Origin of the sequence: Agrobacterium burrii (assembly GCF_017313405.1) — a bacterium.
GTDB lineage: Bacteria > Pseudomonadota > Alphaproteobacteria > Rhizobiales > Rhizobiaceae > Agrobacterium > Agrobacterium burrii.
In genome coordinates this window covers 57,672-115,032 of record NZ_JAFLNA010000014.1, presented here as the reverse complement: position 1 = coordinate 115,032, position 57,361 = coordinate 57,672, and the positions used below count along the sequence as shown (strand labels likewise).

Annotated in this window: 53 protein-coding genes (2 of these 53 only partly in view); 20 read left to right on the top strand and 33 right to left on the bottom strand. The window is 59.3% G+C overall.

The window, feature by feature from the left end; genetic code table 11:
* Nucleotides 1-106, bottom strand: the 5' portion of a protein-coding gene (locus tag JZX89_RS22730; protein WP_153516141.1) for a CsbD family protein. 98 nt of this gene lie to the left of the window's left edge; the window shows 106 of its 204 coding nt (coding positions 1-106); its start codon is at nt 104-106; its stop codon lies beyond the left edge, outside the window.
* Between the two features lie 270 nt (nt 107-376).
* Between JZX89_RS22730 and JZX89_RS22725 the strand changes: the two genes are divergently transcribed.
* Nucleotides 377-628 carry a hypothetical protein gene (locus JZX89_RS22725; RefSeq protein ID WP_153516140.1) on the top strand — a complete coding sequence of 84 codons (252 nt, stop codon included), beginning with the start codon at nt 377-379 and terminating at the stop codon, nt 626-628.
* Between the two features lie 90 nt (nt 629-718).
* Here the strand turns inward: JZX89_RS22725 and JZX89_RS22720 are convergent, their stop codons facing one another.
* The 7 genes from JZX89_RS22720 to JZX89_RS22690 form a co-directional block, all read right to left on the bottom strand.
* Nucleotides 719-1,498: an SDR family oxidoreductase gene (locus JZX89_RS22720; protein WP_153516139.1), complete on the bottom strand. Its 780-nt coding sequence runs from the start codon at nt 1,496-1,498 to the stop codon at nt 719-721.
* 14 nt (nt 1,499-1,512) lie between these two features.
* Nucleotides 1,513-2,661 (bottom strand): galactonate dehydratase, encoded by a 1,149-nt coding sequence (dgoD, locus tag JZX89_RS22715; RefSeq protein ID WP_153516138.1) that lies wholly within the window; start codon nt 2,659-2,661, stop codon nt 1,513-1,515.
* 13 nt (nt 2,662-2,674) lie between these two features.
* On the bottom strand, nt 2,675-4,297 hold the full coding sequence (locus JZX89_RS22710; protein ID WP_153516137.1) for a GMC family oxidoreductase: 1,623 nt from the start codon (nt 4,295-4,297) through the stop codon (nt 2,675-2,677).
* Between the two features lie 27 nt (nt 4,298-4,324).
* Nucleotides 4,325-5,215: an aldose 1-epimerase gene (locus JZX89_RS22705; RefSeq protein ID WP_153516136.1), complete on the bottom strand. Its 891-nt coding sequence runs from the start codon at nt 5,213-5,215 to the stop codon at nt 4,325-4,327.
* A 6-nt stretch (nt 5,216-5,221) separates the two neighbouring features.
* Entirely contained in the window at nt 5,222-6,229 is a 1,008-nt protein-coding gene (locus JZX89_RS22700; RefSeq protein WP_153516135.1) for an ABC transporter permease, read from the bottom strand.
* A 12-nt stretch (nt 6,230-6,241) separates the two neighbouring features.
* Nucleotides 6,242-7,768, bottom strand: a complete 1,527-nt coding sequence (locus JZX89_RS22695; RefSeq protein WP_153516134.1) for a sugar ABC transporter ATP-binding protein — start codon at nt 7,766-7,768, stop codon at nt 6,242-6,244.
* A gap of 87 nt (nt 7,769-7,855) precedes the next feature.
* Nucleotides 7,856-8,827, bottom strand: coding sequence for a substrate-binding domain-containing protein (locus JZX89_RS22690; RefSeq protein WP_153516133.1), 972 nt, complete (start codon nt 8,825-8,827; stop codon nt 7,856-7,858).
* 251 nt (nt 8,828-9,078) lie between these two features.
* On the opposite strand from JZX89_RS22690, the gene JZX89_RS22685 reads away from it, so the two are divergent.
* Entirely contained in the window at nt 9,079-9,849 is a 771-nt protein-coding gene (locus JZX89_RS22685) for a FadR/GntR family transcriptional regulator (RefSeq protein WP_207135417.1), read from the top strand.
* Nucleotides 9,850-9,908: 59 nt separating this feature from the next.
* On the opposite strand, the gene JZX89_RS22680 is transcribed toward JZX89_RS22685, so the two are convergent.
* The 6 genes from JZX89_RS22680 to JZX89_RS22655 form a co-directional block, all read right to left on the bottom strand.
* The gene (locus JZX89_RS22680) at nt 9,909-11,063 is read right to left on the bottom strand and encodes a mandelate racemase/muconate lactonizing enzyme family protein (protein WP_207135371.1); all 1,155 of its coding nucleotides are present in this window, start codon (nt 11,061-11,063) and stop codon (nt 9,909-9,911) included.
* 13 nt (nt 11,064-11,076) lie between these two features.
* Complete coding sequence (gene manD / locus JZX89_RS22675; RefSeq protein ID WP_207135370.1) at nt 11,077-12,285, bottom strand: D-mannonate dehydratase ManD; 1,209 nt, start codon at nt 12,283-12,285, stop codon at nt 11,077-11,079.
* A gap of 3 nt (nt 12,286-12,288) precedes the next feature.
* Entirely contained in the window at nt 12,289-13,989 is a 1,701-nt protein-coding gene (locus tag JZX89_RS22670) for an ABC transporter ATP-binding protein (RefSeq protein ID WP_207135369.1), read from the bottom strand.
* The gene (locus JZX89_RS22665) at nt 13,986-15,140 is read right to left on the bottom strand and encodes an ABC transporter permease (RefSeq protein WP_207135368.1); all 1,155 of its coding nucleotides are present in this window, start codon (nt 15,138-15,140) and stop codon (nt 13,986-13,988) included. Before JZX89_RS22665 ends, JZX89_RS22670 begins: the two co-directional genes overlap by 4 nt.
* Nucleotides 15,137-16,123 (bottom strand): ABC transporter permease, encoded by a 987-nt coding sequence (locus JZX89_RS22660; protein ID WP_153516128.1) that lies wholly within the window; start codon nt 16,121-16,123, stop codon nt 15,137-15,139. Before JZX89_RS22660 ends, JZX89_RS22665 begins: the two co-directional genes overlap by 4 nt.
* A gap of 75 nt (nt 16,124-16,198) precedes the next feature.
* Complete coding sequence (locus tag JZX89_RS22655) at nt 16,199-18,139, bottom strand: ABC transporter substrate-binding protein (RefSeq protein WP_207135367.1); 1,941 nt, start codon at nt 18,137-18,139, stop codon at nt 16,199-16,201.
* A 167-nt stretch (nt 18,140-18,306) separates the two neighbouring features.
* Here JZX89_RS22655 and JZX89_RS22650 point away from each other — a divergent pair, with 167 nt between their 5' ends.
* On the top strand, nt 18,307-19,017 hold the full coding sequence (locus JZX89_RS22650) for a GntR family transcriptional regulator (protein WP_207135366.1): 711 nt from the start codon (nt 18,307-18,309) through the stop codon (nt 19,015-19,017).
* A 245-nt stretch (nt 19,018-19,262) separates the two neighbouring features.
* On the top strand, nt 19,263-20,471 hold the full coding sequence (locus JZX89_RS22645; protein ID WP_207135365.1) for an MFS transporter: 1,209 nt from the start codon (nt 19,263-19,265) through the stop codon (nt 20,469-20,471).
* A 141-nt stretch (nt 20,472-20,612) separates the two neighbouring features.
* On the opposite strand, the gene catB is transcribed toward JZX89_RS22645, so the two are convergent.
* A complete protein-coding gene (gene catB, locus JZX89_RS22640; RefSeq protein ID WP_207135364.1) occupies nt 20,613-21,242 on the bottom strand; it encodes a type B chloramphenicol O-acetyltransferase in 630 nt (209 codons plus the stop codon).
* 338 nt (nt 21,243-21,580) lie between these two features.
* Nucleotides 21,581-22,048: an Lrp/AsnC family transcriptional regulator gene (locus tag JZX89_RS22635; protein ID WP_142842036.1), complete on the bottom strand. Its 468-nt coding sequence runs from the start codon at nt 22,046-22,048 to the stop codon at nt 21,581-21,583.
* A gap of 121 nt (nt 22,049-22,169) precedes the next feature.
* Between JZX89_RS22635 and JZX89_RS22630 the strand changes: the two genes are divergently transcribed.
* From JZX89_RS22630 to ehuA, 11 genes are all read left to right on the top strand, one after another.
* The gene (locus JZX89_RS22630) at nt 22,170-23,648 is read left to right on the top strand and encodes an NAD-dependent succinate-semialdehyde dehydrogenase (protein ID WP_207135363.1); all 1,479 of its coding nucleotides are present in this window, start codon (nt 22,170-22,172) and stop codon (nt 23,646-23,648) included.
* Between the two features lie 14 nt (nt 23,649-23,662).
* Nucleotides 23,663-25,066: an aspartate aminotransferase family protein gene (locus JZX89_RS22625; protein ID WP_207135362.1), complete on the top strand. Its 1,404-nt coding sequence runs from the start codon at nt 23,663-23,665 to the stop codon at nt 25,064-25,066.
* A gap of 169 nt (nt 25,067-25,235) precedes the next feature.
* A complete protein-coding gene (ehuR, locus tag JZX89_RS22620) occupies nt 25,236-26,684 on the top strand; it encodes a MocR-like ectoine utilization transcription factor EhuR (RefSeq protein WP_207135361.1) in 1,449 nt (482 codons plus the stop codon).
* 70 nt (nt 26,685-26,754) lie between these two features.
* A complete protein-coding gene (gene eutB / locus JZX89_RS22615; protein ID WP_207135360.1) occupies nt 26,755-27,774 on the top strand; it encodes a hydroxyectoine utilization dehydratase EutB in 1,020 nt (339 codons plus the stop codon).
* Nucleotides 27,771-28,784, top strand: a complete 1,014-nt coding sequence (eutC, locus tag JZX89_RS22610; protein WP_207135359.1) for an ectoine utilization protein EutC — start codon at nt 27,771-27,773, stop codon at nt 28,782-28,784. Before eutB ends, eutC begins: the two co-directional genes overlap by 4 nt.
* Nucleotides 28,781-29,959 (top strand): ectoine hydrolase DoeA, encoded by a 1,179-nt coding sequence (doeA, locus tag JZX89_RS22605; protein WP_207135358.1) that lies wholly within the window; start codon nt 28,781-28,783, stop codon nt 29,957-29,959. Before eutC ends, doeA begins: the two co-directional genes overlap by 4 nt.
* 4 nt (nt 29,960-29,963) lie before the next feature.
* Nucleotides 29,964-30,977, top strand: a complete 1,014-nt coding sequence (doeB, locus tag JZX89_RS22600) for a N(2)-acetyl-L-2,4-diaminobutanoate deacetylase DoeB (protein WP_207135416.1) — start codon at nt 29,964-29,966, stop codon at nt 30,975-30,977.
* 61 nt (nt 30,978-31,038) lie between these two features.
* A complete protein-coding gene (ehuB, locus tag JZX89_RS22595; RefSeq protein ID WP_149901071.1) occupies nt 31,039-31,890 on the top strand; it encodes an ectoine/hydroxyectoine ABC transporter substrate-binding protein EhuB in 852 nt (283 codons plus the stop codon).
* Nucleotides 31,891-31,950: 60 nt separating this feature from the next.
* Complete coding sequence (ehuC, locus tag JZX89_RS22590) at nt 31,951-32,616, top strand: ectoine/hydroxyectoine ABC transporter permease subunit EhuC (protein ID WP_207135357.1); 666 nt, start codon at nt 31,951-31,953, stop codon at nt 32,614-32,616.
* A 12-nt stretch (nt 32,617-32,628) separates the two neighbouring features.
* Nucleotides 32,629-33,321 carry an ectoine/hydroxyectoine ABC transporter permease subunit EhuD gene (gene ehuD, locus JZX89_RS22585; protein WP_207135356.1) on the top strand — a complete coding sequence of 231 codons (693 nt, stop codon included), beginning with the start codon at nt 32,629-32,631 and terminating at the stop codon, nt 33,319-33,321.
* Nucleotides 33,318-34,097: an ectoine/hydroxyectoine ABC transporter ATP-binding protein EhuA gene (gene ehuA / locus JZX89_RS22580; RefSeq protein WP_207135355.1), complete on the top strand. Its 780-nt coding sequence runs from the start codon at nt 33,318-33,320 to the stop codon at nt 34,095-34,097. Before ehuD ends, ehuA begins: the two co-directional genes overlap by 4 nt.
* A gap of 33 nt (nt 34,098-34,130) precedes the next feature.
* Here the strand turns inward: ehuA and JZX89_RS22575 are convergent, their stop codons facing one another.
* Nucleotides 34,131-35,039, bottom strand: a complete 909-nt coding sequence (locus tag JZX89_RS22575) for a LysR family transcriptional regulator (RefSeq protein WP_207135354.1) — start codon at nt 35,037-35,039, stop codon at nt 34,131-34,133.
* Between the two features lie 118 nt (nt 35,040-35,157).
* On the opposite strand from JZX89_RS22575, the gene JZX89_RS22570 reads away from it, so the two are divergent.
* A complete protein-coding gene (locus JZX89_RS22570) occupies nt 35,158-35,880 on the top strand; it encodes an SDR family oxidoreductase (protein WP_207135353.1) in 723 nt (240 codons plus the stop codon).
* Between the two features lie 50 nt (nt 35,881-35,930).
* Nucleotides 35,931-36,209 (top strand): Atu4866 domain-containing protein, encoded by a 279-nt coding sequence (locus JZX89_RS22565; RefSeq protein ID WP_246746783.1) that lies wholly within the window; start codon nt 35,931-35,933, stop codon nt 36,207-36,209.
* Nucleotides 36,210-36,359: 150 nt separating this feature from the next.
* Here JZX89_RS22565 and JZX89_RS22560 read toward each other — a convergent pair whose 3' ends face one another.
* The 8 genes from JZX89_RS22560 to JZX89_RS22525 all read right to left on the bottom strand — a co-directional run bounded on the left by JZX89_RS22560 (nt 36,360) and on the right by JZX89_RS22525 (nt 44,564).
* Nucleotides 36,360-37,355, bottom strand: coding sequence for a hypothetical protein (locus JZX89_RS22560; RefSeq protein WP_207135351.1), 996 nt, complete (start codon nt 37,353-37,355; stop codon nt 36,360-36,362).
* 178 nt (nt 37,356-37,533) lie between these two features.
* Nucleotides 37,534-38,403 (bottom strand): D-psicose 3-epimerase, encoded by an 870-nt coding sequence (locus JZX89_RS22555; RefSeq protein ID WP_065116791.1) that lies wholly within the window; start codon nt 38,401-38,403, stop codon nt 37,534-37,536.
* Between the two features lie 22 nt (nt 38,404-38,425).
* Nucleotides 38,426-39,097, bottom strand: coding sequence for a nucleoside triphosphate hydrolase (locus tag JZX89_RS22550; protein ID WP_207135350.1), 672 nt, complete (start codon nt 39,095-39,097; stop codon nt 38,426-38,428).
* 29 nt (nt 39,098-39,126) lie between these two features.
* Complete coding sequence (locus tag JZX89_RS22545; RefSeq protein WP_207135349.1) at nt 39,127-39,975, bottom strand: sugar phosphate isomerase/epimerase family protein; 849 nt, start codon at nt 39,973-39,975, stop codon at nt 39,127-39,129.
* Nucleotide 39,976: 1 nt separating this feature from the next.
* Nucleotides 39,977-40,972, bottom strand: coding sequence for an ABC transporter permease (locus JZX89_RS22540; RefSeq protein WP_207135348.1), 996 nt, complete (start codon nt 40,970-40,972; stop codon nt 39,977-39,979).
* Nucleotides 40,969-41,985, bottom strand: a complete 1,017-nt coding sequence (locus tag JZX89_RS22535; RefSeq protein WP_207135347.1) for an ABC transporter permease — start codon at nt 41,983-41,985, stop codon at nt 40,969-40,971. The genes JZX89_RS22540 and JZX89_RS22535 overlap by 4 nt, the downstream gene beginning before the upstream one ends.
* Nucleotides 41,978-43,468: a sugar ABC transporter ATP-binding protein gene (locus JZX89_RS22530; protein ID WP_149901058.1), complete on the bottom strand. Its 1,491-nt coding sequence runs from the start codon at nt 43,466-43,468 to the stop codon at nt 41,978-41,980. The genes JZX89_RS22535 and JZX89_RS22530 overlap by 8 nt, the downstream gene beginning before the upstream one ends.
* 118 nt (nt 43,469-43,586) lie before the next feature.
* Nucleotides 43,587-44,564, bottom strand: coding sequence for a substrate-binding domain-containing protein (locus JZX89_RS22525; RefSeq protein ID WP_207135346.1), 978 nt, complete (start codon nt 44,562-44,564; stop codon nt 43,587-43,589).
* A 237-nt stretch (nt 44,565-44,801) separates the two neighbouring features.
* Between JZX89_RS22525 and JZX89_RS22520 the strand changes: the two genes are divergently transcribed.
* Nucleotides 44,802-45,881, top strand: a complete 1,080-nt coding sequence (locus JZX89_RS22520) for a LacI family DNA-binding transcriptional regulator (RefSeq protein ID WP_207135345.1) — start codon at nt 44,802-44,804, stop codon at nt 45,879-45,881.
* 116 nt (nt 45,882-45,997) lie between these two features.
* Nucleotides 45,998-46,327: a tetratricopeptide repeat protein gene (locus JZX89_RS22515; RefSeq protein WP_207135344.1), complete on the top strand. Its 330-nt coding sequence runs from the start codon at nt 45,998-46,000 to the stop codon at nt 46,325-46,327.
* Here JZX89_RS22515 and JZX89_RS22510 read toward each other — a convergent pair.
* The 4 genes from JZX89_RS22510 to JZX89_RS22495 all read right to left on the bottom strand — a co-directional run bounded on the left by JZX89_RS22510 (nt 46,308) and on the right by JZX89_RS22495 (nt 51,834).
* Nucleotides 46,308-47,894 (bottom strand): ABC-F family ATP-binding cassette domain-containing protein, encoded by a 1,587-nt coding sequence (locus tag JZX89_RS22510; RefSeq protein WP_207135343.1) that lies wholly within the window; start codon nt 47,892-47,894, stop codon nt 46,308-46,310. The two genes, JZX89_RS22515 and JZX89_RS22510, sit on opposite strands and share 20 nt — an antisense overlap.
* A gap of 180 nt (nt 47,895-48,074) precedes the next feature.
* Nucleotides 48,075-49,865 carry an ABC transporter ATP-binding protein gene (locus JZX89_RS22505; RefSeq protein ID WP_174375091.1) on the bottom strand — a complete coding sequence of 597 codons (1,791 nt, stop codon included), beginning with the start codon at nt 49,863-49,865 and terminating at the stop codon, nt 48,075-48,077.
* 465 nt (nt 49,866-50,330) lie between these two features.
* Nucleotides 50,331-51,320: a Bug family tripartite tricarboxylate transporter substrate binding protein gene (locus tag JZX89_RS22500; protein ID WP_153516104.1), complete on the bottom strand. Its 990-nt coding sequence runs from the start codon at nt 51,318-51,320 to the stop codon at nt 50,331-50,333.
* Between the two features lie 175 nt (nt 51,321-51,495).
* Entirely contained in the window at nt 51,496-51,834 is a 339-nt protein-coding gene (locus JZX89_RS22495) for a GCG_CRPN prefix-to-repeats domain-containing protein (RefSeq protein WP_149901052.1), read from the bottom strand.
* A 187-nt stretch (nt 51,835-52,021) separates the two neighbouring features.
* Between JZX89_RS22495 and JZX89_RS22490 the strand changes: the two genes are divergently transcribed.
* Nucleotides 52,022-52,222 carry a hypothetical protein gene (locus tag JZX89_RS22490; protein WP_207135342.1) on the top strand — a complete coding sequence of 67 codons (201 nt, stop codon included), beginning with the start codon at nt 52,022-52,024 and terminating at the stop codon, nt 52,220-52,222.
* Nucleotides 52,223-52,228: 6 nt separating this feature from the next.
* On the opposite strand, the gene JZX89_RS22485 is transcribed toward JZX89_RS22490, so the two are convergent.
* The 4 genes from JZX89_RS22485 to JZX89_RS22470 all read right to left on the bottom strand — a co-directional run.
* Nucleotides 52,229-53,290 (bottom strand): ABC transporter ATP-binding protein, encoded by a 1,062-nt coding sequence (locus JZX89_RS22485; protein ID WP_207135341.1) that lies wholly within the window; start codon nt 53,288-53,290, stop codon nt 52,229-52,231.
* The gene (locus tag JZX89_RS22480) at nt 53,287-55,518 is read right to left on the bottom strand and encodes an ABC transporter permease (RefSeq protein ID WP_207135340.1); all 2,232 of its coding nucleotides are present in this window, start codon (nt 55,516-55,518) and stop codon (nt 53,287-53,289) included. The genes JZX89_RS22485 and JZX89_RS22480 overlap by 4 nt, the downstream gene beginning before the upstream one ends.
* Before the next feature lie 85 nt (nt 55,519-55,603).
* Nucleotides 55,604-56,629 (bottom strand): ABC transporter substrate-binding protein, encoded by a 1,026-nt coding sequence (locus tag JZX89_RS22475; protein WP_207135339.1) that lies wholly within the window; start codon nt 56,627-56,629, stop codon nt 55,604-55,606.
* 115 nt (nt 56,630-56,744) lie between these two features.
* Nucleotides 56,745-57,361, bottom strand: the 3' portion of a protein-coding gene (locus tag JZX89_RS22470; protein ID WP_501985970.1) for an ABC transporter substrate-binding protein. 406 nt of this gene lie beyond the right edge of the window; 617 of the gene's 1,023 nt are visible here — the last part of the coding sequence; its start codon lies beyond the right edge, outside the window; the stop codon is at nt 56,745-56,747.

Genomic DNA, 57,361 nt, shown 5'->3' with positions numbered 1-57,361 from the left:
GCTTGCCGTTGATGACGTCAAGATCGTCGTCGGTGAGTTTGCCCCACTGCTCCTTGACCTTGCCCTTCATCTGCTTCCAGTTGCCTTCGACACGATTCCAATCCATTTGGGCCTCCCTTTGCTTTGTGTTTGCCTCGTGTAAATGCCCGCACATCGCTGAGGTTCCGAAATGGATCGCCGGCGGGACGTTTCAATCGTGGATACGTGAACAGGTATTTGGTTTGGGTGCGAAGGCCGGAGCTCACCTGGGGCGAGCAGCATTGGAAACAGCTTGGGTCCCCGTTCAGCCCGGGTTAATGACACACGCGTCAACATCTCCGGAATGGAACTGCAAGCGTGATTTCACGTTAACGCTAGCTTTTTGGGAGATAAAACAATGAAGCTTTTGAGCGCCGCAATCTGCCTGGTCTCTGTGGGCATTCTGAGTGGATGCGTGGATGACGGTGGATACCGGACGGGCGGATATTACTCGAGCGGCGTCTATTACCGATCTTATGACCGCGATCGCCAATACCGTGACTATGACCGCCGTCAATGGCGTCAGCACAGGGAGTGGCGTGACCGCGGCGACGGGCGCGGCGATTACCGTTACCGGCCCCGTCCCGCCTATGGTGTAGAGGTGCGATGAACGGGCTGCCGCAGAGGAGTGGCGCTTGTGCGTCGTTGCCTTATGCGGCAACCCGTCGTCTTAACCGCTCTTCGGCGACCCCGGCAGCATTCAAACAGGATGTTGCTGGACGCTGAGGCCGCCGTCGATAGTCAGGCATGTCGCGTTCATGAAAGGGCATTCATCGGAGATCATGAAGACGGCTGCCATTGCGATTTCGTCCGGAGTGGCAATACGACCTCCAGGATGGAGCTTCATGGTTTCCGCCTCCGCCGCCACGGGATCGGGGAAGCTGTTCCAATAATCGATGACCTTCCGGGTCGCGACATATCCGGGCGCCAGCGCATTCACCCGTATATTTCTGGACGCATATTCGATGCCAAGCGACTTGGTCATGCCCATAAGCGCATGCTTTGCCAGCGGATAGGGAAACGTATGCGGGATAATCGTGAACGCATGCGTCGAGGCGATGTTCAGCACCACGCCACCGCCCGCTTTTATCATGCCCGGAAGCGTCGCCCTGCAACAATACCACGCCCCCTTGAGATTGATATCGAAGCAGCGCTGCCATTCCTCGTCGCTGGTTTCCAGCGGCTCGGCAAACACGTTGACCCCGGCATTGTTGACGAGTGCGTTGATCCGACCGATCTCGCCTGCCGCTTTTTCTACAGCCGCTTCAATCGCGTTCGCATCCGTAATGTCCGCCGCCATCCAGCCGAGCTTGCCCCCGCCATCTTGAAGTGCGCGCGCCTCGCGTTCGAGCAGATCGGCGTCGCGATCAATCAGGAACAAGGCGGCGTTTTCACGAAGAAATGCCTTGGCAAGAGCAAGGCCGATACCCTGAGCCGCGCCTGTTATGAAGATGCGTTTGCCGGAAAGCCTTCCAACCATGCTGTTCACCCCACTCACCACTCGGCAAAGCTGCCATCGGCATGACGCCAGATCGGGTTGCGCCAGCGGTGACCCTGCCTGGCGCGCTCGATGACATAGGCCTCGTCTATTTCAATACCAAGGCCCGGCCCCTGCGGGATAGAGACGAAGCCATCCGCATACTGGAACACATCCTTGTTGGAGATGTAATCCAGAATATCGTTGCTCTTGTTGTAATGAATGCCGAGGCTCTGCTCCTGGATGAACGCGTTATAGGATACGGCGTCCACCTGCAGGCAGGCGGCGAGTGCAATCGGCCCCAGCGGGCAATGCGGCGCGAGCGCCACGTCATAGGCCTCCGCCATGGCCGCGATCTTGCGGCATTCGGTAATGCCGCCGGCATGCGACAGGTCCGGCTGGATGATATCGACGTAACCGCCTTCGAAGACGGATTTGAAGTCCCAGCGTGAATAAAGCCTCTCACCCAGCGCAATCGGCGTCGAGGTATGGTTGGCGATCTCTTTCAGCGCTTCCTTGTTTTCGGAAAGAACCGGCTCTTCGATGAACATCAGCTTGTAAGGCTCAAGTTCCTTGGCGAGCACCTTGGCCATCGGCTTGTGAACGCGACCGTGGAAATCGACGCCGATGCCAATATGCGGACCGACTGCTTCACGGATAATGGCAATGGTCTCGACAGCCTTCTCGACCTTTTCGTTGGTATCGACGATCTGCATCTCTTCGCAGCCGTTCAACTTGATGGCCTTGAAACCGCGCGCCACGACATCTCTGGCATTTTGCGCGACGTCCGAGGGCCGGTCGCCGCCGATCCAGGAATAGACCTTGATACGGTCGCGAAGCTGGCCTCCGAGAAGCGAGTGAACCGGCTGGCCGAGCGCTTTGCCCTTGATATCCCACAACGCCTGATCGATACCGGCGAGCGCGGACATGTGCACGGCGCCACCACGATAGAAGCCGCCACGATAAAGCACCGTCCAGTGATCCTCGATGAGGAACGGATCTTTGCCGATCAGATAATCCGCCATTTCCTGCACCGCCGCCTCGACCGTCAGCGCGCGGCCTTCGACGACGGGTTCGCCCCACCCCACGATACCTTCGTCCGTTTCGATCTTGAGGAAAAGCCAGCGTGGCGGGACGATGTAGGTGGTCAGCCTGGTAATTTTCATGAGATCAGTCCAATCAAGAAAGAATAAGATCAGCTGCCTTGCCAGCGGCAGCAAGAACGGCGGCATTGGTATTGCCGCTGACGATTGCCGGCATTAGCGAGGCGTCGACGACCCGAAGGCAGCGCGTGCCGCGCACCCTGAGCCTGGCGTCCAGAACCGCTTCCGGGTCGCCGTCATGGCCCATTTTGCACGTGCCGACAGGATGATAGCCCGTCTTTACTGTGCGCCTGCAATGGGCTGCGATTGCCTCATCACTCGTAACCTCGGCACCGGGGAAGATTTCCCTGTCGATCAGGTCGCGCATGGGTGAGGCCGCAAGCACCCGACGCGCAAAACGAAAGCCGGCCATGGTCAGCTTCAGGTCATCGGGATGAGCGAATATCTGCGTATCGACGATTGGATCTGCTGAGGGATCGCTGGAGGAAAGCGTCACCGAACCTCGGGCTTTCGGGCGAAGCAGCAACGAATTGATCGTCACGCCGTCACCTGGTTCCGTTCCCATGACATCGCGATCCAGATAGACGGTAGGCACACAGAACATCTGGATCGTAGGTCGGTCATTATTGCCGTTCGGATCGTAGAAAGCGCATGTCTCGACACCCGTGGTGGAAGCAGGGCCGGATTTGAACATCAGGTATTGCAAACCGGCCTTGATCATCGGCCAGCCACGATCCTGCCCGTAATAGCCGAACGCGCCTTTTGTCGTGGCGACGACCGGGCATTCATAATGATCCTGCAAGTTCTTGCCCACGCCGGGAAGCGCGATTTTCGTTGCGATGCCGTGTTGCTGGAGATGATCTTCCGGGCCGATACCGGACAGCATCAGGAGCTTTGGCGTCTGGTAGGCCCCCGCCGCGAGGATGACCTCGACGCCGGCATCGGCTGTTTTTCTTGCGCCGTTTTCGACATAGTCGACGCCAATGGCACGGTTCCCATCCATGCGGATCGACGTGACAGTGGCGCCGGTCTCGATGGTTAGCTTCGGATTGTTCATGACCGGCGCCAGAAACGCATCGACTGCGCTGGAACGCTTGCGCGTCATCCAGTCTATGGTGTGCTGCATGAAGCCGACACCGAACTGTTCGGCGCCGTTGAAGTCGGGATTATAGGGAATGCCCATGCCCTGAAGCGTTTTGACGTAGGTGCGCGTCATGGGACTTGTGTGACCAAGATGCGAAATCTTCAGCGGTCCGCCGACGCCGTGATATTCGCCTGCCAGATGGTCATTGTCTTCCTGCGCCTTGAAATAGGGCAAAAGGTCACTGTAGGACCATGCACCGTCATTGTCAGAACCGGGCGTCGTGACGAGTTCATTCCAGAGATCAAAATCCGCCGCCTGTCCGCGCATATAGACCATGGCGTTGACGGTGCTTCCGCCGCCCAGCACCTTGCCCTGCGGCACGATGGGTCCGCGACCATCGAGCTGCGGTTGCGGCTTCGTGCTGTGCATGGCGAGATAGGTATCCTTCGCCAGGAACTTCATGTAACCCGCCGGAAAGTGCATGATGGGGCTGGCTTTGGCCGGCCCGCGCTCCAGCAACAGCACCCGCGCCCCGGACAAGACAAGACGCGCGGCGACGACACATGCCGAGCTGCCACCGCCGACGATGATATAGTCGAACCGCTTATCGGCCATTTTTAATCTCCAGATGCATGTGCATATTCATAGATCCCGCGGCTCAAGCCTGAAGCTGCCCGCCAGTTTTTCGCCAGGCGCCAGCACTTTAAGGTCTCCCAGGCCAGGAAGATAATGCCCGTTCGCCAGATGCGACATCGGTTCGAAACAGAAATAATCGCGCTCAAAAGAAGGATCGAAGGTAGTGTCGGATACGAACACAAAGGCGTGCCTGAAAATCGGATCGGCAGTGAGCAGCAATTGCGTATGGCGCTCCGGCCAGACAATGGTCGCTTCGCCCGCCCATCCCTCATAACCATTATTGACCCAGCGTTCCGGCAGGGGAGCAGGCTTCTTGAAATCCAGATCGGCTGGTATGGCTGTTCTTTCGCCCGGCAACCAACCCTCGACTTCCGTCCAGAAGTGCGAGGCGGCAGCACGCAGCGTCGTCTTCGGCGTCAGGGGGAAATAGGGATGCCAGCCAAGCCCGAAGGGCATCGGGCGCTCCCCCATGTTTTCCACGGCAAGGGTCAGCACGAGGCAATCATCTTCAAGCGTGAACGTCTGCACCGCCCGATAGTGATAGGGCGTGGATGACCCATGGCAGGTAAAGCTCATTTCGACGGATGTCGGCGTTCTTTTACCCACGGACCACTCGGCCTGCCAGCCCTCGCCATGCAGGTAATGCGGATCCCATGCCGTGTTGGCAGCGAGCGTATAGGCCCTGCCATCGAACTCGAAGCTGTTGTCTTTTACACGGTTCCCGAAAGGCACCAGTGGATAGCAGGATGAACCAAGGGCATCCGCATCGTCCGACTTTGCCGGACGCAGCAACGGCACGCGGCCAACGTCGATATCCTTCCAGAAGCCGAGGATGATACCGCCCTGCGTCGAGATGCGCAGCGATAACGGTCCCGATTTCAGATCAATCATGGCCATGCCGCGTCATCCCCTGTTGCGCGACAGGCTGCGCTTGATCGCCTGAATATTGGCAAGCACGGCGATGACGATGATGAGACCGCGAACTACCTGCTGGAAGAACGGATTGATGCCGAGAAGAACAAGACCATTGCCGATAAGCGTGATGACCAGAACGCCAAGCAGCGTACCCAGCATCGAGCCGCGGCCGCCGGAAAGCGCGGTCCCACCCACAACCACTGCCGCGATCACGTCAAATTCAAGACCGTTCGCCGCCGTTGCATTGCCCGAACCAAGACGCGAAACAAGAAGAATGCCTGATATGGCCGCCATCGCTCCGCCGATGGCAAAGAGCGCCACACGAATGCGTGCGACGTTGATGCCGCTGAGGAAGGCTGCATGTGCATTTCCGCCAACAGCGAAAACCGACCGACCAAAGGCGGTTTTTCTGCTGACGAAAGCAAAAATCGCAAACAGCACCAGCATGATGATGGCGGCTGGTGGAATGCCGAATACCGAGCGGTCGAGCGCATCCAGCATGTCGTTGCGGCCGATGGAAACCGGCAGCGCATCAGTTACGAAAAGCGCGATGCCGCGCAACGCGCTCCACATGCCGAGCGTGGCGACGAAAGACGGCACATCGAAATAGGCTCGCAGAATGCCGGAAATGGCGCCGAGCAGCGCCCCGAACGCTATCGCCAGCACGAAGGCCGCAGGTGTGGGAACACCCCATTGCAGAAGAAATGCAAGCTCGACCGAGATGAAAGCCACCATCGGCCCGACACTGACATCGATTTCACCGGCAATAATGATGAGCGTCACCGCCCAGGCGGCAATGCCGATCGTCGCCGCATCACGCAGGATGTTGACCTGGTTATTGAACGACATGAAGCCGGGCGCAGTCGATGAAAAAACAACGTAAAGAACGGCAATGGCAAAGAACAGGCTAAGCTCGTTCATATGCTTCGAGAGGGCAAAGCCCCGGCTTGCAGTCTTCTGTGAAACAGCCTTTTTGGCAGTTTGATCGAGTGACATGGTCTGTCTCCCTCAATGTCCGGTAATGCAGGCAGCCATCAAGGTGTCCTGATCTATGTTGGGTGATTTGAACTCTTCGCGCAGCGCACCATCACGAAGAACGAGTGCGCGGTCGCAGACGAGCGGCAGTTCCTCGATTTCGCTGGAAACGAAAATGACGCTGCGACCTTCCGCGGCGAGCTGCCGGATAATGGCGTAGATCTGCGCTTTCGCCTCGATATCCACGCCGCGCGTTGGTTCGTCGAGAAGAAGAATGCGGCTTCCGGCATAGACCCAGCGGCCGATGACGACCTTTTGCTGATTTCCGCCCGAAAGTGTTCCAATTGGTGTGTCGGTGCTGGCCGTCTTGATGTGAAGACGCTCAATGATGTCGCGTGTCGCCTGCGCCATGCGGCTGGCCGAGAGGATACCGTTACGACTGACGCCCGAGAAGTTGGTGGAAAGCGTGTTTTCGTCAACGCCAAGCAGCGGCACGATCCCCTCTTCCTTGCGGCTCTCCGGCGTATAGCCGAAACCCATACCGACCATCTGCTTGTAACCGGCCGACTTGACCGAGCGTCCATCCACCAGGACATCGCCGCCGTCGAAATCACGCACGCCCATGATGGCTTGCAGCAGCTCCGTGCGGCCCGCGCCGAGCAGACCGGCAATACCGAGCACCTCTCCCCTGTGGAGGGCGAAGGAAATCGACGAAAGCTTCGGGGCCAGCGCCAGATCCCGCACCTCCAGAACCACATCGGAAGACGCATGGTTTTCAAGCGCCGCGGCCTGGGAGGCTTCGGAACCGAGCATCAGCCTGACGATCTCGCGCGTATCGGCTCCTTTTACGTCGACCGTATCGATAATCCGGCCATCACGCATGATCGTCGCGGAATGAGCGATCTGGCGAATTTCGTTCATGCGATGGCTGACATAGATGACCGCGATTCCTTTCGCAGCCACATTTTTGACGGCAGCCATGACCTTTTCAGCCTCCGCTGCGGCCAGGGAACTGGTTGGCTCGTCGAGAATAATAAGCCTGGGTTGGCCCACCATGGCGCGGGCGATTTCAAGCAATTGCCGCTCCGCAGGGCTCAAGCCCGCCACGATACGATCCGCCGGAAGATCAAGGCCAAGGCTTGCCATGGCTTCTGCGGCCTCGGCTTCCATGGCTGCATATTGAATGACACCGCCCTTACGCGGCCAGCGTCCGAGAAACAGGTTCTCGGCAAGCGTCATGCCGGGCACCAGGCTAAGTTCCTGATAAACGACGCGCACGCCTTTTTTGAAGGATTCCTGCGCCCGCGCAGAGCCGGACGAGGAAAGTTCGGAGCCGCCGATCGATACGCTTCCGGTATCCGGCGTCTCGGCACCGGTCAGCATGCGGATCAGGGTCGATTTACCGGCGCCGTTCTTGCCGAGCAAAGCTCTCACCTCCCCGGGCGCCACCTCGAATGTGGCATCGTCAAGAGCAAGTACACCGGGGTAACGCCGCGTACATCCCTTGATCGAGGCGACGGCCGAAATATCCGGCAGACTGTTCTGGAAAACAGATGTCATGGGTCTTTCCATTGCTGTTGAAGCCGCCGATTGCCCGGCGGCTCTATCTGGCGGACCGCTCACGGAGCCGCAGCGACGAAAGGTTGATCAGGGGATGCCGTCAGCATGCGCCTTCAGCCAGCCCTTGCCATCTTCGGACGACTTGTAGAGATCGATATCGTAAGCGACCTTGATGCCTTCTGGCGGCTGGCCGTCGATGGACTTGATCGCCTGAGCAAGCGCCAGCCTGCCGAGACCCTGGCCGGAAATATCGACAACAGCCTTGATGACCGAGAAGTCAGCCAGTTCCTGGGCAATTTCGGTGGTCATGTCGCCGCCAAAGACGACCACTTTGCCGGTCTTGCCCTGGCTTTTAACCGCACGGGCCGCGCCCAACGTTGCCCCACCCGCCTCGCCGAAGAAGGCGTCGATATCCGGGTTGGAGGAAAGCATCGTGCTGGCGACCGAAACTGCCTTGTCGAGGATAGCGCCTTCCTGGTTGGCAACGATCTTCGCACCCGGCACCTTGGCCTGTAACGCCTCTTCGAAGCCTTTTCTGCGTGTAACGCAGACTTCGACGAATTCGCAGTTCAGAACCGCGATCTTCGGTGCTTCATTCTTCTGGGCGATGAAATAGTCCGCAGCCGCATCACCGAGCTTGCGGCCGAAATCGAATGGATCGCCGACCGCATAGGCCGAGATATATTCCTTCATTTCGGCGTCGTTGAGGCATGTGTTGTAGCAGACCACCGGAATGCCCGCGTCATGCGCACGGCGGATTGCCCGGTAAGAGCCATCGGCGGAAACAGGCGATATGATGATAGCCTGAACGCCGGCGGAGATCAAGGAATCGATGAAGGAGGATTCCTTGCTGACATCTCCCTGTGCATTTGTCTCGACAACATCAAGCTTGCGGCCGGCTTCCGCCGCTCCGCTCTGGATGCCCTTGCGTACACCCGCATAAAAACCCTGCGCATCCATATAGATTGCGCCAACCTTCAGATCTTCCTGCGCGGCAACGGTCGTTGCGCCCGCACATGCTGCCGCAGCCAGAAGTGCCACGTGTCTAATGAGCTTCATCTGCTCTCTCCCTGATAAAAACCCGACTGCCGGTGTCTCTCTCCACCATTCGGCACAACGAAACCTTAATTTAAGTCGGACAAATATCAACTTAAATACGATTTATTTTTCGATTTGATCGTTTTGTCAGGATCATTCATATTATCGATTGAGTCCCTTCGTAATTTTCGGTTGCGGGTCGAGGCGAGCAGGCTTTTCACGCATGTCGGGAAAAGAAACAGAAGGATAGCAGCACCGTGAAAAGCGGCCGCATGACCCAAGTGCTGACGGAACACGGCACGCCGATTGCCCAGCACGGCAAACGCAGCGTGCGGGAAATGCTGCTCCACTGTCTTGTCGAGTTGATCGTCTCAGGCGCTTTTCCAGAGAACTCGACGCTTCCGAACGAAGCCGAACTGACAGAAAGGTTCAGCGTCAGCCGCACCAGCCTGCGGGAGGCAATGCAATATCTTTCAGCGCTCGGCATGGTGCGGTCGCGAACGCGGGCAGGCACAACCGTTTTGCCGCGTGAGAACTGGAACTATCTCGATCCGATCGTGCTGGATGTCATGCTGTCGGTGGGCGCTGACGACGCCTTTTATGCCTCACTCATCGATGCCCGCCAGCTACTCGAACCGGCGGCGGCAGCGCAGGCGGCGGCAAATGCCAATGCCCGGCAATTGTACCATATTTCCAGAGCGTTCGAGAACATGGTGGAGGCCAATGCCCGCGACACCGAAGACTGGAGCCGGGCCGATCTGGATTTCCATACAGCGATCATCAATGCCAGCGGCAACTGGGTCTACCGGCAGTTCGCCACCGCCATTCGCGCCGCCCTGCTTGCAAGCTTCCGCCTGACCAATCGTGCCAGCCAGTCCCATGAACAGGCCATTTCGACGCATCAGGACGTGCTTGAAGCGATACGGATGCGGCGTCCGGATGCGGCTCGCCAGGCGATGGAGCGGCTTATTGGTGTTGCACGAAGCGAGATGACGGATGCCTTGTCACGTGCCCGCAAGGCATCCGACACCGTTGAAAAGTAATCTGACGGGCAAAAACTGCGTATCGCCGAGTGTTATCCAAGCGATACGCATCTGCGACATCACCAGTTGGTCACGGACCCGTCGCGACGTTTGAGGTGGGGCGCTTCCCAGAACTCGAAGCTTTGCCGTGCGATCAGCTGCTCATTCACCTCGATGCCAAGACCGGGTGCATCAGAAACCGGGTAATAAGGCCCCTCAAGTTTTGGCTGAACCGGGAAGAACTCCGAATTGTCGAAACCGAGATGGGTTTCAGCCGGGCTGGCACGGGTTTCAAGCCATGAGAAATTGGCAACCGCTGCGGAAAAATGGATCGTCGCCGCGGTGCAGATCGGCCCGAGCGGATTGTGCGGCATCATGTCCACATAATGCGTTTCGCTCCATGCGGCGACCTTCATGCTTTCGGTCAAGCCGCCAACATTGCAGACATCGAGACGATTGAACTGGTGGATGTCCCGCTCGATGTAAGGCTGGAACTGCCACTTGGATGAGAACTCCTCACCGATGGCGAACGGTACGTCGGTCAGACGACGCAGAGCTTCGTAAGCGCCGGGAGATTCGTCGCGGATCGGCTCTTCCAGAAAATCGAGCGTGCCCTTCGGCATTTTCTGGCAGAAACTAGCCGCTTCCGCCACCGTCAGGCGGTGGTGATAATCGATGCCGAGCACCACATCGTCGCCCAGCACTTCGCGCGCCTTGACGCACCATTTCGCTGTTGTCGCGATATGCTCACGCGGCTCGTAAATCTCCTTGTTCTCGTGACCGTCGGGAGACAGGCGCATGGCGGTCCAGCCATGTTCGACAAGCATCTGCGCCTGTTCGATCATCGCTTCACCGGGGGCTGCGAACGTCGTGGCGAATGTCGGAATACGGTCGCGCTGCTTGCCGCCGAGCAGATCGTAGACCGGGACGCCAAGAGCTTTTCCCTTGATATCGAACAGAGCGATATCGATTGCGGAGATTGCCGCCTGCAGCACACGCCCACCCTCGAAATACTGGCTACGATACATTTCCTGCCAGAGCGCGCCGATCTTGAAGGGATCGCGACCGCGCAGGAACTCGGCATAGTGCTCGAGCACGCCGACAACCGCCTTTTCTCGCCCCGAAAGACCGCTTTCGCCCCAGCCGAAAATGCCTTCATCGGTCTCGATCTTCACCAGAAGCTGGTTGCGAATGCCGACCTTGACCGCGTAGCTCTTGATTGCTGTAATCTTCATATCGTCTCTCCCCTTACCAATGCCAGAGCGTGCCGTCTTCCAGACGGTTCACGGGCAGATAGGCGCGCTGATACGGATATTTCTCTGCGAGTTTCTCATCGATATCGACGCCATGGCCGATGGCGTCACCGGGATGCAGATAGCCGTCCTTCAGGCTCCATGCGCTCGGAAACACCTCGAGGATTTCCGGCAGATAACCGGAATATTCCTGGATACCGAAATTCGGCACCCACAGGTCGAGATGGAGATTGGCGCCAAGGCAGATGGGCGACATGTCCATTGCGCCATGGCAGGCGGTGCGGACATTATAGATACCGGCAAAATCCATCACACGGCGAAGTGCCGTCACACCGCCCGCATGGACCGAGGTCATGCGGATATAATCGATCAACTGCTCTTCGATCAGCAGGCGGGCATCCCAGATCGTGTTGAACACTTCGCCAACCGCAAGCGGCGTCGTCGTATGCTTGCGGATCAGGCGAAAGCCTTCCTGATGCTCAGCGGCAACCGTATCCTCGAGCCAGAACAGCCGCGCAAATTCCAGATCCTTGCCCAGCCGCGCCGCCTCGATGGGCGTCAGGCGGTGATGCGTGTCGTGCAGCAGTTCGATGTCATCGCCATAGGCGTCACGAACCGCTTCAAAAAGCTTCGGAATATGCCGCATATATTTCGATGTGGACCACACTTCCTCATGCGGAACGGCATCATCGACAGCATTGTTGGTGACGGATTTTGCCCCGGTTCCGTAAACGCCGGGCAGACCGGGAATGCCGACCTGCACCCGAACGGCCTTGTAGCCCTGATCGATCCGTTTGCCGACGGCTTCTACCGCTTCATTGATATCCGTGCCCTGCGCATGGGTGTAGCAAAGCACCTTTTCACGGCTCGCACCGCCGAAGAGCTGATAAAGCGGCATATTTGCGGCTTTGGCCTTGATATCCCAAAGCGCGGTATCGATGCCGGCAATGGCGGCCATCGTCACCGGACCGCGACGCCAATAGGCGCCCTTGTAGAAATATTGCCAGATATCTTCGATCCGCGAGGGATCACGACCGATCAGCAGAGGTGCCAGATGATCCTGAAGATATGCGACAACCGCCTTTTCACGGCCGTTGAGCGTCGCGTCACCCACACCGGTCAGCCCTTCGTCGGTGAATATCTTCACCGTCACGAAATTGCGGCCGGGTGAGCAAACGATGATTTTAACGTCGGTAATTTTCATGACTTATCCAATGGTGGAAACGGTGCGGGTGGGATCGTAGCGGAAGCGCTGGGAGAGGCGTCTCTCACGCGGATCGGGATGGGGAATGGCCGACAGCAGCGAGCGCGTGTAGTCATGCTGCGGATCGTTGACGACCTGATCGGTGTCGCCCATCTCCACGACCTTGCCGCGATACATGACCGCAACGCGGTCGCACATGTAGCGAATGACGGACATGTCGTGAGAGATGAAGACGTAGGACAGGCCGAGCTGGTCCTGAAGGCTCATCATCAGGTCAAGCATCTGCGAGCGAAGCGAAACGTCGAGCGCGGACGTCGCCTCATCCGCGACGATGAGGCGAGGCTTGACCGCGATTGCCCTTGCAATGCCGATGCGCTGGCGCTGGCCACCGGAAAAGGCATGCGGATAGCGCTCGCGCCATGCGGGTTCCAACCCCACCTGCTGCATCAGCTCGGCAACGCGATCCTCGACCTCGGCGCCTTTCATGCCGGCAAGTTTCAAAGGCTCTGCAATGATCTGGCCGACGGTTTTGCGCGGGCTGAGCGAACCGACAGGATCCTGAAAGATCATCCGAACCTCACGGCGAACGTCCTTCAACGTCGTTTTGCCGGCGGTGCGAAGATCGACGGTGCTGCCATCCGGGCGGCGATAGCCGATCGTCCCGGCCTGCGGATCGTAAATGCGCAGGAGGCAACGGCCCATCGTCGTTTTGCCGGACCCGGATTCGCCGACGATGCCAAGGGTTTCTCCCGGACGAACCGACAGGGACACGTCGTCGACAGCCTTCAGACCCGAAGCAAAGGTCAGCGACAGGTTTTTGACATCGAGAAGAAGCGGCGTTTCAGCCGGTATCGCGGGACGGCTCAGCCGCACCTCCGCCTTTTTCTCCAGCTTGACGACGGAGCCGATCAGTCCACGCGTATAGTCATCCTGCGGCGCGTGGAAAATCTGCTCGACCGAGCCTTTCTCCATCACCTTGCCGCGATACATGACGAGGACTTCGTCGGCAATTTCCGCCACCACGCCCATATCGTGGGTGATGAACAGAACTGCCATGCCATGGCTTTTCTGGAGTTTCTTGATGAGATCGAGAATTTCCGCCTGCGTCGTCACATCGAGCGCCGTCGTCGGTTCGTCGGCGATCAGAACGGATGGATTGCAGGCAAGCGCCATGGCGATCATCACGCGCTGGCGCATTCCGCCCGAGAATTCGAACGTGTAGCGATCGATCGCCGTTTCGGGCCTTGGTATTTCCACCTGTCTGAGCAACTCGATGACGCGGGCGCGTTGCTCCTTCTTTGACGTTCCGAAATGGATGCGAAGCGCCTCTCCGATCTGTGTGCCGATGCGGTGGACCGGAGACAGCGAACTCATCGGCTCCTGAAAGATCATGGCGATCTCTTTGCCACGCACCGAGCGGATTTCCTTGCCGCGCGGATCGAGCGCTGCAAGATCGGTCACGCTGCCATCCGTCCGTTTCAGCAGGATGTGGCCGTCTTCGATGCGACCGGGTCTGTCGACGATCTGAAGGATCGAGCGCGCCGTCACCGATTTTCCCGAGCCGGACTCACCGACGACGCAGAGCGTCTGGCCGCGTTTCAGCTCGAAGGAGACGCCATCCACCGCCTTGAAGATGCCGGTGCGGGTTGGAAAATAGGTCTTGAGATTATCGACCTTGAGGATCGTGTCGTCACTGCTAGTCATGATACGGACTCGTATGGGTCTGCGGCATCGCGAAGGCCATCGCCGAGGAAGTTGAGGGAAAGCACCGAGATCACGATCGCGGCGGCGGGCGTGAACAGCAGCCAGGGCGCCTGCGCCACCGCGCGGATGTTCTGCGCTTCCTGAAGGAGAACACCCCAGGAGATGATCGGCGGCTGAAGGCCGATACCGAGGAAGGACAGCGCGGTTTCAGCCAGGATCATCGAGGGAATGGCAAGCGTCAGCGTCGCGATGATATGGCTCATGAAGGACGGCACGAGATGGCTGAAGATGATGCGGAATTCGCTCATCCCGTCCAGCCGTGCGGCGATGACGAAGTCCTCGTTCCTCAATGACAGGAACTTGCCGCGCACCTCGCGTGCCAGACTGGTCCAGCCGATCAGTGAGACGATCAGGGTAATGATGAAATAGGTGCGAAGCGGCGGCCACCCGATCGGGATTGCGGCTGCAAGCCCCATCCATAGCGGGATCGTCGGAATGGATCGCAGCAACTCTATGGCACGCTGGATGACGAGATCGAGCCATCCGCCGAAGAATCCGGATATACCGCCGATGGTAACGCCCAGAATGAGGCTCATGAACACGCCGACGAGGCCGATGGACAGCGATATCTGGGCGCCGTGCACGACGCGGCTGAAGATATCGCGCCCGAGACGGTCTGCACCGAAAATATAGAGACTGTCGCCGGGCTGGGGGTCGGTCAGACCGAACAGCTTGGTTTCCATCGGAATGAAGCCGAGCAGATGATAGGGTTGCTGCGCCTTGACGAAGAAGCCGACAGTGAGCGGCTTGGCCGGATCGGGCGTGAATTCCCGACGCATGGACTCCGTGTTCAGCGTCATCTTCAACTGGCTGACATGCGGCTTGAATGAGCCGTCATGCAGCAACGATATCCATTGCGGCGGCGCATAGGTGAAGCGGGCATTGGTGGCGTTGGGATCAACCGGGGCGATAAAATTCGCAAAAGCCGCCACGAGATACATGACGATGATCACCACCAGGCTCACAAGGGCGATTTTATGCTTCTTGAACTTGAGCCAGAAGAGACGCCATTGTCCGGCAACGGCAATATCCTTGTTGTGAAGGTCGAGCGATGGGCCGGTATCCGGCGGGAGGTGAGTGATGTCTGTCATTGCAGCCGAATCCGCGGGTCAGTGATGGCAAGCAGGATGTCCGAAATCAAAGTGCCGATGATCGTCAGCACCGAGATCAGCAGGATGAGCGAGCCAGCGAGATACATGTCCTGGGCAAGCAGCGCGCGCAGCAGCAGTGGCCCGGTGGTGGGCAGGCTCATGACGACGGAGACGATGATTTCGCCTGAAATTACCGCCGGCAAAATCCAGCCCAGCGTGGAAATCAGCGGGTTGAGCGCCAGTCGCACCGGATAACGCATCAACAATTCGAATTCCGACATGCCTTTGGCGCGAGCCGTCGTGACATAGGGTTTCGAAAGCTCATCCAGCAGATTGGCGCGCATGATGCGCACGAGGGCGGCAAGCGAACCGAGCCCGATGACGATGACCGGCAGCCAGACATGCTGGGAAAAATCGATCAGTCTTGCGAAGCTCCAGGGAGCATCGACAAATGCCGGTGAAAACAGCCCACCGACGCTTTGCCCGAACCACGCGGACATGACGTACATGGCGGACAGCGCCATCAGGAAATCCGGCACGGCCAGAAAGAAGAAGGCGAGAAAAGTCGCGGAATAATCGGAAATCGAATATTGCCGGACAGCCGACAGAATGCCGATGGGAATGGCGATTGCCCACACGAAGCACAGCGTCAGAAACGAGAGCAGAAGCGAGAAGCCGAGACGGCTCCAGATGAGTTCCGTCACCGGACGTCCCAGCTCGAAGGAAATGCCGAAATCGCCTTGCGTGAGGATACCCCAGATCCACTTGTAATATTGGAAATACATGGGCTGATCGAGACCATAACGCTCGCGCATGGCCTCTACCGTTCCCGCTTCCACGGCACCACCCTGGCTGGCCCAGTCCGCCATCAGCGTCGTGAGATAGTCACCGGGCGGCAGCTGGATGATGATGAAGGCGATGATGGATACGGCAAACAGTGTCGGTATCGCAAACACCAGCCGCTTGAGAATAAAACGAAACATGGATCTCGCCGTTCGATGTGACATAGATCGAAGGGACCGGCAGCGGCATTTACGCCACTGCCGGCGGGAGGAGCCTTATTGAGCAGGCTTGTCGAAATACCACTGCGTCAGCGTCGGCGCAGGGTGCCAGAGATTGCCGGTGATCGGGATGCCGTTCACCACATTCTTCAGGTTCTTCGATGTCATCATGTATTTCGGCTTGGGCCGGGAAATACCGATATTGAGGAAGTTATCGGCTGAAAGCTCAAGGAACGCCTTCATCTTGTCGCGACGATCATCGTCCGTCACGGCCGCGTTGACCTTGTCGTAAGAAGCCATCAACGCCTTGATCTCGGCCGGAGGCTCCTCGCCGGTGGCGTGATTGGCGTACCATTCGCTCCACTTCATGGCGAAGAAGATATCCGCCTTCTGGAACGGCATGTAGCAGCGCGGGTCGGTATAGACCTCGGAAAGGCCGCCGACGCAGTTCCAGATATAGGCATCCTGCTCGTTTGCCGACCACATGGTGTTCAATCGCGCCCGGTCCGTGGTCCTGAGCTGGATATCGATGCCGACATCCCTGGCGTATTGCTGAACCATCTGCATGACATCGGGGTAGGACAGACCGAAGACATCCGCCACCATGAAGTTGATCGTCAGCCGCTTGCCGGTTTCATCCAGCCGGAAACCTTCCGCATCCTTCTTCGGCAATATCTTGTCGAGCATTTCAGCCGAGAGCTTTGGATCGAACTGCGTGTACTGCGTCGCCTCGCGTTCGTTGTAGAGTTCGTGTTCGGGCTGCACCGCCACCTGCGCGGGCGTACCCTGCCCCACATAGACAAGATCAATGATTTCCTGCCGGTTGATGGCCTGGCTCAGCGCAATACGGAAATCCTTGTTCTGGAAAATCTTGCGTTTGACCGGATCGGTGGAATTCAGGTTCAGCAGAATGGTGGCGTCGTTTGCCGGAAGATCCTTCACATCCACGAACTTGTAATTGCCGGTTTCCTGACCATCAAACAGAACCGACTTGAATGTGGCGTTGTTGATGTGGCGGAACGCGAAATCGAACTCGCCGGACGTCATCTTCAGCGCCATCAACTGCGGATCGTCGAGCTTGGCCCAGGTTATCGTGTCGATATAGGGAAGCTGATTGCCGGCCGTATCGACCTTCCAGTAATATGGGTTGCGTGTGGCAACCACGCGGTCCTGATCCGCATAAGGCACCGTCAGCACCCAAGGGTTCATCGTCGGCAGCTCGAGGTTCTGCCAATATGCGGGCTGGAAGGTCAGAGAAACCTTGGAGTTGAACAGCGCCACCCAGTCGCCCGCAGCCGGGTTGGATTTCAGAATGGCTGGAATGCCATCCTTGTTGTACTTCTCATGAAACTGGCTGAGGTAGTGCTTGGGGTAAATGACCGGCAGATGCCCCTGGCCATAGGCAAGCTGTTGCAGAAACAGGCCGTAGGGCGACTCGAACTTGAACTCGACGGTGAGGTCATCGATCTTCGTGACCTTCACCGGCTTACCACCCACCGTGAAGGTCGGGTTCTTTGCCGGAGACAGCGCCGGGTTCATGAAGACGTCTTCATACCAGAACATGATGTCATCGGCCGTGAAGGGCTGGCCGTCGCTCCACTTCAGGCCCTTGCGTAGCTTGAACGTGTAGGTCGTCGCATCGTCCGATGCTTTGAACTCTTCCGCAAGGGAAGGCATGATCTTCTTCCACTGCGGATCCCAGCGAACCAGCAACTCGTTGGCAATGGTGCGCGTCAGATTGTACTGGTCGCCGTTGGCGAGAATGGTCGTGCGCAGCGTGCCGCCATATTTGCCGACACCATCCACCATGGTTTCGACGAACGGCGTCTCTGGCAGACGATCAGTGACGGCTGGCAGTTTGCCGCCTTTCACCTGCTCATCGAGCACAGGCGCCTGCCTGTAATCGGCAGCCCATAAAGGAGCCGTTCCGCAAAGAAGGGCAGTAGCAAGCAGCGTGCCGGACAGGCCAAAGCGACGCGGTGTGAACCGGTAATTCATTTCTTCTCCTCCGATTACCGGCTCCACCACCGGCATTCTCCCTCAGACGGCGCCTCCTCCGTCTTGTGCACAAAAACTTTCAGATCGTACATTATTTGTCAATATGAATGTATGAAAATACGTTTTCCTATTGGCAATCGCGGGGAAAATGCTTTAAAAGCAACCTCATGAACACGATCACCACCCTTTCTGCACCAACGCCGGAGTTGGACTCCATGACGGACGAGGCCGAAGTTTCGGTCTATGAGCGCCTGCGCGACGACATCATTCACGGCCGCCTGAAGGCAAATGAGCGGTTGAAGGTCACGGACCTCGCAAACCGGATGGGCACTTCGACCAATCCGGTCCGCGAAGCCCTCCAGCAATTGCGCGGCGAAGGTTTCGTCGTCATGGCGCCCAATCGCGGCGCGCGCGTGCGCCCGATAGACGAGGACTTCGTGCGCGACATCTGTGAGATCGAGGTTTTGATCGAGCCCGCTTTGACACGCTGGTTTGTGGACATTGCCACCAAAGCAGACATTGAAGCGCTTGAAGCCCTGCAACAACAGATCGAGGACCTGAATTTCGCGGACGAGGCAAAGCATTCCGACCTCGATCTGCAATTTCATCAACTCATGTACGACCGACACTACAACCGGCATGCCGTCGACCTTTGGGTGCGTCACCGACAGATTCTGGGCGCGATCAGCCGGCGGTTTTCCACCTCGGTAAAACGTCAGCGTGATGTGGTCAAAGAGCATCAGGAACTGTTGCGCTGCCTGAAGATGCATGATTCCGACGCCGCCTCGGCTGCCATAGCCACCCACGTCTCAGGCTCGGGCGCGCACATCATCGAGCATATGCGCGTTTCGCGCCATGCCAGATCCGACACGCGGTGAACACGAAACGGCCGGTCCGGGGTGACGCGAGAGAGATGGCCCACAGCCAGACAGGGAACAGACCTCCCTCCCTCGGCAGACGCCAGGCATCCAGCCTTCATATCTCAGATAGCGGCCACGCATATGCGCATCCGAACGTTGTGCGACGCACAAATTTCGGAGGAATAGGCATGAAATTCGGATTTTTAGATACATATCATCCGAAAAAATTCGTCTAAAACTCTCTCAACTCAAGGAGAGACACCATGACGGACACGACATCAGAATTTGATGGGGCAACAATTGGCCTGGAGACCGCCGAGCAACCCGCATGGACCGCAGCCACCTGGTTTGCGGTTCTTTCGATGGCGGCCACCAGCTTTGCGCTGGTATCGGCCGAGTTCCTGCCAGCGGGATTGTTGACGCCCATGGCGCGCGATCTCGGCATCACCGAGGGTACCGCCGGGCAGGTCGTCACGGCGACAGCTTCCGTAGGCGCCGTGACGGCTTTGCTGAGCAATGTTCTCATTGGCAAACTGAACCGCAAGACCGTGCTTGTCGGTCTCAGCGCGCTGGCGATCGGTTCCAACATTCTCGCATCAGTTGCTGCGGATTTCTGGCTATTGCTGGTGGGCCGGGCCGGACTGGGTATCGCGCTCAGCGGCTTCTGGGCTCTTTCGGTTGCCGTTGTCGCGCGGCTCGTTGGCGCAAATTCGACCGGGCGCGGCATGGCCATCGTCACCCTCGGCGTTTCGCTCGCCACCATCGCTGCCCCTTCAATGGGCGCCTTGATCAGCGACTGGGTTGGATGGCGCATCGCCATGTCGATGACGGCGGGGCTCGCCATAATTGCCATGCTGCTGCAGATACTCAGCCTGCCCTCGCTGCCGGCAAGCACGAGCAACAGTCTTTCCGATGTTCTGCGGCTGACGCGGCGGCGCAGCATTCAACTGGGGATGCTTGCAATCCTGTTGCTGATGACGGGGCATTTTGCCGGTTCGGTCTATGTGCGTCCCTTCCTCGAACAGGTGACGCTGCTTGAGACCACGCCGATTGCCCTCGCCCTGCTCGGCTTTGGTGTCGCTTCCGTGATCGGCAATGTGCTGGGGGGCCGGATGGCTGACACCAGTATCCGCCTCGCACTCATCGTCACTGCCGCCCTGATGGCGTTTGCGACGATCGCCCTTGTTGTCTGGGGTGCTCATACCGGTGCCGCATTTGCTCTCGTCGCTCTTTGGGGTCTTGCCTTCGGCATGGCGCCTGTGGTGCTGCCGACCAACCTTTCCCGCGGCGCACCCGATGCCCTGGAGGCAGCAGGCAGCCTGATGGTCGTTTCCTTTCAGGTGGCCATCAGTATCGGTGCGGTTTTTGGCGGCTACATCGTTGATTCCTATGGCGCTACCGCTCCGTTGACCCTGACTGCGATTTTGGCCGGTTTCACGGTTGCTCTCGCTTTGCTGCAGCGTCCGGATTGATCTCTGCCTTTCTACGTCACGCCACTGGCAAGGCGTCTGATCATCCACAATTCTGCTGGCGTTGTTACGACGCCAGTACGCATGTTTCTCGCGCTTCCGGTAACCGACCTGCCTCAATGAGGCAGGTCGGCAACATCGCCTTTACAGAAGGTGGGCCTGCCAGAACCGATGCAGCTTTGCGACGTTGCCGCTCGTCATAAGCGGCATTGCGGTTTTGAGCTTTTCTGCCGGCCACTCCCACCATTTCATCTCAAGCAGCAGGGCGATGTCATCGTCGTCAAACCGCTTGCGAATGGTTTTAGCAGGGTTGCCGCCGACGATGGCGTAAGGTTCGACATCCTTCGTCACCAGCGCCCGCGTTCCGATGACGGCGCCATCCCCGATCTTGATGCCGGGCATGATGATCGCTTCCGAGCCTATCCAGACATCGTTGCCGATGAGGGTGTCGCCCGCCGGCAAATAACCATTCTCCGCGTTTTCGAATTCCGGCACTTCCGGCATGAAGAAAAACGGGAAGGTGCTTATCCACTTGTTCCGATGGCCCTGATTGCCCGCCATGATGAAGGCGGCGCCCGAACCAATGGAGCAGAAGCTTCCGATAACCAGCTTGTCCGCGCCTTCATCCGCCAGCAGATAACGGGCACAATCTTCAAAACTGTGGCCGTGATAATAACCGGAATAATAGCTGTATTTACCGACGATGAGGTTGGGGTTCTTTACCTGCCTGTCGAGCATGATGCCCCGGAACGGGCTTTCGAAATAATTTTCCATTGAGGTAATCTCACTGCATGTGTTCGCATTCGCTTGCCTTCAGGCAAGCCGACGCCAAGCGCGAAGCCGGCCGGCTCCTCGCCCGATGCTCCTCGCGCTGCGGCGGGAGCTAGATGCAGGTGATACTCGATGCTTTTATCATCAGGCCTGATTATCGCAAAAATCCTCGAAGGCCAAGCCGGTGCCGCTTCAAATGCCGGCATGGGAGACGACTGAAGATTTGTGCTGGGGGGATTTTCGGCGTCGACCCTTGCCGGGGCTGGGTTTCTTTCGGACTTTCGCCCGGCAATGCCCGGGATGGGAATTCTTTCAACCGGGCTTCCAGATCGCCCCCTCAATCAGGCTTCGATTGGAAAGGCAAAGCCGGCTTTAACCCGATCCATCACAACCATGGTCTTGAAGCCTTTAATGTCATGGTTTTCATAAAAGAACCGGCGGGTGAAAGCCTCGTAATCCTCCATGTCCTTTGCCGTGATGACCAGAATGAAGTCGGCGTCGCCGGTCACATAATAGCCGATCATGACTTCACGCGTGGCGCGGATGGCGGCCTTGAAGCGATCGACAATGTCCGCCCGCTCGCGCTCCAGCGATACCAGAACGATCATGGTGATGCCGCGCCCAACGGCTTTGGGTGAGATGATTGCCACATCCGCTTCAATCACCCCCTCCTCGCGCAGGCGCTTCAGCCGTCTTTGGCAGGCCGTGGGCGACAGGTTGACGATCTGCGCCAGCTCTTCCGACGTCAGGCGGTTGTTCTTCTGCACGGCGTCAAGCAACGCCCTGTCGGCTCGATCTATGGTGGTCATGCAGAATTCCTGCGTCAATTTGAAAAACTAAGCATCATTCCTGCGCCATAACAGGAATAAACGCCGCCGATCGATGATGCCGCGCCGCTAAGCTCCTTGCAAATAAAAAGGGAGCCTCCTCATGAAAGATATCGCCAGCGCGGCGCTTGAAAGTCTGCATCGGCCCGATCTGGTCGAGCATCGTGCCTTTCTTGATGGGGCATGGGTGGCGCGTGACGAGAAACTGAGCGTTATCGATCCGGCCACCGGCAACCACCTCGCCAGCGTGACATCCTGTTCGCTCGACGATGTCGATGTCGCAATCGATGCCGCCGGCAGAGCCTTTCTCGACTGGCGGGAACGGCTGCCCGTCGAGCGTGGCGACATCCTGCGCGCCTGGGGCAGACTGTTGCGTGAAAACGCGGATGATCTCGCCACCATCATAACCGCCGAACAGGGCAAACCGCTTTCCGAATCCCTTGGCGAGATTTCCTATGCCGCCAATTTTCTCGACTGGTTCGCGAGCGAAGGCGAACGATCCTATGGTGAAACCATCCCGAGCCATTTGAAGGGCGGCAGCCTGTCCGTGCAGATGCAGCCAATCGGCGTTACCGTCGCAATCACCCCATGGAACTTCCCTTCCGCCATGATAACCCGCAAGGCCGGTGCCGCTCTTGCCGCCGGGTGCACCATGATCGTCAAACCGGCGCCGGAAACGCCGCTCTCGGCTCTGGCTCTGGCAAAGCTTGCAGAAGAAGCGGGAATGCCATCAGGCGTTTTACAGGTGCTGCCCGGCGAAGCCGCCCCGCTGGCGCGCCGCCTTCTGGACCACACTGATGTTCGCGCATTTTCCTTCACCGGCTCGACGCAGGTCGGGCGGATCCTCCTCGAACAATCGGCGGCAACGATCAAAAAAGCGTCGCTTGAGCTTGGTGGCCATGCGCCCTTTATCGTGTTCGGGGACACCAACCTGTCCCAGGCGGTCAAAGGTTGCCTCGGCGCCAAATTCGCGACCTCGGGACAGGACTGCCTTGCGGCAAACCGCATCTACGTTCAACGCGCAGTTTATGAACGGTTCATCGACCAGTTTGCCAAAGCGACTTCCGAACTTGTGGTCGGCCACGGGCTTGAACCCGATATCGATATCGGCCCGATGACGCGCCCCTCCGTCGCCGAGAAATGCCGTCAGCAGATCGCCCAGGCTCTTTCAGCCGGCGCACGTCTGGTCTGCGGCGGACAGGATAGCCCTCTGGGCGGCAATTTTGTTACGCCGACGGTTCTTGCCGACGTTACCGACGAAATGTTGATCGCCCGCGAGGAAACCTTCGGGCCGGTCGCCGCCATATTGCCGTTCGACGATGAGCAGGAGGTGATCCGCCGCGCCAACGCGACGGAAATGGGGCTTGCAGCCTATCTCTACACCAACGATCTCGGCCGCGCGATGCGTCTCACCAACCAGCTGGAATACGGCATGGTGGCCGTCAACACACCGAAATTCACCGGCGCGCCCATTCCATTCGGCGGCTGGAAGCAATCCGGGCTTGGCCGCGAGGGGTCGCGCCATGGTCTCCTGGAATATCTCGAACCCAAATATGTCTGCTTCGGCAATCTTGCTGCCTGAAAGGAATTTCTGTCATGACCATCGACATCAAACGTATCGCCGAAATGGATCGCAACGCGGTTCTGCACCCCTTCACGCAGCTGAAGGATTTCGCCAGCGGCAAGCTCGGCGAACCGACGATCGTTGAAACCGGCAAGGGCATTCGCATTCAGGACGCGCATGGCAAACAATTGATCGATGGTTTTGCCGGGCTTTATTGCGTCAATGTCGGATATGGCCGCACCGAAGTGGCCGAAGCCATTTCCCGCCAGGCCTATCGCCTTGCCTATTATCATTCCTACGCCGCCCACACGACCGACGAACTGGCAATCCTTTCTGACCGGCTGGTAAAAATGGCGCCAGGCAGGATGAGCAAGGTCTTTTATGGCATGTCCGGTTCGGATGCCAACGAGACACAGGCAAAGCTCGTCTGGTATTACAGCAACCTGCGCGGCAAGCCGGAAAAGAAGAAGATCATCTCGCGTGAGCGCGGATATCACGGCTGCAGCGTCGTCTCCGGCTCCATGACCGGCATGAGCTTTTATCATGACCATATGGACCTGCCGCGTGCGGGCATCCTGCACACCGGCGCTCCCCATCATTATTGGGGTGCGGAAGCAGGTGAAACCGAACTCGAATTTTCAAAGCGGCGCGCCGACGAGCTCGAAGCGCTTATCCTTCGGGAAAATCCCGACACCATTGGCGCTTTCATTGCCGAACCGGTGCTCGGCACCGGCGGCATTACACCGCCGCCGGAAGGTTACTGGGCGGCGATACAGACTGTCCTCGGGAAATACGACATCCTGCTGATCGCCGATGAAGTTATCACCGGTTTCGGCCGTACCGGCTCCATGTTCGGCTCGCAGCATTATGGCATCGAACCGGATCTGATTACGGTCGCGAAGGGCCTGACCTCCGCCTATTTCCCGCTCTCCGGCGCAATCGTCGGCGAGAAGGTCTACAAGGTGATGGAGGAAGGCGCTGATCGCGTCGGCGCCTTCTCGCACGGTTATACCTATTCAGGCCACCCTATTGGTGCGGCAGCGGCAAATGCCGTGCTCGACATCGTGGAAAAGGAAGACCTGCCGGGCAATGCGCGCGCCGTCGGCAGCTATTTCCAGGAACAGCTCAAGGCGAAGTTTGCCCAGCTGCCAATCGTCGGTGAAGTGCGCGGTGTGGGCCTGATGGGCGCAATCGAATTTGTCGCCGACCGGGACAGGAAAACCCGCTTTGCCCCCGGCCTTGCGGTCGGTGCGCGCGTTTCCAAGGCGGCGCGCAACGGCGGTCTCATTGCACGTGCCATGCCGCATGGTGATATTCTGGGTTTTGCGCCGCCACTCGTCACGACGAAGGCAGAGGTGGACGAGATCATCGCCATCGCCGAAGCTGCGGTTCGCAGCGTCATGGATGAACTGGTACAGGCGGGCGAAAACATTTGAGAATCCACACCATTCCGGCTTCCGCCATCAATGCCTGTTTGAGCGGCAACGGCGTGGCGATTGCGCATATTCGCAGTGCAATCGTCACCGGTGATGCATAAGGCTTCATCTTTTTGAAGAACCGTGCATAATGTCATGAAATTACCTTCGCTAAAAACGAGACAATTTCATGCGCCGTCAAGCCAATCCGCTCAGCCTCGATCCGGTTCCCGCAACAAAACCGGTGGCATGGCGGCCAAGCCTGACCAAGCAGAAGGGCGAGACCAAACATTCGGCACTGACGGAACGGATCATCGCCGATATCGATGCCGGCGTCTTGAAGCCGATGGACCGGATGCCGACCCATCGCGATCTGGCCCGCGATCTTGGCCTTTCCGTCCAGACCGTCAGCCTCTCCTACAAGGAGGCTGAACGGCTGGGTTATCTGAGCGGCGAAATCGGCCGCGGCACCTTCGTCAAGGCGCGGGTAACCGACCGGGCGGGCCGCATGATGCTTGACCACAGCCCGACCGAGGTGCTTGATCTTTCCATCATCCGCGGCGTCTATCTCGAGGAGCACGAAACGGCCTCGCGTGCGATCCTGCGCGAGTTGGCGGATAGTGATAATTCAAGCTTCATGCGCCCCTGCCGTCCGGTCGCGGGACTGGACGGCCATCGCGAGACGGCACGCAGCTGGCTCGGCATGTTGGGCGTCACGGCCGGTGCGGAGCGTATCCTTGTCACCAACGGCGCGGCGCACGGCATTTTCCTCGCGCTCAGCTGCATCGTCCGTTCGAGCGACGTCGTGCTGTGCGAAAACCTTACCGACCACGGCATTATCGGCCTTTCCAACATCCTGGGGTTCAGCCTCAAGGGGCTGCCCACCGATGGCGAGGGCATTCTGCCCGATGCGCTGGAGGCCGCATGCGCGGCGGGCGGGGTGCGGGCGCTCGTTCTCATCCCCACCCTCAACAATCCCACCGGCCACGTCGCGGGCGCGGAACGCCGGCGCGACATCGCCGCGATTGCGCAACGATACGGCGTCTTCGTCATTGAGGATGAAGTGTATCGCCCGATGATCGAAGACGGGTTGCCGTCCATCACCGAAATGCTGCCGGATCTGGGCTTTTTCGTCACCAGCTTTACCAAGACGGTCCTAACGGGGCTACGCGTCGGTTATCTCGTCGTACCACCCGCCTATTCCATCCGCGCCGCCTCCATCCTGCGGGTGTCGAGCTGGAGCGGTACATATCTGACCGCCGAAATCGCCACACGCTGGGTTGAAAACGGCACGGCGCGCCGGCTGCTGGACATCCAGCGCGCCGAAGCCCGTGCACGGCAGACCATTGCAATGGAAATCCTCGGCGACCATATCGCCTCGAGCCATCCTCTCTCCTTCTGCGCCTGGCTCAGGGTTCCGCCGCACTGGACGGAAGACGGCCTGATCCGCTCCCTGACCAACCAGAACGTTGCGGTCACGCCATCGGAGCCCTTTGTTGCCGGCCCAGGCCATGGCGGTGGCATCCGCATATGTCTCGGCGGACGCCTCAACCATCAAAGCCTCGCCAAGGCGTTGACGACGGTGCGCCAGGCCTTCGAGCAACTGCCGCCGGTTTATGACATCGGCTCCATCGGCTGAAACGCCCTTGACCGAAAATCATTGAATCATTACAATATAATAATTGACATGATTTTACTTCGCTCTCAACATGACAATCATGAAGAGCGAAAACCTTTCCATATCCGCTGACACATTCCTGCTGCCGGTCTCGCTGGCAGATATCGAGCAGGCTGCCGCGCGTATCCTCGGCCATGTAGAGCGGACGCCGCTGGTTCGCTCCGATGTCCTGTCGCAAGGTCACGGTGCGCCGGTCCATCTCAAACTGGAAACCCTTCAGCCGGTTGGCGCTTTCAAGCTGCGCGGCGCGATGAATGCGATCCTGTCGCTTGACGACGAGGCGCGCAGGCGTGGCCTCGTCACCGCCTCGACAGGCAATCATGGCCGCGCTGTCGCCTACGCCGCGCGCAAACTCGGTATTCCCGCCACAGTCTGCATGTCGTCGCTCGTCCCGGCAAACAAGGTTGAAGCCATCCGCACTCTCGGTGCCGATATTCGCATCGTCGGCAAATCGCAGGACGACGCGCAGGAGGAAGTTGATCGCCTGACAGGCAGCCACGGCCTGACGTCGATCCCGCCCTTTGATGATGTGAATGTCGTGGCCGGTCAGGGCACGATCGGCATCGAAGTTGTCGAGGACATGCCTGATCTGGAAACCATCCTCATTCCCCTCTCCGGTGGCGGCCTGGCGGGCGGCATTGCCGTGGCGATCAAGGCGTTGAGGCCGCAGGCCCGTATCATCGGCATTTCCATGGAGCGCGGCGCGGCCATGGATGCATCGGTCTCGGCCGGCAGGCCTGTCTCCGTGCGCGAGGAGGAAACACTGGCGGATTCGCTGGGTGGTGGCATCGGGCTGGAAAACCGCGTGACTTTTGCACTCTGCCGCGCGCTGCTTGACGAGATCGTGCTGGTTTCCGAAGCCGAGATTGCTGCCGGGATCAGCCATGCGGCACGCGAAGAAGGTTTGATCGTGGAAGGAGCCGGCGCGGTTGGTTTTGCTGCGATCCTGTCGGGCAAGATCAAAATCACCGGCCCCACCGCCCTTATCGTATCCGGCGGCAATATCGACCCGGCCATTCACAAGACGATCGTCGAGGGAGCTGTCGCATGAGCCGCATCACCATCCTGACCGAAAACGACCTTCGCGCCATCGTCAAGCTCGATCTGTCTTCCATCGACTGTGTCGAACGGGCCTTTGCGGCACTGGCCACCCAAGCCGTCGCCATGCCGCCGATCCTGCGCCTCGACATTCCAGAGTTCCGCGGCGAAGTGGATGTAAAGACGGCTTACGTGCCCGGCTTTGAAGGTTTCGCCATCAAGGTCAGCCCCGGCTTCTTCGATAATCCGAAGCTTGGCCTGCCGAGCCTCAACGGCCTGATGATCCTCTTCAGCGCGAAAACGGGATTGGTGGAGGCGCTGCTTCTCGACAATGGCTATCTCACCGATGTTCGCACCGCCGCAGCCGGCGCTGTCGCCGCACGGCACCTGTCGCGCGAGGATACCTCCATCGCCACGATTTTCGGCGCAGGCATGCAGGCACGGTTGCAGCTGGAAGCCCTGATGCTGGTGCGCCCGATAAGATCAGCCCGGATATGGGCAAGAAACCATGACAGGGCGCAGAAACTCGCCGGCGATTTCGCGCGGGAACACAGCATCGAGGTTACCGCCATACCCGACCCGCGTGACGCAATACGAGGTGCGGACATCATCATCACCACAACACCTTCCGAAAAACCGATCCTCTTTGCCGACTGGCTGGAACCGGGCCAGCATCTGACCGCGATGGGATCGGACGCCGAAAACAAGAATGAAATTGATCCCGGCGTCTTTGCCCGGACAACCTATGTCGCGGATCGTCTGACCCAGACCCGCATTCTCGGCGAGCTGCACCATGCCATCGCCGCAGGGCGTGTCATGCCGGATCAGCAATTCGCCGAGCTTGGGGCCATCATCGCCGGCAAGGCGCAGGGAAGAGTGGGCCGCGACCAAATAACCTTTGCCGACCTGACCGGCACCGGTGTGCAGGATACCGCCATCGCCAATCTCGCCTTCACCCGCGCACGGGAAGCCAATAGCGGCCAAATCATCGAAAACAGTGTGAAAATGGGAGACGCAGCGTGAGCATAACGCTGAACTTTACGCGCGAGGAATATGCCGCGCGCCTGTCTAAAACCCGCAACGCCATGGAAAGGGCCGGCATCGATCTTCTCGTTGTCACCGACCCATCCAACATGCACTGGCTGACCGGTTATGACGGCTGGTCCTTTTATGTGCATCAATGCGTTCTGGTGCCGCCGGGTGGCGAGCCGATCTGGTATGGCCGAAAACAGGACGCCAACGGCGCAAAGCGCACGGCCTACCTCGCCCATGAAAATATTATCGGCTATCCCGATCATTACGTTCAATCGACCGAACGGCACCCCATGGATCTGCTGTCGCAGATCATCGAAGACCGGGGCTGGTCCGGCCTCACCGTCGGCGTCGAGATGGATAACTACTATTTCTCCGCCGCCGCTTTTGCGTCGCTGCAGAAACATATGCCGAACGCGCGATTCAAGGATGCGGCCGGTCTCGTGAACTGGCAGCGCGCAATCAAGAGCCCGACCGAACTCGATTATATGCGCAATGCCGGCAAGATCGTCGAGCTGATGCACAAGCGCATCGTTGATGTCGTCGAACCCGGTATGCGCAAATGCGACCTCGTTGCCGAGATTTACGATGCCGGCATTCGCGGCACCGCCGAATTCGGCGGTGACTATCCTGCCATTGTTCCCCTGCTGCCATCGGGAGCCGACGCATCCGCGCCGCATCTGACATGGGACGACAAACCCATGCGCCTTGGAGAAGGGACATTCTTCGAGATTGCCGGCGCCTACAGGCGTTATCATTGCCCGCTGTCGCGCACCGTTTTTCTCGGCAAGCCGACACAGGCGTTTCTCGATGCGGAAAAAGCAACGCTCGAAGGCATGGAAGCCGGTCTTTCGGCAGCGAAGCCGGGCAACACCTGCGAAGACATCGCCAATGCCTTTTTCGCCGTGCTCAAAAAATATGGGATCATCAAGGACAACCGCACCGGTTATCCGATCGGTCTCTCCTATCCGCCTGATTGGGGCGAGCGCACCATGAGCCTGCGGCCCGGCGACCGCACCGAGCTGAAACCCGGCATGACGTTCCATTTCATGACCGGTCTGTGGCTTGAGGACATGGGGCTCGAAATCACCGAAAGCATCGCGATCACCGAAACGGGCGTCGAATGCCTGTCCAACGTGCCGCGGCAACTCTTCGTGAAGGGCTGAGATGATGTTGAGCACCGCTCCTCGCCCCTCACCGATCACGCCCTCCGTCGATTTCGACGCGAAAGGCGTACAGCACGGTCATTTGCGGCTACCCTATAGCCGCGATGACAGCGCCTGGGGTTCGGTGATGATACCGATCTGCATCATCGCCAATGGCGACGGGCCAACGGCACTTCTGACCGGCGGCAATCACGGCGACGAGTATGAGGGGCCGGCAGCACTTTTCGAGCTTGCCCATACGCTTGATCCGGTTGACGTCAGCGGGCGCATCATCATCGTGCCGGCGCTCAACTATCCGGCCTTTCGCGCGGGCACACGGACCTCGCCAATCGATCGGGGAAACCTGAACCGCAGCTTTCCCGGCCGCCCTGATGGAACGGTGACGGAGAAGATCGCCGATTACGTGACCCGCCATCTGATACCGCTTGCGGATATCGTTCTCGATTTCCATTCCGGCGGCAGGACACTTGACTTCCTGCCTTATGCCGCCGCTCACGAATTGCCCGACAAGGCGCAGGAGACCCGTTGTTTTGAGGCGGTGGCGGCCTTTGCGGCGCCCTATTCGATGAAGATGCTGGAAATCGACGCCGTCGGCATGCTCGATACGACGGTCGAGGAACTCGGCAAGGTTTTTGTCACGACCGAACTGGGCGGGGCCGGCACGGCGAGCGCAAGATCGATCGACATCGCCCGGAAAGGCAGCCTCAACCTGCTGCGCCACGCCGGCATACTGGCCGGTTCGCCGGATGTTCAACCAAGCCGCTGGCTGGACATGCCCTCCAGCGATTGCTTCACCTTTGCCGAAGATGACGGGCTCGTCGCCTTTGTCCGCGATCTGGGAGACGCGGTCACGGCAGGTGAAATCATCGCCCGGGTCTATCCGGTCGGAAAAACCGGCCTCGCGCCAGTCGACTACCGCGCATCCATGCATGGCGTGCTTGCGGCGCGCCACGTTCCCGGCCTGATCAAGGCCGGCGACTGCCTTTCCGTCATCGCCACGGTAACGGAGAACACGTAGTCAAACGAACCCCCGTGAGATCCGAAAACGGACCACGCAACCCAACCAGAGGAGTAATACCATGCACATTACCAAAATCGCCGGGCTTTCCGCCCTTGCCCTTGCCATCGGCGTGACTTCGGCTAGCGCCTTGACCTTAGAGGAGGTCAAGAGCCAGGGATATATTCGTGCCGCCACGGCAAACGAAGTGCCCTATTCCTACATGCAGCCCGACGGCACATCTGCCGGGATCGGCCCTGATGTGGCCAATGCGGTTCTGAAATCGATGGGTATCGAGGAGGTCAACTGGACGGTGACGCCGTTCGGCACATTGATCCCCGGCCTCAAGGCCCGTCGCTTCGATTTTGCGGCGGCAGAACAGAACATCTCGCCCGAACGCTGCAAGCAGGTCTCCTTCACCGAGCCTAATTCTTCCTACGGCGAAGGCCTGCTGGTGAAGAAGGGCAATCCGAAGAAGCTGACGACCTATGCCGATATCGCCAAGGATCCATCCTTGAAGGTGGCCGTCGTCTCGGGCGCCAACAATGTCGACTTCCTGCGGGCCGTCGGCGTCAAGGACGAGCAGATCGTCTTCATTCCGGCCAATGCCGATGCGATCCCCACCGTGCAGAGCCGCGCGGATGCCTATGCGGCCACGGAGCTCACCGTCTCCGAACTCGCCAAAAATCAGGCCAATGTCGAGCAGGTCAAGCCGTTCGTAGATCCGGTTGTGAAGGATGCGCCGGTGCGCAATTATGGCGGCTTCGCCTTCCGCCCCGAGGACAAGGAGTTGCGCGACGCATTTGACGCCGCTCTGATCGAATTCCGCAAGACGGATGACTACAAGAAAATCCTGTCCAAATACGGTCTGTCCGAACAGAGTATCGCGGCAGCGGCCGAAAAGAAGGTCGCCGATCTCTGCGCCGGAAAATAACGCTCAGCTGCGCCCGGTCTTCGCCGGGCGCAGCTCGTCAGGAACTTGGGAAAACTCCAGATGGACATGACCGCCTACCTGCCAATGTTGTGGCAAGGTGCCGTCGTCACCATGACGATTACGCTCGCAGCGCTCGTTGTCGGCACGCTGCTCGCCTTTTTCTTTGGGATTTTGCGTGTCGAAGGCGGACCGATCCTGTCAAAGGTCGCGCTTTGTTATACGGAGGTGTTTCGCGGCACCTCGCTGCTGGTTCAGCTATTCTGGTTCTACTACGCGCTGCCGCTGATTGGGTTGAGCTTTGATCCGATCACCACAGGCATTCTGGTGCTCGCCGCCCATGCCGGCGGTTATGGCGCGGAGATCGTGCGCGGTGCGCTGTCCTCCGTTTCCGTGCAGCAGCTGGAAGCGGCCCGCGCGCTGAACTTTACGCGGATGCAGACGCTGTTTCGCATCTCGCTGCCGCAGGCAATCGTCGAGATGATGCCGGCATTCGGCAATCTGGCGATAGAAACGCTGAAGCTTTCTTCGCTCGTGTCGCTGATCTCGATTGCCGACCTGACATTCGCGGCGCAGTCGATCCGCAACCTGACGCTGGATAGCACCAGCATCTATTCGATCACGCTGCTCTGTTATTTCGCGATGTCCCTGATCCTGATGGTCATCATCCGGATGATCGAACATTTCGTCAGGCGCGGCAATGTCTTTCCGCGCACCCGCCATTCGTAAGGATATCTTCTCATGATGTATGGTTACGAATGGGACACCACCACCTGGCTGACCTATACAACATCGATCCTGCCCATCATCCTGATCGGCCTGACGGTGACGTTGAAGGCGGCAGCCGCCGGCTTCGCCATCGCGCTGGTTCTGGGACTCGCTTTTGCACTGCTGCGCCGCAGCCGGGTCAAGATGATCTCCTGGCCGACTGCTCTGGTTGTCGAGTTCCTTCGCGATACGCCACTGCTGGTGCAGCTGTTCTTCCTTTATTACGTGCTTCCGGAGTTCGGCATCGTGCTGCCCGCCTTCCTGACCGGCGCGCTGGCGCTCGGCCTGCAATATGCGGCCTATACCTCCGAGGTCTATCGCGGCGGCATCGAGGCGGTGCATCACGGCCAGTGGGAAGCAGCGACCGCACTCAATCTGACGCAGATGCAGACCTATCGGGATATCATCATTCCTCAGGCCATCCCGCGCATCGTGCCGGCCATGGGCAACTACCTCGTCGCCATGATCAAGGAAACGCCGGTCCTTTCCGTCGTCACGGTTCTGGAGATGATGGGGCTTGCCAACATGATCGGCGAGCGCACCTTCGAATATCTGGTGCCGCTGACGCTTGTCGGCCTGATCTTCCTTCTTCTGACAATAATCTGCTCGGCAGGCCTCAGCCGCCTGCAAAGGGCGCTACCAAAAGCAGGAATACCCTTGCGATGACCAACACCATCAATCAGCCGCTGATCGAATTTTCCGATGTCACGAAGCGCTTCGGCATTCTGACAGTTCTCGACCAGTTCAATTTCAGCGTGGCAAGGGGGGAAAAAGTTACGCTTATCGGCCCTTCCGGCTCCGGCAAATCAACGGTTCTGCGCATTCTCATGACGCTGGAACCGTTCCAGGAGGGCAAGCTTACCCTTGCCGATATCTCCTATCATGAGCAGGGCGGCAAAGGCCCCTTTCAGGCTTCGGAGAAACACCTTCGCCAGATCCGCAATCACGTCGGCATGGTCTTTCAGAGCTTCAACCTCTTTCCGCATATGACGGTGCTTCGCAACATCGTGGAAGCGCCGGTGCGGGTGCTGGGCATCGCCCGCGCAGAGGCGGAAGCGCGGGCAATCGAATTGCTGAAGATGGTCGGGCTGGCCGACAAGAAGGATCATTTTCCGGTGCAGCTTTCCGGCGGTCAGCAGCAGCGTGTCGCCATTGCCCGCTCGCTTGCCATGCGCCCGCGTGTCCTGCTTTTTGATGAGCCGACCTCGGCGCTTGACCCGCAGCTGGTGGGTGAAGTGCTGTCAGTCATCCGTGATCTGGCGAATGAGCACGATCTGACGATGCTGCTTGTTACCCACGAAATGCGCTTTGCCCGCGAAGTGTCGGACCGCGTCTGTTTCTTCGACAAAGGCCGTATCTGCGAACAGGGCACACCCGAGGAAATTTTCGGCGGACCGAAGGAAGAGCGGACCCGTGAATTTCTGTCATCGGTTTTGCGGTAAAGCGACATCGGAGCCAAGGCACGCCATCATCGTTTAAAGCGACCGCGTGCGTTGCCTTGATGTCTTGACGTGATCGATCAGCGCCCGGAGCTTGGGCGCCAGATTACGCCTGCTCGGATAATAGAGGTAGAAGCCGGGGAAATAAGGTGAGTAGTCTTCAAGCAGCGGCACCAGCTCTCCGCGATCGATCCAACTGCGGAATGTATCTTCGATGCCAAAGGTGATTCCTGCTCCCGCCACCGCCATGCGGATCATCAGTGCCATGTCGTTGGTGGTGATCTCCGGCGCTACCGCGACACTGAATTCACGCCCGGCCTCCGCAAACTCCCAGCGATAGGGTGCGCTACGCGGAGCCGGCCGCCAGCCAATGCAGCGGTGATGCGCCAGTTCCTTCGGGTGTGCGGGCTTGCTGCTACCTTTGAGATAATCAGGCGAACAGACGGCCAGCTGCCGCACATCCCCGGATATCGGCACGATGATCATGTCCTCATCGATCACCTCGCCCAGCCGCACGGCCGCGTCATAACCTTCGGCAACAATATCGAACTCCTCATCCGTCACCACGACATCGAGGTGAACGTCCGGATAGGCGGCCGTGAAGCCTGCGAGAAGCGGGCCGGACAGGAAGCTTTCGGCAATGGAGGAGACGGCGAGCCGCAACAGCCCGTTCGGCCTTTCCCGCAATTCGCCGGCCTGTTCCAGCGCCGCCGACATTTCGGCGATGGCGGGAGCGATATTGGCATAAAGCCCCTCACCCGCCTCGGTGAGACTGACGCTGCGGGTAGTGCGCAACACCAGCGCCAGACCGAGCATTTCCTCCAGCCGCCGGATCGTCTGGCTGACCGCGGAACGTGACACTCCCATGCGGTCGGCAGCGGCACGGAAACTCTTCAGTTCCGCCACCAGCACAAAGACCGAAAGAGCATTCAGATCAGGAGGCATTGGTTAGCTGTCCTTACCACTATGGAAATTAATAGGTATCTTATCTCAACAATGCCGCCTGTCTATCTTTCAAACATCCGCAATCGGGCGGTGGTTTTAAACAGGAAGGACAAGAACGATGGACAAGGTTGTTCTCATCACGGGGGCCTCCAGCGGCATTGGCGCGGGTATCGCGCGTGAACTGGGCAAGGCTGGCGCAAAACTCATGCTCGGCGCCCGCCGCACGGAGCGGCTGGAAGAACTCGCAAAGGAAATCCGGGAAGCGGGCAACGGCCAGGTGGCGATCAGCCGACTTGATGTCACCAACCGTGCCGACGTTGCCGACTTCGCGGACAAGGCCCGCGAAACCTTCGGCCGGGTCGACGTCATGATCAACAATGCCGGCGTCATGCCGCTTTCCCTGATGGCCTCGATGAAGGTCGACGAATGGGACCGCATGGTGGACGTCAACATCAAGGGCGTGCTGCACGGCATCGCGGCCGTGCTGCCGGAAATGACGTCGCGCGGTTCCGGCCACATCATCAATATCGCCTCAATCGGGGCGCTGTCGGTGGTGCCCACCGCCGCCGTCTACTGCGCGACGAAATTCGCCGTCAGGGCAATTTCGGACGGGTTGCGGCAGGAACGGCCGGACCTGCGCGTCACCTGCATTCATCCCGGTGTAGTGGAAAGCGAACTGGCGGAAACGATCACCGATCCGGCAGCCGCCGAGGCCATGAAAACCTACCGCGCCATTGCGCTGAAGCCCGATGCCATCGGTCGCGCGGTGCGTTTCGCCATCGAACAGCCCGATGACGTCGATCTGAACGAGATCGTCATTCGCCCAACGGCTGCCGCCTGAGGAGGAGACAGATGAAACACATGACAATACCGGTTGCCGCTGCATTGGCCATGCTTACGGGAACAGAAACCCGCGCAGGTTCTACTCCGCCGCAGGCTCATCCTTATGTCGGAATGTGGGTGACAGGCGACGGCCATATTCGCCAGGAGCTTTTGACCAACGGGCGTTATGACGAAGCCCGCGGCAACCGCAAAAGCGCCTATCAGGGCCGTTACGTTATGACCGGCAATCACATCGATTACTGGGACGATACCGGCTTTACCGCGGATGGAACGTTCATAGATGATGTCCTCCACCATGGCGGCATGATCTTTTACCGGGAGCGGTGATGTGCAATTAAAACGATGGATCGCGCCCGCCCGCGATCCATCACCAGCAGACACTTGCGGCACCATCCTGGTCGATGTGGCTGGCTTGCAGCTGCGGCTGGCAAGGCAGTTTCCAGAAGAATATTTCACGGCAATTCGGCCCGCGCGAATTCAATCCGCCGGGGTGGCCAGAACCTCTCCTTCCCTGTTCTGCACGAGGCCCGCGGGCGATGCCGGCTGAGGATCAGCATTGGACAAAGGTGGGGTGAGCAGCCATGCGGCTGGATATTCTTTCCGAAGGTGCCGGGAGTTATAGCGAACATGGGTTCCGGCCGCGTGACGGCGCGTGCCGAGCATAGCCTCTTTTGACAGGACTGCGCCTTTGATTTCGTAGAGTTTTCGTTCGTCATCAAGGGCAATCGTCGCATCGGAGAGATCGAAATCATCGACGTGAACGGTCTGACCTTGCGGCGTGCCGAGAACCCATCTGTCGGAATCGACGAAGCCGTCGATATAGACATTGCCCGCGGAAGCGCGCAGGGACGTGCCTTCCGGCAGGGTGATCCCATCAACGACATTGCCATCGGCAAGAATGCATCTGCTGAAGGCGGATATGCTGCCATCGGGCCGCAGATCAAATTCCACCGGCTGGGTAGCATCGCAGAGCCAACCGCTCTGGGTGGTTACGCCAATGCCGCTTATCCGCATGTTGTCTGGGGTAAAGCCAACGGTTTCGTAGTTCTCGTTGGTTTTTACCGCGATATAGCGAGCGATCTCGACGGCATCGATATCGGCAATGCGCACGGGATGCGGAAACACGGCGCGGGTGAAGGCGTCCCTGGTATTGGCAATGGACAGCTCGAGTTTCGTGCCTTTGGGCATATCGATCTGGCCAAGCCGGGTTGGCTCAAGCAATTCCGGCCGATAGCTCGCCACCCGCTCCCTGTCATAAGCCTGCATCTCGATATAAAAATCACCGGTTTTCCATAGGATGAAGGCTGCGATGGCTGTCACCAGCCCATAGGGCAGCAGCATCGGGCGTTTCCAGCGGCCGCAGACATATCGAATAAGCAGCGCCAGCGTCCAGACGGCCCAGATAAAGGTCGCGGCGAGAAGGAAGGCGACGAGAAGCAGCGCTTCGACGGACGGGAGTGCGACAGGGATCATGTGAACCAATAGCCTTGGGCGGATCGTTTCCGATCCTCAGATTCCCCAGCCTTAGCCCACGAATGGTGGTGTGTTCAACGTGCCGATGGACTGGCCGCGTCGGTCATCAGCCTGTTTTTTTGGTGAGAGACCAGGCGCCGCCGATAGTCGGCGCCTGGTCAACACGCTTTTGCAGACATCAGCCGCCGAGGACGAAACGGGAAAATGCCAGGGAGTTGCGGGCGTCCTCGTCCATTCTGGCGATGTCGGCGCCATTGCTCAGATCACGCCACACCTTGATATCAGAACCGATGGTGCCGCCGGTCTTGACGAACGGCTCCATGACGACGGCGCCGGTGTAATTGATATCGCGAAGCGCGAGGCCGATTTCCTGCCAGGGCATCCTGCCTTTGCCCGGAACACGGCGATTGCTCTCGCCGGTGTGGAAGTGACCCAGCAGCGGGCCGGCCGTGCGGATGGCTTCGCCGAAACTGTCTTCCTCGATGTTCATGTGGAAGGTATCGAGCATGACCTTCACATTGTTCTTCCCGACATCCTTGACGAAGGCGACGCCTTCGGCCGCCGTGTTGAGCACGTGGTTTTCAAAGCGGTTAAGGACTTCGATGCACAGGTTGATGCCGAGATCATTGGCGAAATCCGCAATGCCGTGAATGCCCTCGACACCACGTGCATAATCGCCCGGCTTGTCGACCGGCTGCGAGTAGTCGATCGGCCAATAGGAATGCAGAGCGCCGCCGATGGTGCGGATGTCGAGTTTGGCGACATTGGTGAGCGTCCGCTCAAAAAACGCCTTGCCCGCTGCGCGCACGGCCGCATCTTCCGACGACAGGTTCTTTGATTTCGACGGGCCGATGCCGGCGGTGAGGATGATGCCGTTATCCTTCGCACTCTGCTTGATGGCCGCGAGTTCGGCATCGCTGTATTCGTTGATATGGTGGGCGGCGACTTCGATGATATCGAAACCGAGTTTGGCGACCTTTTCGATATAGGGGCCGAACTTGGCGCTCCACTCATGTTCCCAGTAAGAATAATAGATGCCGTGTTTCATGGGGATTTCTTTCGCTTCTGTTTCACTTGGTTGGGATGTGCCCGCTTCCCGGATTGCCGATGCGAAGATCCGGTTCGGTGCTCGTCGAGATGATGAAACGGCCGTTCGGAAGATCGTTCTCCTCGACCTTCCGGTTGATCTCGTCCTCGGAAAGACCGAAGCCCAGCCAGCGGTTTCTCAGCCGGGCGCGCAGATCGTCCTCGCCGACATCGACAAAAACCGTCAGATCGAAGATCGGTTTGAGACGGTTCCACGGCGACTGGCCGGCGAGGAGATAATTGCCTTCACAGACGATGATATCGACCGATTGCGGGATCAGCCGGCCGCCTGCGCGGGCGATTTCAATCGCCCGGTCAAAGACCGGAACGGCAACGACATCATCCCCATTGGCCTTGAGACGCTCGAGCATGTGCCGCAACCCGTGGGCATCGAAGGTATCGATGGCGCCCTTGAACGGTCGGCGGTTCATCTCCTCGAGCACGGCATCGTCATAGTGATAACCATCCATCGGGAAAAGCGCGGCGGACTGGCCTCCACCTGCGTTCAACACATCCACCACACCTTCGGCAATGGTCGATTTTCCCGATCCCGGAGCGCCGGCAATCGCGATCATCACGCGTCGGCCTTTGGCCCGGTCGAAGCGTTCGAGAGCCAGACCCGCAATCTTACGGGCATTATCGTCAATTGTGTTCAAGGTGGTCCTCGCCCCGAAAATGATTGCTGTCAGAAAATCCGGTACTGGCTTGCCTTGTCGCGCAGGAAGGCCAGCCCCTTGTCGAGGACCTCGTCTGCGCCTGAAGCGACCGGCCGCCAGGTGGAAATCGCACCCGCCATCTCCTCCGGCATCGCGGCGAAACTTTCGAGTGTCAGCACGCCCTTGAAGCGGATGGCTGCGAGTGCGGCAAACACCGCGTCCCAGGCAACATTGCCGAAACCAGGCGTGCCGCGGTCACTTTCCGACATATGCATGTATTTCAGATGGTTACGAGCAGCGATGATGCCATTGGCGATGCCCTTTTCCTCCATGTTCATATGGAAGGTATCGAGATGGACAAAGACGTTGTCGGCACCGATACGCTCAACCAACGCCACGGCCTGCTCTGCTGAGTTGACCAGATGGTTTTCATACCGGTTGACGGCCTCGATCCCGAATTGCAGGCCAAGCGTCTTCGCATGGCCGGCAGCCTGGCATAGTGCCCGTGTCAGATTGTCGTATTCGGCCTGCGTCGGCGGGAAACCCGTGCGCTCGCTAGTGCCGCCATAGGTCACGCCGGTCAGCGCTTCCGCCCCCATTTCGGAGGCCTTGTCCAGCGCGGCCTTCAGATGGATGACGGCTGCTTCCGGGTGGACGGAGGCCCAGGCGGGCTCCGGCAGGACCAGCGAGCAGACAGCCCGCAGACCGTATTTCTCCAGCATGGCGCGGGTATGCGCCGCATCGACGGATGGGAGATCGACAAGCGGAATCTCGATGAAGTCCTGCCCATAATCCGCGGCACCGGCAATGGCCCGCCTGGCGCTTTCATGATCCCAGGTAAGGGACCACATCATTGCGTGAACACCGAAGCCTTGCACGTCATACCTTCTTTCTGAGAGATGCGAAGTAGCTTGAAAACAGGCCACGCGCCGCCATGACGACAATCATCAGCACGCCCCACAGCGCCGTTGCCAGATGCTGGTTTGCGCCGAGAAGGTTGAGCCCGGACGACAGGAGCTGCAGAACGATCAGCGCAACAAAGACGGGCAGCACACGGCCGAATCCACCGAATGGATTGATGCCGCCGAGGAACGCTGCCAGCACCGTGATCAGCAGGTAGGATTCACCGTGTCCGACACGCACGGAGTTGAAACGGGCAAGCATGATGATGCCGGCGACGGCACACATGAGACCCGAGAGCGTGTAGACGAGCACCTGGATCTTGCGGGTGTTGAGACCCGAATAACGCGCCGCCTCGATATTGGAGCCGATCATCAGCAGACCGAAGCCGAGTTTGGTGCGAGTTAGAAGGACATGCCACAGCCCCACACAGGCAATGAAGATCAGAAGCGGGATGGGCAGCCCGAGGAGCGTGCCGTGGCCAAGCGGCGCCATATAAGCCGGGAAACCGGAAACATCGCCGCCACGCGTCAGAAACTCCCCGAGCCCGCGCAGGAAAATCATCATCGACAGCGTGACAAGGATCGGATGCGCGCGAGTATAGGCAATCGCCGCGCCGGTCATCGCGCCGGCAGCGCCGCCGGTGGCAAGGGCGGCAAGGCAGGCGAGCAGGAAGGCGCTCGGCGGCGCGTCCACGCCGCCATGGGCCTGCAGCACCCAGGCTGCCGCCAGCCCCGACAGATTGGCGGCGAAAGTGACGGAAAGATTGATCCCGCCGGTCAGCAATGGCAGCAGCATCGCCAGTGTCAGCAGACCGAGCTCCGGCAGTTGGAAGGCGACCGAACCGAATGTGGCGAGCGACAGGAAATTATCCGCCAGCGTTCCGAAGATGAGCATGACCGCGACAAAGGCAATCACCGGCCCGGCCATGTCGGCACCGAAAATCGCATTGAATCTCCGAACGAAGCTGCTCATCGCTGCGCACTCCCCTTGCTTGCGGAGGTTCGCAAGGCTGCCGGCAGCAGCTTGTCGAACCGGGTGGAGGAAAGCGTTATTGCAATGAGAATGATGGCGCCGACGATCATCTTGAATGCAAAGGGAGACACGCCCATCAGGTTGAGACCGTTCTGGGTAATGGACACCATCAAGACCCCGAGCACGCAGCCGATGACCGAACCCTTGCCGCCGCCAAGCCGCGCGCCGCCAAGCACGGTGGCAGCCAGAACATCCAGCTCGCGGCCATAAAGCGCGTTGGGCACGACCTCCTGCGCGTAATGCGCCTGCATGAGCCCGGCAATGCCAGCCATCAGGCCGAGCCAGCCGAAGGAAATGTAATGCATGGCGCCGATATTGATGCCGAAACGTCTTGCACCTTCCGGATTGTCACCGAATGCATAGAGCTTGCGCCCGACCGTGGTGCGCGAGATCATGAACCAGGTGGCAAGGCAGCAGAGGATCATGACGACGACCGGCAGCGTCAACTCGACCCAGGAGCCATCCGGCATCTCGCGTTCGTAAAACACCACGCGCGTCGAAAGCCATTCCGGCAGATCGTAGATCGACACGCCCTTGGTGAAGAACATCAGCAGGCCGAAGAAGATGTTGAAGGTGGAAATGGTCGCGACAATGGAAATGATATTGAGCCGCCAGACCAGAAAGGCGTTGACGAAGCCGAGACCAAGGCCGACGGCGCCGGCAATGATGAAACCTTCGGCCCAGTTGCCGCCACCCAGCGCATTAAGCGCCAGCACCGTGACATATTGCACGACGGAAGCGGCAACGGCGAAAGAGATATCGATACCGCCCGAGATCAGCACGACAAGCAGACCGACCGCAAAGATGATGTTGACCGCCGAGACATTCAGCACATCGAAGGCGTTGGAGATGGTCAGGAAACGATCGGTGCCAAAGGACAGGCCCGTGCAAAGCAGCACCATGACCACAAGCAGCGTGAATTCGGTCGTATGTCCGAGGATGAGCCTACGCATAGATGGCGGACTCCAGTTCGGTAAGCGACACATGTCGCGGATCATGGGTGGCGTGGAACCGGCCTTCGACCATGTGGATGATCCTGTCTGTGTTGAAATAGACTTCCGGCGGTTCATCGGAGATGACGATGATCGAAAGACCTTCGGCGGCGAGCTTGCGAACGATTTCGAAGATGCCCGCGCGCGCACCGACATCGACACCCACGGTCGGCGCATCCAGAATGAGGATTTTCGGGCCGATCGCCAGCCACTTGGCAATGGCGACACGCTGCTGGTTTCCGCCCGAAAGCGTGCGGATCGGGTCTTCCGGCAGGCCGATCTTGACGCCGAGCGCTGAAATCCAGCGGGAAACCACATCCGCTTTTTTCGATGACGAGATAAGGCCACCCGTCAGCAGCCGGTCGAGCGAGGCCATGACGAGATTATCGGCAATCGACTGGGGCTGATTGAGACCAAGCGCAAGCCGGTCTTCGGAAAGATAGGCGACGCCGGCCCGGATCGCATCCCGGTTGGAGTGGAAATTCACCTTCTTCCCGTCGATCAGGATTTCACCCGATTGCGGCCGATGCATGCCGAAAAGGGTCAAGGCCAGTTCCGTGCGTCCGGCTCCCAGCAGGCCGGTAATCCCCAGCGTTTCACCCTGCCTCAGATCGAAAGACACATCTTCAAACTCACCGGCACGTGTGAGCCCGCGCACGGAGAGAACAACGGGCTTGTCATCGTGATCGGCAGCGATGACGGCGCTGTCGAAATTGCGGCCGGTCATCAGTTCGGTCACGCGTGACTGGGTCATGCCTTCAACCGGGAAGACACCGACAAGCGATCCATCACGCAGTACGGTGATGCGGTCTGAAATCTCAAGCACTTCCGCCAGCCGGTGGGAGACGAACACAACCGCGACACCGGAGGCGGAGAGATTGCGGACGATGTCGATCAGATAGTCCGTTTCCGATTGCGTCAGCGACGCGGTTGGCTCGTCCATGAAAACGAGGCGCGCTTCCCCGACCAGTGCACGGGCAATCGCCACGATCTGACGCTGGGCAATCGGCAGTTCCTTCAGCGGCCGGTGGAGGTCGATCTCAACGCCGAGCCGGGCCAAGGCCTTCTCGGCCGCTTTTGCGATCGCGCCTTTGTCGACCAGCCCGTATCTGCCGTTCACCGCGTACTGAAAGCCGATATTTTCCGCCACCGACATTTCATCAAACAGCGCCAGATCCTGCCAGATCACCTGAATGCCAAGCGCTTGCGCAAGCGTCGGGGTCATCGCGGCTATCAGCTTGCCGTCGAAATACAGTTCCGCATCGTTTTCGGGCGTATAAACGCCTGTGATGACCTTGATCAGTGTGCTTTTGCCACAGCCGTTTTCGCCGGCAAGGCAATGCACTTCACCGGGATTGACCTCGAAAGAAACGCCTTTCAGGGCGCGCACGCCGCCGAAAGTGACTTTGACATTTTTGAGGGACAGGAGCGGTTCTGCGCTCATGATAGCGTATCTCTCCTTTCGCCGCGAAAGCATCGCAGACGTGGCGCTCGGCATGTTTTCCTGAATGGGCGTCGCGCGGGTATTTTTCCCCGCGCGACGCCTGCGGCTCTGGGGAGGATCAGAGGCCCATGGAAACGAGCTTGTCGATGCTTTCCTTGTCGATCTTCAAAAGCTGATCGACGACGATGGTGTTACCCTCGGGATTGATGGTGCCGAGACCTTCGATATTGTCGCCGGCCTTGGGTGTCTCGCCCTTGGCGATACGATCGGCGAGCGTGATGAAGACCTCACCGGCCAGCTTCGGGTTCCACATGAAGCCGCCCGTCAGCGCGCCCGATTTGATGAGCTTGGCGCCCTGTCCCGGCGAAAACGGGCCGATGACGAAGACCTTGCCATCCTTGCGCCGCTCTTCGACGGCACGCCCGGCACCGATGGGTCCCTGCGAACCGAAGGCAAGGAAACCGCTCAGGTCAGCATTGGCGGACATCAGGTCAAGCGCCGTCGACCGGCTCTTGTCGAGATCTTCGGCGACGCCGTAGCGATCGCCGACAAGCTTCATATCCGGATGATTGGCCTTGATATAGGCGATGGCGGCATCGGCCCAGGCGTTGTGAAGCGGAACGGTGAGCGAACCGACGAAGACGGCATAAGAACCCTTGCCGCCCATCTTTTCCGCCAGCAGCTTGCCATGCGCTTCACCAAAACCCTTGGCGGAGGCCAGTTCAAAGTCCCAGTCAGCGCCGAGCTGCTTGGGCGATTCATGGGTGATGACCTTGATGCCGGCGGCCTGGGCCTTCTTCAGCACCGGCTCAAGCACCTTGGCATCATTCGGCACGACCCCGATGAAATCGACCTTCTGGGCGATCAGGTCTTCGATCGCGCGAACCTGCAGCGCCGGGTCGGCGCTGGTCGGGCCGACCATGAAACCGTCGACGCCGAGCTTTTTGCTCTGTTCCTTGATGCCGGCTTCCATGGCGTTGAACCACGGAATACCGCCGATTTTGACGACGACGCCAACTTTCGGCCCTTCGGCGAAGGCCGCGGATGAGAGCAGCGCAAGCGACAGGCCGAGCGCCGCAGCAATAATTTTCTTCATGATGTTCCTCCTCAAAAAATCGGCAAACGAAATCCGCCGCAGCCAGTTTTTCCCTGCCGCGCTTCAAATCTCTCATCTCGCTTATTCGAGACTCTCCCTTGCCACTCCCATAGCAACCATCCTGCACAATCGATATTGCCAAACTGCACAATCGATGGTGCAATAACCATATCATGAAGCTCCCTTCCGTCAAGGGGATGCGTGCTCTAATAATCGGAATCAGCTGGGGAGATCGAAGTGACAGGCATAAGTTCCAAGAAAGCCACCATTTATGACTTGTCGCTATTGTCTGGCGCGTCAGCCTCGACAGTGAGCGCGGTGTTGAATGGATCATGGCGCAAGCGGCGGATTTCGGAGGAGACCGCAGACAAGATACTCTCGCTCGCCAAGGCACAGCGCTACACCACCAACCTGCAGGCCCGTGGCCTCAGGAGCTCAAAATCCGGTCTCGTCGGGCTTCTGGTGCCGGTTTATGACAACCGGTTCTTTTCATCGATGGCCCAGACATTCGAAGGACAGGCACGCAAACGCGGCCTGTCGCCGATGGTGGTTTCCGGGCGGCGTGACCCCGAGGAGGAATGCCGGACCGTAGAGACGCTGATCGCCTATTCGATTGACGCCCTGTTCATTGCCGGCGTCACCGACCCGGATGGCGTTCATCAGGTCTGCGCCCGCGCAGCCCTTCCGCATGTCAATATCGACCTTCCCGGCAAATTTGCATCTTCTGTGATTTCCAATAACAGGCACGGCGCGGAAATCCTGACATCGGCGATCCTTACCCATGCAGCGAAAGGCGGCTCTCTCGGTCCGGACGACGTCGTCCTGTTCGGCGGTCATGACGACCACGCCAGCCGCGAGCGTATTAACGGGTTCCATGCCGCGAAGGCCGATTATTTCGGCGTGCAAAGTGGCGACGACATCGAGATCACCGGCTATTCGCCGCGCATGACGGAACTGGCCTTCGAACGCTTCTTCGAGCGTAGGGGCCGCCTTCCCCGCTGTTTCTTCGTCAATTCATCGATCAACTTCGAGGGGTTGCTTCGTTTCATGGGGCGTCATGACGGGGAAGCGTTCGGCGACATCGTCGTCGGCTGTTTTGACTACGACCCATTCGCATCATTTCTTCCCTTTCCCGTTTACATGATCAAACCCGATATTGCGCAAATGCTCGAAAAAGGGTTCGAACTGCTGGAAGAGAACCGGGCAGAGCCCGAAGTCACCATTGTCGAACCGCAGCTCATTCCCCCGCGCACCGCCCTTGAAGGACCGCTTGATGATATCTGGGATCCGGTCGCGGTACGCCGCATATCAAGATGAAACGTTCCGTTCCATCAGCGGAGGAGCTCTCCGGAGAAGCGCCAATTCCGCTTGACCTCAACCGCACTTGACGTCGTACCGATTTGCATGAAGCCCACCATTGCAATGGAATGACGATGATCGAAAAGCTCCTGAAGATGCTGAAAGACGGCAAAGATGCGCCCCTCCTGCGTTTTTCACTCGCAAAGGCCCTGATGGCCACGCGGCAATTCGACGATGCGGCGCAGCATCTGCGCGAGGCGGTTCACCAGGATCCCGACTACTCGGCAGCCTGGGCGGCACTTGGCGAATGCCTTATGCATCTCACAGACGACGACGGTGCTATTGCCGCGTGGGCTGAAGGTAGCGCGGTTGCCACGAAAAAGGGTGACATCCAGGCAAAACGGCAGATGGATGTCCGGCTTCGGCGTGCGCAATCGCGGCGCCTCAGGGTCGCCCAAGGGTAAGCCGCCGATCGATGCCAATATTGCCAAGAAACGCTTCGTCATGGCTGACAACCAGGAGCGCGCCATCATAGGCCCGCAGGCCGGCCTCCACGGCCGCGATGGAATCGATATCCAGATGGTTTGTCGGTTCATCGAGGATCAGCAATTGCGGCGGCTGCGGACCACAAAGAACGCAGGCGAGACCCGCGCGCAGCATCTGTCCGCCCGAAAGCGTTCCGACGATCTGCAAGGCGGCATCGGCACGAAACATGAAGCGGGCAAGTGCTGCCCTGCAGGCATTCTCTCCGGCCTGCGGGTTAAGTTGAAGGAAATTGTCGCGGATCGACAGCTTCGTATCCAGCAGGCTGACCTGCTGGTCCAGAAAGACGGACGTCACACCGAGGTGGACGGTCCCTGACAACGGCATCAATTCCTTCCTGATCACGGAAAGCAGCGTCGTTTTTCCCGATCCGTTCGGGCCGGTGACGGCGACACGTTGCGGGCCGGTGATTTCAAAGGACAGATCGGCGAACACGGGTTGTTCGCTTGAATATCCCGCCGTCAGGCTTTGCAGGCACAGAACGCTTTTAGTTTTGTGCAAGCCGCTGGGTGGCAAGACGACGGTAACGTCCTGAAGGATCTCGATCCTCTGGCGTGCCGTCTGCAAATCCCCGGTGGCTTCGGCTTTCAGGCGACTGGCGAGATTGGCATTGTCGCCGCTGGTCTTCTCGGCTCGTCTTTTCATGCCGCCGGCGGCAATGCGGGGCATGTCCCCCTTTGCCGCTTTGGCGGCGCCCTTTGCGTCGCGCCGGGCCTTGCGTTCCAGTGCCTCCTGCGACCGGCGTTTGACCTCGGACAGGCGCTTTTCGGCGCTGGCGAGATCCTGTTCGGCAGCGGCCAGTTCCTGTGCTTTTTGCGCGCGGTAATGGCTCCAGTTTCCGCCATAACGCGTTGCGCCCAGCGTCGTCATTTCGACGATGGCATCAAATGTATCGAGAAATTCCCGATCATGGCTGACGACAATCGCTCCGCCACGCCAACCCGCCAGAAAATCCGCAACGAACAGACGACCGTCGCGGTCGAGATTATTGGTCGGCTCGTCGAGGATCAAGAAGTCGGGCGCGGCATGGATTTGGGCCGCAAGTGCCGCCCGTGTGCGCTGCCCGCCGGAAAGTGCCGAAAGCAGCGTTGACGGTAAGGCGTCCAACCCGACCTCAGCCAGCGCATCGGCAATTTTTTCCTCCAGCATCCAGTCGACATCACCAAGCTCTTCGAGTGTGGCCTGCCCCGCCTGGGCGCGGGAAAGTATCTTGAGTGCCTCACGCGCATTGAAGAGATCCGCGACGGTCTCCCCGGGCATGACCTGCACGATTTGCCTGAGAACGCCGGTCCTGCCGGAGACGGAGACCGTACCGGCGGACGGTGACAATTCACCGGCAATCAACTTCAGAAGCGTCGTCTTGCCGACGCCGTTGCGCCCGACAAGGCCGGCTCGTTCGAGACCGAAGCGAAGATTGATGTTTGAAAAAAGCGGATGACCGTCAGGCGTGGACCATGAGAGGTCTGAAAGGGTGATGGAACAAGGCATGGATATGGTTTCCCCTGATGACAAGGCGTTGCGGCTTTGTGATCGGGTTGAAATCCATGGTTCACCATCCTGTTGGTATTGCGGAGAGAACGCCACTAACCGAAAAAAGCGGCGCGTTCGTGGCAATGGTTTGAAGTTGCGGATGAAACGCCGGAGGATGAACTCCGACGTTTCGTTGTTTCAGGCCACCAGGCCCTTGGTCAGTTCCAGCGCCTGCCGTTCGAACAGCCGGCGATAGATGCCGTCATTGAGGCGGATAAGCGCCTGATGGTCACCTTCTTCGACAATCTTGCCCTTGTCGAACACCAGCAGCCGGTCCAAGGCCCTGACCGTGGAGAGCCGGTGCGCGATGACGAGCGTCGTGCGGCCATCCATCAGCCGTTCCATGGCCTGCTGGATCTGCACTTCGCTTTCGCTGTCAAGGCTCGAGGTGGCCTCGTCAAGGATCAGCACCGGCGCATCCGCGAGAAAGGCACGGGCAATGGCGACGCGCTGGCGTTCCCCGCCCGAAAGCTTGACGCCACGTTCGCCGACCATGGTCTCATATCCTTTTGGAAGGGACATGATGAACTCATGGGCGCTGGCCTGTTTTGCCGCCTGCTCGATGTCACGCCGCGTGGCACCCGGCCGGCCATAAGCGATGTTTTCCGCCAGCGTGCGGTGGAACAGGATGGGTTCCTGCTGCACGATGGCGATCTGGCCGCGCAGGCTCGATTGCGTGACACCGGCGATATTCTGCCCGTCGATGCGGATTGCGCCCGACTTGATGTCGTAGAGACGCTGGATGAGCTTGACGAAAGTAGTCTTGCCCGAGCCGGAATGGCCAACCAGCCCCACACGCTCGCCCGGCTTGATGGTGACCGAGAAGTCATCATAAAGCGGGGTGGGATGCGCGCCATATTGGAACGTGACGTGATCGAAGACGATCTCGCCCCTGCCGATATCAAGCCGCGCCGCATCCGGCCTGTCTTCGACGCCAAGCGGCATCTTGTCCAGCAGCACCAACTCTTCCATATCGTTGACGGCGCGTTGCAGGTTACGGATATCCTGCCCCACATCACGCAGGTAACCCTGCAGCACGAAGAACATGGCAAGCACGAAGGTGATATCACCCGGCGTCGCCAGCCCCTGTCGCCACATGATGAGGCCGGTGCCGAGAATGCCGGCCTGCATGGACACCATCATGAAGCTCTGAATGGTGCCATTCAGCGTGCCGCGCCGCCATGTTCTGCGCGTGCGGTTATCCCATTTCACCAGCACATGGCCCAGCCGCGCTTCCTCACGCGTCTCGGCACCAAAGGCCTTGACGACCGAGTTGCAGCTGATGGCATCCGCCAGCGCCCCGCCAAGCCTTGTATCCCAGGCATTGGCAAGCCGTGCCGCAGGCGACACATAACCCATGGAAAGAGCCACGGTGACACCGACATAGATCAGCGAGCCCAGGCCGACGATGAGGCCCATGACCGGCCAGTAGCTGCCGAGCACGATGGTGGCGCCGACCAGCATCACGAGGGACGGCAGAAGGGCGATGAGCAGCAGGTCGTTCAGCGAATCCAGCGCCCACATGCCGCGCGTGATCTTTCGCACCGTAGAGCCGGCGAAGCTGTTGGCATGCCAGTCCGTGGAGAAACGCTGCACCTTGTGGAAGCCGTTATTGGTGACATCAGCCATGGTTTTCAGCGTGAGCCTGATGATGCCGTTAAAGATGAACCAGCGCAGCACCACGCTGGTGAGACCAAGCGACACCACGACGACGAAGGCGTGCAGCGCCTTGTCCGCCCCGTTGCCGCCGGCAATGGCATCAACGATCTGGCCGGAAAAAACCGGCACCATGACTTCGGCCAGCGTGCTGGCGACAACCAGCACAATGATGAAACCCACCAGTGCCGGCCTGTGGCTCCAGTGGTGAAAAACAAAGCCGAGCACATGACGATAGGCATCGGCGCGGAAATCGAGCTTCTTGCGAGACATTTTAACCAGCACGGCGCCAGAAAATCGGCAACCGGTCCTCAAAACGGAAGTTGGATGGCACAGCCCGGACGGGAGACGAAATGATCCCGTCAGATCAATCGGGCCATGAGGGAAAATAACCGCATGTCGGGCGCGCGCAGGGCGGGCCACGAATGGATATGACCTAGTGTCGGGTCATTCCCTGCGGGAGGATTTCGGTGAATGCTGGTGTCATGCAACGCCTCCCTTTGTTTGATCTGACGCGGTGATAGGTTTTGTAGCTGAGTGATTTGAGCTTGCCAAGCCGATTTTTGCAACCTTATGGCAAGTGATGCTGAAACGACACATTGGTCGATGCGACAGGCCCGTTTTTTGGCCGGGCCATGATGACAGCTTCGGCTGCGGGTCTTCAGCAGCAGGTGGTACTGCGCACCTCAAGGCAGAGGTGCGCAGCGAGGTATCGAAGAACCGGGTTACCGTTCCCGATCAGTCCATCTGCACATTTGCATTCTTGACGACGGGTTCCCACTTGGCGATTTCGGCCGCGACGTGGGCTTTCAGCTCATCGGGTGACGACGCGACGATCTTGGCGCTGAACTCCGCCATGCGCGCGGCGACGGCCGGATCGGCAAGCGCTTTCTTGGCGGCGGCATTCAGCTTGTCGATCGCTTCGGCCGGCGTGCCGGCGGGCGCAAAGAGCGCGTTCCAGGTGTAGGTTTCATAACCCGGGACGGTCTCGGCAATGGTTGGCAGATCCGGGAAGGATGAGGCGCGGTCAGTGGTCGTCACGCCAAGCGCCCGCAATGTGCCGGACTTTATGTGGCCTGATGACGACGGCAGATTGTCGAACATGATCGAAATCTGGTTGCCGAGCAGATCGTTGAGCGCGGGGCCTGCTCCCTTATAGGGAACATGCTGCATGCTGACGCCGGCCATGCTCTTGAACAGTTCGCCTGAAAGATGCAGCGGCGTGCCATTGCCGGAAGAGGCATAGGCATATTTGTCCGGCTCGGCTTTGAGAAGCGCAATCAGTTCCGCAACGCTGTTGACGTTGAGCTTCGGATTGACGACCAGCACATTCGGCACCACCACCAGCAGCGAGACCGGGGCGAAATCCTTTTCCGGATCGTAAGGCTTTGTTTTAAGGATAAGCGGGTTGAGCGCATGGGTCGCGACCGTGCCCATCAGGATCGTATAGCCATCTGGCTCGGCCCGGGCGACACGGTCTGCACCGAGATTGCCACCGGCGCCAGCGACATTTTCAACGACGATCTGATGGCCAAGCTCATCGCCCATCTTCTGCGCGATGACGCGCGCCACCACATCGGTGGAGCCGCCCGCCGCGAAAGGCACGACCAGCGTCATGGTCCGATCAGGAAAACCCTCGGCGCTCGCCGTCATTCCCAGCATGCAAAAAGAAGCTGCCGTGGCGGCAAGCTTCAACACCATACGCCGTTTCGAAAACCGGTAATTCATGAACCCTCCTTTAACATGGCCTCCCCGCCATGCCGGCATAGTAGCTCAAAAGCCCTCGAGAGCAAGCCATGGCCGCTGCTGCAGCAAAAGTGGTCGGGGGGATCGCCGTGCACCGTTTTTGCGGGCGGATCACAAATAAAAAAGGCCCTCCCGGTTAAGGGAGGGCCTTATCTTGTTACCAGCGATAATAATCGCGACGGTCGCGCCATTCACGGTGTTCCCGCCAATCGCGGCGGTCTCGCCGTTCCCGCCATTCTCTGCGGGCCTGACGTTCGCGCCATTCGCGGCGACCCTCCCAGCGGTCGCGCCTGTCCCAGCCGCGCTCATAACGCGGCGGTCCGTTCGGACGGCAATTGCCGCGCGGCGACAGATGAAAGCCGCGTCCGCAGGCATAGTCGACGGTCTGAACATTGGATGTCGCGGGTGCAGACGGCTGACCCACGGGCATGGCGTTCGCGCCGGTGCCGAACAGGGCGCTGAGAAGCATTCCCGCGCCAAAAATCATCTTACGCATGTCATCTCCCTCCTTATGGGATGGTGGGATTTAGCGCCCCGGCGGGTGAACTGCGGCTGAATGAATCTGGGTGTTTTTGTGGCAGGGTGCCGCACTTCATGGCGAGGATGAGGCCGCGCTCTTCTAGACAACTGGTTGCGGCCGTGAGGTTTTGGTCGTAGGTCTCAAGGTCACGGGGAGATGGCTATTGGACATCAATCAGGACGAAAAGCACGAAACGAAACCAGCGGGCAGACGCCCGATCTGGCCTTGGTTGTTATTGGGGCTTTTCACGCTTCTGGCCATTCACCTCTATATGGAGGTGAACGCCATGATGGATGATCTCGCCCACACCTGGAGCGACCTTGTGCAGCTGTTCTGGTGGATCATGCCCGATCCGCAGAACTGACGCCCGTCAGGACTGGATCAGCGCGATGCCGCGGTTCCTGAAGCCGAGCGTGACATCGCTTTGCGGCGGCAGGCTGGTCTCGACCGCATGGTCAACGATGAAGAGCGTGCCTATATCGGTCTCTACTTCATATTCGACATGGCCGCCGAGATAGGCGCTGTGTAGCACCCGGCCGGCGACCCCTTGCCCGCCTGCCTGGCCGATGGCAATCGAACCGGGGCGAACAGCAAGCTTGGCCGGGCCGGGTTTTGCATTGCGCGCCGAAACCCGATGATTGATACCGCCGACGCGGATCAGCGCCTCCGGCCCCTCAGTGCTGATGACCTCGCAGCCGACGACATTCGCCTCACCCATGAAGTCGGCGATGAAGGCGGAGGCCGGGGCTTCGTAGAGGTCGCGGGGCGCACCCGACTGGGCGATCTCGCCATCCTTCATCACGATGATCCGGTCGGAAACGGCCAGCGCCTCATCCTGATCATGCGTCACATAAACGGCGGTAAAGCCGAGCCGCTGCTGCAATTCGCGGATTTCGGTGCGGACACGGCGGCGAAGGCGGGCGTCGAGATTGGAAAGAGGCTCATCGAGCAGCAGCACCTGCGGCTCCAGCACCAAGGCGCGGGCAACCGCCACGCGCTGCTGCTGGCCGCCGGACAGTTCGGCGGGCAGACGGTGGCCCATGCCGGCGAGGCCGACGAGCTTCAACCCCTCTTCCGCCTTTTCCCGCGCTTCCGCCTTGCGCAATCCCGAGGATTGCAGGCCATAGGCGACATTGTCGAGCGCCGTCATGTGCGGGAACAGCGCGTAGGACTGGAAGACCATCGAGACATCACGCTCATTGGCCGGCAGCATGGTCACGTCCTTGTCGCCGATGAGGATGCGGCCGGAGGTCGGATGTTCGAGACCCGCCAGCATGCGCAATGTCGTCGTCTTGCCGCAGCCGGAAGGACCGAGCAGGGTTACCAGCGTACCGGGCTCTATGGTCAGCGACAGATCGGGGATGGCGGTGAAAGCGCCGAAGGTCTTGCGGACATTCTGAAAGGTAACGGAGCCGGGCTTTACGGAAATCATGCGGTTTTCTCCTGAGCGAGAGGAACGGAGGAAGCGGACGGCAGCCCGGCGACGCGGTTTTCGCGCCGCAGGCGGCGTTCGCCCACAATGAGCTGGAAGCCAGTGATAACGGTGATCATCACGACGATCAGCATGGAGGAATAGGCGATCGCCACACCATATTCGCCGTTTTCGACGAGGCCGACGATGTAGGACGTCGCCATGTTGTACTGCGCGCTGACGAGGAAGATGACGGCGCTGATGGAGGTGATGGCGCGCACGAAGGAATAGACCAGTGCGGCCGTGATCGCGGGTCTCAAGAGCGGCAGGATGACCTTGCGGATGGTGCGGAAACTATTGGCCCGCAGCGTCAGCGAAGCTTCGTCGAGGCTCTTGTCGAGCTGGCTCATCGCCGCGATGCCGCCGCGCACGCCGACCGGCATGTTGCGGAACACGAAGCAGGCGATCAGGATCAGCGCCGATCCCGTCATTTCCACCGGCGGCAGGTTGAAGGCCATGATGTAGCTGACGCCGATGACCGTGCCGGGAATGGCAAAGCTCATCATCAGCGCGAATTCGAAGAGGTTCCGCCCGGCGAATTTCTGACGCACGATGATATAGGCGGTCAGCAGGCCGACGGCAGCGGTGAGCGGTGCCGAGACCAGTGCGATCTCCATGGTCGTCCAGAACGAGTTCCAGGCAACGCCGGTCCAGGCAATCGAGCCATTGGAGAAGCTGACGGAAAAGGCGCGGATGTAGTGGTCAAGCGTCAGCGAATTGTCGAGACCCCAGGTCTTCACGAAACCGCCGACGAGGATCATGCCATAGACGACAATGGTGAAAAGCATCCACGGGACAACGATGGCGTGCACGCCGATTGAGATGCCGCGCGGCAGGGCAATGTGCGCACCGCTGTCGCCCTTGCCGGTGACCGTCGCGAAATTCTTGCCGGATAGCCAGAAGCGCTGGGCAAGGAAAGCCGAAAGCGTGAAGCACAGGAGAATGATGGCGAGAACCGCGGCGCGCGACGGATCGTTCTGCGAGCCGACGACGGCAAAGAAGATTTCCGTCGACAGCACGCCGTGGGTGCCGCCCAGCACCAGCGGGTTGCCAAAATCCGCCATGCTTTCGATGAAGCCGATGAGGAAGGCGTTGGCAAGACCGGGCTTCATCAGCGGCAGGGACACCCGCCAGAAAGTGCGCCAGCGGTCGGCGCGCAGTGTCTGCGACGCCTCTTCCATCGACGGGCTGACGCCTTCGACGACACCGATCAACACCAGAAACGAGATGGGCGTGAAGGAAAGAACCTGCGCGATCCAGATGCCGGTCAGGCCATAAAGCCAGCGGCCGGGTTCGATGCCGAAGAGATAGGACAGCCATTCGGTAACGACACCGGCGCGGCCGAAAAGCAGCGTCAATGCAAGGCCGATGACGAAAGGCGGCGTGATGATCGGCAGAACGGTGAGAAGGCGCAGGCCTTTCTTGAACGGAAAACGGGTGCGGGTGGCGATCAATGCGAAGCCGAGGCCCAGCACGGTGGAGCCAAACGCGGTCATCAGCGCAAGGAACAGCGTGCGCCAGGCGACGCCGCAGCGCTCCTCGCCCACGACACAACCAAGGCTCCAGATGCCGGGATCCTGAATATTGCGGATAAAACCGTCGGCGTTGAAGGAGCCGTCGAAATCCTGAACGGATGCGATCAGCATGCTGCCGATAGGATAAAAGACAAAAACGGTGACAAGAAAAACGAGAATAGAAATCGCGCCGACGACGAAGGCGTCGCCCTTCATGACGCCGCGTTCCGCAAGACCAAAGGCAAAGAGAAGCACGAAGACGAACGACATGACGACGGCCCCGGCACCCATAGATGCCTGACCATCAGCGAGCATGCCGAAGAGGTTTTCGCTGATTGTCCAGGTCCAGCCGGTAAAGCCGATCGCCAGCCCCTGCAACGCCAGAAAAACCAGACCGGCAGCCCCGATCATGGCAACCAGCCCACCGCGCCGCATCGGATCACGGATCGGCCGGACAAGGCAGGCAGCGAGGAAAAAGATAACGATGCCGGCCAGCCATGGTTTTCCATAGGACAGGATTTGCAGCACACCCGGCGCATTGCTGGCGGAGGAGAAAAACCCGGACAGCCAACGGAAGCTGAAAAAACCGCCTTCAATGCGATACCAGGGGAGAAGAATGAGGGCGAACGCCCCGAGCGCCAGGACGATGTCCAGCCTGCGATTGCCACGTGTCATGGCCGACCTCGCTTATTTCATGCCGATGAAAGAGTGGCGGACACCCCGGCTTCAAAAGCCGGGATGCCGATCGCCGGAGTTAAGATCAGTTGGCGACCGCACCGACCTCGCGGTCCCAGCGTTCCAGCAACGCCTTGCGCTTGGCCGGATCGCCATAGGTCTTGAAGTCGTAGTCGATGAGCTTGATGTCCTCGAACTTCGGTGCTTCCTTCGGCACTTCCGCCGTTTTGTTGGAGGGAAGCTGGAAGGACTTGGCGTCCTTCATGCGCGACTGGACGTCCGGCTTCAGCGCCCAGTCGTACCAGGTCTTGGCATTGTCGAGGTTGCGGGCGCCCTTGATGATCGACATGGAGCCGATCTCGTAGCCGGTGCCTTCGCAAGGCGCGATGGACTTGACGGGGAAACCTTCCGCCGTCTGCGCGACAGCATCGTGCATGAAGACGATGCCGAGCGCCGTCTCACCGCGCGCCGCCGCCTTGACCGGAGCCGAGCCGGACTTGGTATATTGCGAGATGTTGGCGTTGAGCTTCTTCAGATAATCGATCGCCTGATCTTCGCCCATGATCTGCACCAGCGAGGCGAGCGCCGTATAGGCGGTGCCCGAAGAATTCGGATTGGCGATCTGGATTTCACCCTTCAGTTCGGGTGCGAGCAGATCGGCCCAGCACTTTGGCTCCTTGTAGCCCTTGGACTTGAAGATTTCGGTGTTGTAGCCCCAGCCCAGCGCACCGGCATAAACACCGACGGTGCGGTAACCGGTGCTTTCCGCCTGTTTCACGGCCCAGTCCTGCAACTGGTCCAGCATTGGCGACTTATATTCGAGCGTCAGGTTTTCGGAAGCCGCCTGCATGTGCGGATCGCCGGTGCCAGCCCACCAGATATCGGTCTTCGGGTTGCGGGCTTCCGCGCGCACCTTGGCATAGGTCTCGCCCGAAGACAGGCGAACCATATTGACCTTGATGTCGTGAGATTTTTCAAAATCGCCCTTCATCTGTTCGCAGATGACGACATCGGCCGAGCAGATCAGGTTGAGTTCACCTGCCGCCTGCACCGATGTGGTGCCGAGCGCCGTGCCGGCAAAAAGCAGGGTGGAAAGTATCGTCAGTCGCATGGTTATCCTCCTGTAGCTTGCGTCTGAATTGTCGGGCAGCGCGCAGACATGGCGCTGCCGGTCGCGGCGCCTTGCGGCGCGCGCGTTGTCTTTTGGGATGTCGGTTTTCTGGCCCTTACTGGGTCGGGTGGATTTCGCTGTCGAAGCGGCTCAATAATCGACTTCGCTCTTCCGGCTGGCCGAAGGTGGCGAAGTCGTAGTCCACCATCTTGATCATCGATATATCAGGCGCGGTCAGCGGCAATGTCGCCCTTGCATTGGACGGCACCTGGTTCTGGCCGGCTATGGCCCCGGTCTCCTGCCCTTCCGGGCTGAGCGCAAATTCCACGAAACTTTGCGCAAGCGCCGTATTGCGGTTGCCCTTGACGATGCTGACCGCCCCGATCTCGTAACCGGTTCCCTCGCAGGGCGCGACGATGACAAGCGGGAAACCCTCGATCTTCTGGGTCACGGCATCATGCATGAAGGAGATCCCGATCAGGACGTCGCCCCGCGCCGCCGCCTTGACGGGCGCTGAACCGACCTTGGTGTAACCTACGACATTGAGGTTCAGCTTGGTCATGAAACCGAATGCCTCCTCCTCACCGAACAGCTGGACGAGGGTGGCGAGCATGGTGAAGGCCGTGCCGGAGTAGTTGGGATTGCCGGTGAGGATATGGCCGCGATAGATGTCCTTCGCCAGATCCTTCCAGCAAGTGGGAGCCGGCAGGTTGTTTTTGGCAAGCAGTTCCG

Excerpts from the sequence above, each read along its gene's own strand:
- JZX89_RS22725 (WP_153516140.1), top strand. The coding sequence starts at position 377 with ATGAAGCTTTTGAGCGCCGCAATCTGCCTGGTCTCTGTGGGCATTCTG.
- JZX89_RS22720 (WP_153516139.1), bottom strand. The coding sequence starts at position 1,498 with ATGGTTGGAAGGCTTTCCGGCAAACGCATCTTCATAACAGGCGCGGCT.
- dgoD (WP_153516138.1), bottom strand. The coding sequence starts at position 2,661 with ATGAAAATTACCAGGCTGACCACCTACATCGTCCCGCCACGCTGGCTT.
- JZX89_RS22710 (WP_153516137.1), bottom strand. The coding sequence starts at position 4,297 with ATGGCCGATAAGCGGTTCGACTATATCATCGTCGGCGGTGGCAGCTCG.
- JZX89_RS22705 (WP_153516136.1), bottom strand. The coding sequence starts at position 5,215 with ATGGCCATGATTGATCTGAAATCGGGACCGTTATCGCTGCGCATCTCG.
- JZX89_RS22700 (WP_153516135.1), bottom strand. The coding sequence starts at position 6,229 with ATGTCACTCGATCAAACTGCCAAAAAGGCTGTTTCACAGAAGACTGCA.
- JZX89_RS22695 (WP_153516134.1), bottom strand. The coding sequence starts at position 7,768 with ATGACATCTGTTTTCCAGAACAGTCTGCCGGATATTTCGGCCGTCGCC.
- JZX89_RS22690 (WP_153516133.1), bottom strand. The coding sequence starts at position 8,827 with ATGAAGCTCATTAGACACGTGGCACTTCTGGCTGCGGCAGCATGTGCG.
- JZX89_RS22685 (WP_207135417.1), top strand. The coding sequence starts at position 9,079 with ATGACCCAAGTGCTGACGGAACACGGCACGCCGATTGCCCAGCACGGC.
- JZX89_RS22680 (WP_207135371.1), bottom strand. The coding sequence starts at position 11,063 with ATGAAGATTACAGCAATCAAGAGCTACGCGGTCAAGGTCGGCATTCGC.
- manD (WP_207135370.1), bottom strand. The coding sequence starts at position 12,285 with ATGAAAATTACCGACGTTAAAATCATCGTTTGCTCACCCGGCCGCAAT.
- JZX89_RS22670 (WP_207135369.1), bottom strand. The coding sequence starts at position 13,989 with ATGACTAGCAGTGACGACACGATCCTCAAGGTCGATAATCTCAAGACC.
- JZX89_RS22665 (WP_207135368.1), bottom strand. The coding sequence starts at position 15,140 with ATGACAGACATCACTCACCTCCCGCCGGATACCGGCCCATCGCTCGAC.
- JZX89_RS22660 (WP_153516128.1), bottom strand. The coding sequence starts at position 16,123 with ATGTTTCGTTTTATTCTCAAGCGGCTGGTGTTTGCGATACCGACACTG.
- JZX89_RS22655 (WP_207135367.1), bottom strand. The coding sequence starts at position 18,139 with ATGAATTACCGGTTCACACCGCGTCGCTTTGGCCTGTCCGGCACGCTG.
- JZX89_RS22650 (WP_207135366.1), top strand. The coding sequence starts at position 18,307 with ATGAACACGATCACCACCCTTTCTGCACCAACGCCGGAGTTGGACTCC.
- JZX89_RS22645 (WP_207135365.1), top strand. The coding sequence starts at position 19,263 with ATGACGGACACGACATCAGAATTTGATGGGGCAACAATTGGCCTGGAG.
- catB (WP_207135364.1), bottom strand. The coding sequence starts at position 21,242 with ATGGAAAATTATTTCGAAAGCCCGTTCCGGGGCATCATGCTCGACAGG.
- JZX89_RS22635 (WP_142842036.1), bottom strand. The coding sequence starts at position 22,048 with ATGACCACCATAGATCGAGCCGACAGGGCGTTGCTTGACGCCGTGCAG.
- JZX89_RS22630 (WP_207135363.1), top strand. The coding sequence starts at position 22,170 with ATGAAAGATATCGCCAGCGCGGCGCTTGAAAGTCTGCATCGGCCCGAT.
- JZX89_RS22625 (WP_207135362.1), top strand. The coding sequence starts at position 23,663 with ATGACCATCGACATCAAACGTATCGCCGAAATGGATCGCAACGCGGTT.
- ehuR (WP_207135361.1), top strand. The coding sequence starts at position 25,236 with ATGCGCCGTCAAGCCAATCCGCTCAGCCTCGATCCGGTTCCCGCAACA.
- eutB (WP_207135360.1), top strand. The coding sequence starts at position 26,755 with ATGACAATCATGAAGAGCGAAAACCTTTCCATATCCGCTGACACATTC.
- eutC (WP_207135359.1), top strand. The coding sequence starts at position 27,771 with ATGAGCCGCATCACCATCCTGACCGAAAACGACCTTCGCGCCATCGTC.
- doeB (WP_207135416.1), top strand. The coding sequence starts at position 29,964 with ATGTTGAGCACCGCTCCTCGCCCCTCACCGATCACGCCCTCCGTCGAT.
- ehuB (WP_149901071.1), top strand. The coding sequence starts at position 31,039 with ATGCACATTACCAAAATCGCCGGGCTTTCCGCCCTTGCCCTTGCCATC.
- ehuC (WP_207135357.1), top strand. The coding sequence starts at position 31,951 with ATGGACATGACCGCCTACCTGCCAATGTTGTGGCAAGGTGCCGTCGTC.
- ehuD (WP_207135356.1), top strand. The coding sequence starts at position 32,629 with ATGATGTATGGTTACGAATGGGACACCACCACCTGGCTGACCTATACA.
- ehuA (WP_207135355.1), top strand. The coding sequence starts at position 33,318 with ATGACCAACACCATCAATCAGCCGCTGATCGAATTTTCCGATGTCACG.
- JZX89_RS22575 (WP_207135354.1), bottom strand. The coding sequence starts at position 35,039 with ATGCCTCCTGATCTGAATGCTCTTTCGGTCTTTGTGCTGGTGGCGGAA.
- JZX89_RS22570 (WP_207135353.1), top strand. The coding sequence starts at position 35,158 with ATGGACAAGGTTGTTCTCATCACGGGGGCCTCCAGCGGCATTGGCGCG.
- JZX89_RS22565 (WP_246746783.1), top strand. The coding sequence starts at position 35,931 with ATGCTTACGGGAACAGAAACCCGCGCAGGTTCTACTCCGCCGCAGGCT.
- JZX89_RS22560 (WP_207135351.1), bottom strand. The coding sequence starts at position 37,355 with ATGATCCCTGTCGCACTCCCGTCCGTCGAAGCGCTGCTTCTCGTCGCC.
- JZX89_RS22555 (WP_065116791.1), bottom strand. The coding sequence starts at position 38,403 with ATGAAACACGGCATCTATTATTCTTACTGGGAACATGAGTGGAGCGCC.
- JZX89_RS22540 (WP_207135348.1), bottom strand. The coding sequence starts at position 40,972 with ATGAGCAGCTTCGTTCGGAGATTCAATGCGATTTTCGGTGCCGACATG.
- JZX89_RS22535 (WP_207135347.1), bottom strand. The coding sequence starts at position 41,985 with ATGCGTAGGCTCATCCTCGGACATACGACCGAATTCACGCTGCTTGTG.
- JZX89_RS22530 (WP_149901058.1), bottom strand. The coding sequence starts at position 43,468 with ATGAGCGCAGAACCGCTCCTGTCCCTCAAAAATGTCAAAGTCACTTTC.
- JZX89_RS22525 (WP_207135346.1), bottom strand. The coding sequence starts at position 44,564 with ATGAAGAAAATTATTGCTGCGGCGCTCGGCCTGTCGCTTGCGCTGCTC.
- JZX89_RS22515 (WP_207135344.1), top strand. The coding sequence starts at position 45,998 with ATGATCGAAAAGCTCCTGAAGATGCTGAAAGACGGCAAAGATGCGCCC.
- JZX89_RS22510 (WP_207135343.1), bottom strand. The coding sequence starts at position 47,894 with ATGCCTTGTTCCATCACCCTTTCAGACCTCTCATGGTCCACGCCTGAC.
- JZX89_RS22505 (WP_174375091.1), bottom strand. The coding sequence starts at position 49,865 with ATGTCTCGCAAGAAGCTCGATTTCCGCGCCGATGCCTATCGTCATGTG.
- JZX89_RS22500 (WP_153516104.1), bottom strand. The coding sequence starts at position 51,320 with ATGAATTACCGGTTTTCGAAACGGCGTATGGTGTTGAAGCTTGCCGCC.
- JZX89_RS22495 (WP_149901052.1), bottom strand. The coding sequence starts at position 51,834 with ATGCGTAAGATGATTTTTGGCGCGGGAATGCTTCTCAGCGCCCTGTTC.
- JZX89_RS22485 (WP_207135341.1), bottom strand. The coding sequence starts at position 53,290 with ATGATTTCCGTAAAGCCCGGCTCCGTTACCTTTCAGAATGTCCGCAAG.
- JZX89_RS22480 (WP_207135340.1), bottom strand. The coding sequence starts at position 55,518 with ATGACACGTGGCAATCGCAGGCTGGACATCGTCCTGGCGCTCGGGGCG.
- JZX89_RS22475 (WP_207135339.1), bottom strand. The coding sequence starts at position 56,629 with ATGCGACTGACGATACTTTCCACCCTGCTTTTTGCCGGCACGGCGCTC.